The organism is Acinetobacter sp. IRS14 (genome assembly GCF_034650275.1).
GTDB lineage: Bacteria > Pseudomonadota > Gammaproteobacteria > Pseudomonadales > Moraxellaceae > Acinetobacter > Acinetobacter oleivorans.
In genome coordinates this window covers 1-57,671 of the sequence record NZ_JAOVFN010000018.1, presented here as the reverse complement: position 1 = coordinate 57,671, position 57,671 = coordinate 1, and the positions used below count along the sequence as shown (strand labels likewise).

The following is a 57,671-nucleotide window of genomic DNA, read 5'->3' as shown; positions in this document are numbered from 1 at the left end:
TTATTGTCGCGATCATGTTCCGCTCATGGAAAATCTGGTCACGCTTACCCTATTTAAAATGGCGTGATTTATTGATGTACTGCGCATCTTTGGGTCTCATGAATATTTTATTCTATACGTCACTTGGGAAGTTACCTCAAGGAATTGCCGTGGGCCTAGAATTTATTGGTCCATTAGGTCTAGCTCTACTTTCGATTAAACAAAAGAGTGACTACATTTGGGTGGCATTCGCGATGTTAGGTATTGCACTGATGGTGCCTTGGCAAGACCCAACGCAACACCACTTTTCCTATGTCGGTGCTGCCTGCGCGCTAGGTGCTGGATTTTGCTGGGCCTTCTATATTTATTTTGGTCAGAAAGTTGTGACCCAAAATATAGGGATGCATGCTTTAACCATTGGAATTGGATTATCTGCCCTAACCTTACTACCGATTAGCATCTGGCATAATGCTCCTGCATTACTTGAAACACAGTATTGGGGTAAAGCATTACTTATTGCTATTTTAGCAACGGCTATTCCATATGCACTTGATTTAATGGCACTCAAACAACTTACTAAATTAACTTACGGCACCCTAACGAGTTTAGCACCAGCATTGGCAGCATTAACGGGTTTCTTATTACTTCACGAAGAAATCAGCATGCTGCAATGGGTGGCTTTAGGTTGTGTAATGTTGGCATCAATTGGCGTTACTGTAAGAAGTACTAAAAAAGTAGCATAGTTAAATATTATTGCTGCTTTTTATACTTTTTATATTCCTTTAAATATTTATTACCGAGTGTTTCTTTTTCACTATCTTTAAGGATTTTTCCCGCCTGTTGAAAAAATTTATGCTCTTCTTCTTTTAAATGATGATGAACTTTTTCACTCAACTGTTTGGCAGTTGCTAACCAGCTTGGGCTACTCATGTCGGTTTTTTCGAGCTGCTCGACCAACTCATCCATTTCATGATGTTCAGATAAAGCATGTCTCGTAATATCTAAACCCACATCATCAAACATTAAAGGAATATAGAGATAACGATCTTCAGCAACTGAATGGGCATAAAGTTCATTTTTTAATGCATCAAATAGTTCTTTTCTTTCTTCGGTTAAACCATGTGTCTGAATAAGTTGTTCAGAAAGGTTACGTTGATTTTCATGGCTTTCTCTTAATGCTTCGAAAATATTCATTCTCTTCCTCATTTTTTAGCTAAAAAATCTTTTTTATTTCAAGGTTTATCATACGTTGAAATCTATAATGTTTAAGTAGCTTAAAATGAGACTATTTTTTACACAGTTTTCTTTCTAGTAAACTTCTGTAATGATTTTTATATTTCTAATTTTAAATGATACATAAAAGTATGAACTGCATTTTAGGGACAGCTCATACTTTTTAATCTTATTTAACCCGTAACAAACATTTGATAGCCCAAACGACAAATCAGAATACTCACTAAAATTAAAAAGATAATACGAACAAATCCACTACCGTATTTAAGCGCGGTACGTACTCCAACAACAGAACCAAGCACGTTTGCAACAGCCATCATTAAACCAATATGCAAAATAGCGTGACCTGTCGGAATGAGGAAACTCAAGGCAGCTAAGTTCGTCATAAAGTTACCGATTTTTGACAAAGCTGAAGCATGCAAGAAATCAACTTGTAAAAAACGGATAAAGAAGAAAATAAAGAAACTACCTGTACCCGGCCCAAAAATACCGTCATAAAAACCAATCGCTAAACTACCTATAGCAGCTAAAATCAGCATTTTATTGGTAATTTTTTGCTCAGTATGAACCTGTCCGAAGTTCTTTTTAACTAACGTATAAACAGCAATCACAATCAACATCACGAACACGAAAGGACGTAATACCGATTGAGGAATAAGCGATAAACAAGCTGCTCCAGCAAAAGAGCTAATCAGAGCACAAATGGCAATAACTGCTAAAAGCTTCCACTGCAATTTTACTTTTTTAGCAAATGTATAAGCAGCCGATGCTGTACCAAAAATGGATGAGACTTTATTAGTACCAATCACCGTAGCAGTCGACATGTTAGGAAAAGTGCTCATGATCCCGGGAATCTGGATGAGTCCACCGCCACCCACAGCAGCATCAATTGCTCCCGCAGTAAACGCAAAAAAGATCAAACTAAGGATAACATCCCATTCCATGCCCATGCTCTATACTCTACATCTACTACAAATTTAAGATACGCTTAGGTACCAACCGTTTTTTATCGGTAATCTCAGCTAAGCCTAAACAGCGCTCACCCGAAAAAACCAAAACTTCTGCTTCTGCAGAATGCTCAATATTGCTTTCCAAACCGTTGCAAAAATATTTTTCACGCCCTTCAGGCACCTGAATTTTCAGGAAATGGTCAACCGGAGCATAAACAGGAAGTAACAATGCTTCTCTTTGCTCTTCAGTTAAGCTTTCCAGATGTTCAATGGTATAACTCGGGATGAGCTCAAAATGTCCTGTTTGAGTCCGGTTTAGCATCGTTAAATGCCCACCACAACCAAGTGCTTCACCAATATCTTCACCGAGTACACGAATGTATGTTCCTTTAGAACAAGTGACATCAAGAGTGATACTATTTTCGGTAAATTCAATGAGCTCTAAAGCATAAATTGTGACTGGGCGTGCTTCACGCTCAATTTCAATACCTTTTCGGGCAAGCTCATATAATGGTCTGCCTTCTTTTTTCAAAGCCGAATACATCGGCGGAACTTGTTGAATATCACCTCTAAATTTTTCTAAGGTTTGTTCAATAAGCTCTTGGTTGAGAACAGGAACGGAGCGCTCTTGTAGAATCTCTCCTTCCACATCACCTGTCGTTGTGGTTTGCCCCAATCGAACAGTAGTTTGGTAGCGCTTTGTTGAGTCCAGCAAATAATGTGAGAACTTGGTGGCCTCTCCCAAACAAATCGGGAGTAAACCTGTCGCCAATGGGTCTAAAGCTCCAGTATGACCTGCTTTTTGGGCGCGATATAACCAACGCACTTTTTGCAAAGCCGCATTTGAGCTGAGCCCTAATGGTTTATTTAATAGAAATACACCACTGATATGGCGACGAGAAATTTTTTGATTTTTTGTCGTCATTTTTACTGGAACACAAAGCTAGAAAAAAGTGCCGACATGTTAGCAAATTCGACAAGATATTTTCACAATATTTAGGTGCCTTTTCACTTATTTTATGGCACATTAATGATCGAGTAAAAAAACAACAAATTAAAACTTAAGGAAGATATCTTTATGCACGGAATGCAGAAGAAGGTATTGTGGTGCGTGCTCGGATTTTTTATTTTGAGCCTCATTGCATGTGTCTATTGGTTAAGTCCTGACTCAAAAAAAACATCAGCCCAAGTCAATGAAAATACAGCTCAAAACTTAGCATCAGCTTCACTCACAGATCATTCATCGTTAAATGAAGATGCTTACCATAGTAAAAGTCAGCAAGACACTGAAGTTAACTGCCAATTAAAAATTGATAGTTCTCAACATTTGGTCGTGAATAGTCAAGCGCGCGACTGCTTTGAATATTTTATTACTCAATATGGCGAAAACGATTTAGAACAAATCAAAAATCACTTTGGGAAATTTATTCAAGGACAATATTTAGAACCAGCACGCTCACAGATTATGGATTTATGGGCCCGCTATTTAAAATATCGTGAACAGCTTGCTCAAATCCAAACACCTTCAGCAAAACAACAAGATAAAAATTATTTTCAAAAGATCTTTAATTCAATTCAAGATATAAGAAAACGTTTCTTTTCGACTTCTGAAATTGAAGGCCTTTTCTCGAGCGAAGATATCTATCAGAACTATACGCTAGATCGAATGCAGATACTTGAAAACTCCTCTCTAAGCGAAATTGAAAAAGCACGAAAACTTAAAGAACGTTTTGAAGAACTTCCAGAAGACTGGCAGCAAAACCTGCAAGAACTTTCTAAACTTGATGATTTACATACACTGACCAAACAAATTAAAGCTCGTAAGGGTTCAGCAGAAGAGCTTAGACAAATGCGTACAGCACTCGTTGGAGCCGAGGCGACTCAACGATTAGAAACTTTAGATACAGAGCGGAATTCTTGGCAACAAAGGGTCACAAGTTATCTCGATGGTCGAGATGAAATTATTAAAAGTAACATGAGTGATAGCGCCAAAAATCAAGCTATTCAACAGTTACGCCAACAACAATTCAATTCATCACAAGAACAACTAAGACTTCGAACTTTTGAAACGGTCCATGATCAGGGAGGTGAGCTGCCATTTAATTACTAAGCCTTCCCTTTTTTTGGGAATTGGCTAAACATTCACTAGCAGTAAGAAGCTGCTTTTCATACAAAATAAAAATAGTGAGTAAAAAATGAAAAGGAAGTTAATGTTTTTCTGCGCTGCAATGCTCTCAGGACTGAGTATTTCAGCGGCCCATGCAACAAATGCTGAACAAGTTAAAAGCTCGTTCGTTTATTCATCTTACGCGCAGACAAAATATCCAATGGTTTTTAATCATGGTATGGCAGGTTTTAACAGAATTGGAACAGATACGCTTGGTCTCGATTACTGGTACCAAATTCTTCCTGATCTTGCCCGCAATGGAGGAAATGTCTGGGCTACAAGGGTCTCACCATTTAACTCAACAGAAGTGCGTGGAGAACAACTTGCCCAGCAAGTAGAAGAGATTATTGCCATTACTGGTAAACCTAAAGTCAACTTAATCGGTCATAGCCATGGGGGTCCAACAATTCGCTATGTGGCTGGTATCATGCCAGAAAAAGTTGCCTCACTTACCACGATTGGTGCGCCTCATAAGGGATCACCAATGGCAGATGTCATTCTGAACGTTGAGGGTACTCCTCTGTCTGGACTGGCAACGTTAGTAAATTGGTTTTCAGCAGCGATTACTTGGGCAGGAGGTCTAGATCCGACTAGCTATCCGCATGACTCTTTAGCAGGCGCCCATAGCTTATCAACTCAAGGTTCAGCTCAGTTTAATACTCAATTCCCTATGGGTATACCAACCACCTCTTGTGGTGAGGGAGCATATCAAGAGAAAGGCATTTATATGTATTCTTTCTCTGGAAATAAAGCCTTAACCAATCCATTAGATCCATTTGATATTGCTCTTACAGGCAGTAGCTTAGTGGTCGATCCATTTGGTGATAATGATGGACTTGTTTCTCGATGCAGTGCCAAATTTGGTAAAACAATTCGTGATGATTACAACTGGAATCATTTAGATGAAGTGAACCAAGTACTTGGAATACGTTCTATTTTTGCATCAGATCCGGTCTCAGTTTACCGTCAACATGCAAACCGTTTGAAACTTCAAGGACTGTAATTTTTTAAAACAAAAAATGCGCCAAAAGGCGCATTTTTTTACTCGCTATAAGCTTACGCTTTACGAGCTGGTAATTTTTCACGAATACGTGCAGCTTTACCAGACAAGTCACGGAGGTAGTAAAGTTTAGCACGACGAACGTCACCACGACGTTTCACTTCGATTTTAGCAACAACTGGTGAGTGAGTTTGGAATACACGCTCAACACCAACACCGCTAGAAATTTTACGTACTGTGAACGCAGAGTTCAAACCACGGTTTTTCTTAGCAATTACAACACCTTCAAATGCCTGAAGACGTTCACGCTCACCTTCTTTTACTTTAACTTGGACAATAACAGTGTCACCAGGAGCAAAAGCAGGGATATCAGATTTTAACTGTGCATTTTCAACAGCTTGAACTAAAGGATGTTTACCACTCATTGTGGGAATCTCCAATATGTGCGGAGTCAGAAGAGGTCTGAAATTCCGCTGGGGATAGAGGCTAAAGCGCATATCAACCCGTTTATCTTTCCCTTTACGACAAAATGTCTATAAAGAGCCTTAGAATATACATAAAACTATTCATTAAATAGAATCATGCTTTAACTCGAAGCATTGCTTCTCGTATTTTTGCAGAACTTCCGTTCCTGAGAATAGTGGTTAAGAATTACCACCGCTCTCTTGCGCATCTTTTAGCCATTTTTTCTGCTGCTTATTCAACTCTACTTTCTCAGTCAACTCTGGTCGACGTTCTAAAGTTCGTTGATAACGCTGCAAAAAGCGCCATTTTTCGATATTGCCGTGATGTCCAGATTTTAAAACTTCTGGTACATCCAACCCTTCAAAATGGTCTGGCTTTGTATATTGTGGACAATCTAAAAGACCATCAACAAAAGAATCTTGTACTGCTGATTGTTCATCTGACATTACATTCGGCAAACGGCGAATAATACTGTCAAGTAACACCATAGCGGGCAGTTCACCACCTGATAAAACGTAATCACCAATTGACCATTCCTGATCAACATAATGCTGGATCAAACGCTCATCCACTCCCTCATAACGTCCACACAGTACAATTAAGCCGTCATAATCAACAAACTGCTGTACTGCCTGTTCATTTAAAGTTTTGCCTTGTGGAGACATGTACACCACAGGAACATGAACATGTCCTGCTTGTGAGGCAAGCTGTTTGGCATGCGCAATTGCTTTCGCCAAAGGCTCAGCCATCATCACCATCCCAGGGCCACCACCAAATGGACGTTCATCCACTCTTCTGTAGTTTCCCTCAGCAAAATCACGCGGGTTAATACAAGTAACTTGTACGATATCTCGTTTTGCCGCACGTCCGCTGATGCCGTAGGCTGTAATCGCTTCAAACATTTCAGGAAAAAGCGTAATGACTGCAAAAAACATCACAGACTCCTCTATTTTCCTGCTGTATTAATCCTAAAAGGATTAATAATCTACGCCCCAATTGACGTAAATACGACCAGCTTCAAGATCAACACGTTGTACTACATCTTTATGCCAAGGAATCATGCGCTCCTCTGAATCAACGCTGTCTGGGGTAGCATGTACCACCATCACATCATTAGCTCCAGTTTCAAACAATTCATGAATTTTACCTAAGTTTACTTCCTGCTCTTCATCATCAAGACCAAACACTGTTAAGCCTTTTAAATCTGACCAGTAGTACTCATCTACATCTGCTTTTGGCAGTTGAGACTTAGCAATCCAGATATTAGCGCCAACCAAGTTTTCTGCCCCTGTGCGATCACTCACACCTTTCAAAGCAACAACTAGGCCTTTGCCATGTGGTTTCCAACGTTTTACATCTATTGTTTGCCAACCGGCCTTGGTCTCAATGTACCAAGGCAGGTAGTCAAACATGTTGCTCATAGGTTCTGTATTTGAATACACCCAGAGCCACCCATTCAATCCATAAGCTGAACGTAACTGTCCAATCTGAATACGATCTTCGGGAACATTCTGTGTTGATGTCATGGGCTACCTACTACAAAAAATTATGCAGTAGCTTTTTTAGCTTGAGCAGCTAAAGAAGCAACACGTTCAGAAGGTTGAGCACCTTGAGAAACCCAGTGAGCAAAACGGTCTGCATCTAAACGAAGTTTTTCTGCTTGACCTTGTGCAGTCGGGTTAAAGAAACCGATACGCTCGATGAAACGACCATCACGTGCATTGCGGCTGTCAGTCACAACGATTTGATAGAATGGACGTTTTTTTGCGCCGCCACGTGCTAAACGAATAACAACCATGATAAAAGCCTTATAATTCTTACGGATTATCCCTGCGCCGACCATCGGCAACACTTCAAACCCCTTTCATAGAGGGCGACATTCTACGTGATTTTCGCCCTGAAAGAAAGATTATTTTTTGAGTTATCCGCAGTTTTGAATTTAAATTAACGTCCATCCCAATTCGAAGTTGCAGAAGGAACACAAGCCGTACCATTATTAATATCGGTACCCTTTGTCCAACAACGCTCACCACGATAATTTAAAACGATATTTCCGTCTCCAGTCTGTGAAGTATTTGCAATCGGTGTTGCAGTTAACACCCATGTTTCAGCGGTTAAAGCACTAGAGGTAACTGGGGTCAAATTGACTGTATATAGACGAGTGCCATTTGCAGGATAAGATGATGCAATACCCAAATCTGAAGCCGTAGCTCCACTAACTTTAAAATTAGCTACTTTATAACGTTGAATCTGCATAGCAATCTGTTGCAATGTAGTTTGCATATCCACACGCTTAGTATGACGAATATGCTCTTTATATGAGGGATAAGCTATCACTGCTAAAATCGCAATAATTGCCACAACAATCATTAACTCAATTAAGTTAAAGCCTTTGATTTTATTTACCATGGCTCAACTCCAGTACCACAAGTTGTATAAGTGACATTACTAGTAGCTTTGTTCTTACAACGTAACCCACTACTATTAAACAAAAAAGTAAAATTATTAGGATCGGAAGCCTCTGCTCGGATAACCCAGTTTTGTCCTAAAGCTGTAGTATCTGTTAAAGTTTTTGACGGATCATCGCCATCTCTTACCGTTATTTTATATTTAACAGTACTACCAGTCGCACCAACAGGCAAAACTACAGGTGCGGTAGTCCCTGTAGAAAAACCTTTATAATTAAAATTTCTAGATTTATGGCGATTGAGCTGTATGGAAATTTGCTGGATTTCCTGTTCTGCACGAGAAGCATCAGCACGCAAAACATAGGCTCGATATGAAGGAAGTGCAATTGCAGCAAGAATAGCTACACCAGCTACTACGATCATTAGCTCAATTAATGTAAAACCTTTGGAATATGACGTTCTCATTTGTTTCATGCCAACTTCCTACTAGTTTTTCTCATACCAACGCTGTGGAATTAAAGCTAACTTTGTACCATATCGCTTATCTTTAATTAGATTACCCTGTATACCTGAAGTATCAACGTTTGCAACAATAAGACGAGTAGATCCCGCTGTATCTGCTGCCCCGATAGAAGCTGATGTAATACCCGCCCCCAGACTTAAACGATAAGTATCTTTTGTACCACTTGCGCACTGTCCATAAGGCATACAGAATAAGTTTACAAAGCTTTCTCCTTTTACCCCTGCACCGCAATCACCAGCCAGTCCCGACTTACTCGCATCAAAAGTACTAACAAATAGATCATTATTAATAACTAACGGCACGCTCATTATCTTTTCGCTTTGCTGCTTATTGGACTTAAATCGATAAAACCACCCATTACTGCTATAGGGTGCAGCTAAAGTCTTATTAGAAAAACGATTTGTATCAGTAATTTCAGCTAAGGGATTTGCAGCCGTTGTATTTTTAGCTTCTGTATTTAATGTAATATCTGCATATAAATCACGACGAGCAACATCTTTATCATAAATATTATAAATTGCATCATAATCATATGACGAACCAACAGTATACTCTGCCAAAGGTTTACTTCGATTACCACTGCCCAAAGTAATTACAGCAAATGGAGTTCGTTCATAGTCATAAATTGAAAAAGCGGGCTGTTCATAAAAGCGAGGACTATATTGTCCATTATGTAAATTTAATAATCGAACCACACGTGTTGCAAAGCCACCTATCGTAGAAGAAGAATTATTCAAATCTATGCGAAAAGCTTGCCCCCCCAAGTCTCCAAAATAAAGATGATCCACCAAGCCATCAGCATCACGATCAATGGCTTTAATTTCACTAACAACGCTATATTGAAGATTACTATTCTTTGTCGCAATCAAACCTGAAGTTGTTGTAGCAGCACTTGATGCAGTGGCATTATCACTCGCCCACCAAAGCAAATCGCCATTCTCAGCATCAAACATATATACACCAGCACCGGTTTTGTTTGTCTGACTATAGCTATCATTTTCATAACCAGCGTCATACCCTCCACCAACAAACATAACTAACTTACGTACTCCCCCCCACTTTACCCAAGCAATTGTTGGCTTGGACCAACTTTGTCCCATGTACTGTAGAGCCGAAACTGTCTTTGAAGTACCATTTGCATATATTTTCTGATTAAGAGGATCAATATGAAATTTGAGCTTTGGATTATTTATATCTGCTAAATCAAGTGCGTAGTAACTATTTCCTCCCATACGTAAACCACCATATACGTATTGTTTTCCTTTTAAGTTACCCTTACCTGTTCCTACTGTTAAGTTACCGCTACTATCCGCTACGAACTCTGTATAAGCTTTCCAAGGACCATCTACACCATAAAATAGATTGTGCATTCCCCCATTCGTTGAATCAAATTTTGCGAAAGCTTTATATTGATTATCAACCATTTCATTTGGAACAAAAGCAAATTTTTCTTTACCAGTTGAGGCATCAACTACGTGTAATAATCCTTGTGTCGAGCCAAAGACAATATAATCCTCTCGATTTTTTGAACCCAAGGTATTATTGCTATATGTAATTTCACCTTTGTTTGTAATCAATATAGGTGATGAATGCATTACAGCTCCAACTTGACGAAGTTCGGATGCCGTAGAAAGTAATGTTGCATTAATTGTTTCTGGCTTAGTTGCATCAACTGCATAGCCAAGTAAATTCATTAAATAACCACGCTGAGGATCTTCCTTGTAACTATCCTCAGTTAAGTAACTTAAATTTATTTGCTTTAATGCATTTGCTGAACTTTCACTTATTGTTAATGTAGTCCCTGTTCCACTTATACTTCTGTTAGTTAATAACTTACGATTGGCTGTATCTGTATTTGTTGCAGATGTACGTAATGCTAACTGTGATTTAACTCCCCCCATCCATGCAAACTTTTGACTTCCATAAGTTGTCTCATCTGCATCTTTCACATCATCTTGTACATCAGGTGACCACAAATCATTATTTGCCAGTAATTTACCCTGGCTATCAACGATTAAAGTATTATTTTTATCCGTCAGACGGCCACTATTATTTACATTATATTTTTTAAGGTTTCCAGCCCATAGTTGATAATTCTTATCTGGAGTAGGTTGAAACTGAGGATAATAGGCATAATTTTGAATAGCAGTTGGATTCAGCTCATCTTGGGGTATAGTAGGTGTACCTGTAGTCACCGCAGGAATGTCTGTACTCAAATTATCAATAAAATCATTTACGCTATTCACAATATCCTGAGAACTTGATCCTGAATACCACCCTCCTTCTCCAATAATTCCCCAATAAGCAGCTTTTTTTACATTGGTATCAATCGTACCGAGATTAGCAATATTCTGTGCTTGCGTAAGCGTTTTGTTATAAGAAGGAGCATCATTAAATTCTGAACCAAACCCAACAACAGCAGTTCTTATTTTTAAACCTAAAGGATTTGCAGTTGCATCAAGTAACTTTAAAGCAAACTTATGAATGCAATCCCAACCATCAGCAGTATTTGTACAGCTAAAACTACTTCCTTTAGTTGATAAAGCAGTTTGCATCAAATTTTGAGAACCCAAATTATTATTAGGTTCACCATCTGTTAGGACATAAACACCCTGGCCACTACACTGCTTAATGCTATCAGTTTGAGTTAAAGAATCTGGTATTTTATAAGATAGAAGACCTATTTTTTTACTTTCCGTAACAGACAATGGAAAACCACTATAGGGATGCGGACCATAATAATAATAACCACTATACCCACCTAAAGTCCCGCTACTTCCCTTTGTATAACCAGATGGCAGTGACCCACTATTCCAGTTACTCCAAGTCCCGATACATGCACCGTTTGCATCCCAATTATCACATACAGCATAAGAGCCATAGTTATTCTGGAAATATACCTGCAAGTTTGCACTATTCGTTGATGTTCCCATTAAGTAAGAGGCAGCCTCTGCATAAGAACGTGCAGTAGGTGTATTTGTTTGTGCTGGCAATCCTGAAACTGCTGAAAGTAGTAATGACCTTTGAGTAGAGCCTCCTACTAAATCCCCTAATGGTCTTGCGGGTACAAGAACTCGTCCCATACTGTAAGACTGATTGTTATATACAACCCCTAAAGTTGATAATCCAATTACTTTATCATCTGATAAAGCATCGATACCTTTAGCAGTATTGCCGTTTAATAAATCAAATACCCCATCTTTCACACGGGTAATACGATCATAATATTTCACGACATCTGAACTGTAACTATACGTATATCCACTATAAGGCCCCTCAGTTCCTGTTGTAGCAGGAGGTAAGCCTGTCATGGTTTTTCCTAAATAAGTTCCTGAACAATCTTGATATTTAGTTGGTTTATTCGTACATTCCTCATAATAATAAACTTTATTCCTACCTGTACCTTTACTATAACTTCTATATAAATAAACCTTATTACTTCCAGTTGCTTCGCAATACGCTCGTGTATAAGGTACTGTTGATGTTATTGCTTCAGTACCTGAAGCAATATAACTTGCCCCACTTGGTAGATCACATGCTGTTTGACCTTTCATACTTCCCGAAATATCCAGCATTAGCATTAAAGTAATTTTTCCAGATCTAGCTTGCTGATAAATATCAATATCACTAGCCTGTACTACACTAGAACAGATGAGTGTTGTTAAAAGTGATGTTCCCGTCATTACTCCTAACTTACTACGATTCTGAAAGATAAAATCTCTTTCTTTTTTATAATTTTTCATGCTTTCCCCAATTAAGTAAAACCTTGTGCAATCGTGTATTCAGCTACTTGCGTTGTGTATGGAACATTTAGTCTATGTAAACAGGCTGAAACACTTTCCGTCGCTCCTGTCGCTGGTGTTAATACATCAGATGGCTGTATAACTTGATTCATTTTGCTCGAAAGGCATTGATCTATATCTGCCTTAGATGCAGTGGACAAAGATGGAATAAAAGAAGTAGCAAAAACAACAACTTTCTCAGTGTCTTCCATTTTGACATTTTTAGTATCCGTACCACGCAAACTATGCTGAAATGGATCACTTTCAGTAGATGCAAACTTTACTGCTACCTGCGTCATCACGACACTACGACCACTCGTAAAATAATTTTTTGTACTATCACTAGAATTAGATTTACAGTAGCCATCAGCTCCTAAAGCACTTCCTGTTGGAGCAGACGCCCCAGCTATCCATTGCATAATGCTGGCATTTGCTAGACTAAAAAACTGGCTCTGATCACCTCTGTAGCAAAACACTAATTCTTTATCTTTATTAGCATCACCACGGATATAACCAAACATTCCATCACGGGCTAAATTTCGCAGTAAATTACTACCATCTTCCACATTAAATAAGGCAGCATCCGAGTTTTGGACAAGCAACTGCTGGGCTTGACTATTTGTAACAATATTTAATGACATCAAACTTTGACGGATAGCTAATGTGCCAATTATCGTAATTACGAGTAATAAGACCAATACAACAATTAAGGTTGCACCTGTTTGATTTTTTTTCATTTTTATCGGCTCCCAAAGCCATTTCTCAAGGCAATTGTCTGGGAAATAACCTGCCTAATATATTTCGGGCTATTTGACTGTGGAGTCTTAACCGTTACTGTACGATCGAGCACATTAAACGTTTGATTATCCTTAATAGCGGTATCCCGCCCTAGAGACTGTACAGAACGCGTTAGTATCCCCAATTGAACTGATAAAATACGTGGTCTCGGTGAAGCATAATTCGTTAAATAATCATGAGAACTAATATAACGATACTGTCCATTTCCAACGTCAATACCTAATAGAACTCTAAAATAATCAACGCGTTTCATAATGATCTGTCCAGCATCTCCAAAACCCGTAATTTCTGTAGGTGAACCAGATTTTGGATAATGACCAGAGTCACAAGCTAATGCCAGTGCCTTATTGGGTTCACTTGTTAATGCTCTTGTATCAACTCTTAAAAAATATCGCTCTACAATATAATTATTTGTTGTATTAATTGACTGCCCTTCACAGTCAAAACCACCTATTTCAGTAGGAGCATACTGAATAACTAACTGATCGCTGGTAAAATCATTAACATTAGATGCGCCCGCCCATGCAGGGGCAGTGCCTACACTATCTCCATCGCTTTGAGTTAGTAAGGTTAAAGGAGCTTTTGCTTCTAAAATAGAATTGGGTAAATTAGCAATTTTAGTATTGGCATTTAATGTATCAATAAAGGCATTCGCTGTAGAAGTAAGTACAACTCCACCATATGTTGTTTGATCATTCATAAATGCTCGACCAGCATCTAGATTAGCTAGTCTGATATCTTTAACTATGTAGTTCAAACCAAAATTAGCATTATCCTGTAAATCTGTCGCACCGTGCTGTAACGTTAAACTTTTTTGTCCGGTAAAAAATAATAAAATTGCTGCAGCAGTAATAATCAAGCCTAAGGTTAAAGACAGCATTAACTCAATTAAAGTAAAACCATATTGGTTTTTCATTAATAAACCTCCATGATTAAACAAGTTGATGCCGCGTTATAACTTGTGCCATTAGTACAATCTGTTACACCATCACCATCTGTCGCACTGGTATCAGCCCACGCAACATAAATACAATTACGCCCATTATTATTACCTTTGCACGTCATCATATTTATAGTCATACCTAAGGCATCTGCATTTTTTGCAACCTGAGAAACATCGAAATCTGCTAACTCAGTTGAAGTACAATTACTTGTTGAACAATTTTTCTGAGATATTTTTTGATTTTCAGCTGTGCTGATTTCTGTTTTATATTTATTTAAGGCTGAGCGGTTTACTCTTATTCTTTCTGCTAAATCACGTGCAATATTAATTCCCTGTGCACGATATGTAGCCTCCGAAGTAGCTTCTACTGCCCGATATTGCAAAGCCACATATCCCAAAACACCTATCGCGAGTAAAAGTAAGGCAACTAATATCTCCACCAATCCCATACCTTTTTGATTTTTATAATTTAGCATTAGCAAGTTTCCTTTGGATTCATAAAGATGGAACCCAATTTTGATAAAACAAAACTTTTCTTAACGTGTAATTGAGAATTGCACATAGAAATAAGCAAATCTTGTGAAATACTAGAAACTGTTCCATTTGCTATAAATATGATGCTTGATGTAGATAGTGATGTTGTAGTTCCATCTGCTGCTAAAAGTTTTAGCTCAAGACTATTATCTTCTTCTGCAATCCAGTTAAAAGTTGTTAAGGTATTAGCAGCATTTGAGTTTAAATTTACAGAAACATTTGCATGACTTAGTACTGCCTGACTTTTAGCATTAGATAGCGTGTTGACTAAGTCTCTTTGATTAGTATCAAACCTTATACTTTCGAATAAATTTGACATAGACGGCGCAGCCATCATCGCAATGATGGTCATTACTGTAATCGTCACCATGAGCTCAACCAAGGTGAACCCTTCTTGTGGAATAATTCCCCTCATCCCCAGAACCCCAAATAAACTTAAGAATTTTTTATTTATTATTTAAATTTTACGGCTTAGATTTACAAAACAAATACAAAGCAGATAAAGGGTATAAAAAAACAGATAACTGTCATATCAACAATTATCTGTTTACTATTTTAAAATCAGTATGTTAAATAAATCACACTTTATGCTTGAGTCACATGAATTCGTAATTCTTTAGGAAGGCTAAAGGTTATGTTCTCTTCACGTCCATCTAATTCTTTAGGTGCTTGCGCACCCCAGTCTTGTAAACGTTGAATCACTTGCTTAATTAGAATTTCTGGTGCTGAAGCACCCGCTGTCACACCAATTTTGCACGTATCATTAAACCATGACTGTTCTAACTGATCAGCATTATCTACAAGGTAAGCCGCCTTACCCATGCGCTCTGCAAGCTCACGTAAACGATTTGAATTTGACGAATTAGGCGAGCCTACAACTAAGACCACATCACACTGCTCCGCCAAGTCACGTACAGCATCTTGTCTGTTTTGAGTAGCGTAGCAAATATCATCTTTACGCGGACCTTGGATCTGAGGAAATTTTGCACGTAAAGCATCAATAACTTTAGCTGTATCATCAATAGATAAAGTTGTTTGAGTTACAAATGCAAGTTTTTCAGGATGTCTAACTGCAAGCGCAGCAACATCAGCTTCATCTTCAACTAAATAAATGTCACCACCTTTCAATTTGTCATATTGACCCATTGTTCCTTCAACTTCTGGGTGCCCTTCATGACCAATTAAAATGGCTTCAGTACCTTCTCGTGCGTATTTAGTCACTTCAATATGAACTTTAGTAACTAAAGGACAAGTTGCATCAAATACTTTTAAGCCTCGACGCTCTGCTTCTTGCTGAACAGCTTTTGAAACACCATGAGCACTAAAAATTACAATTGAGTCATCCGGAACCTGATCTAGTTCATCAACAAAAACCGCCCCTCTTTGACGTAAGTCATCTACCACAAATTTATTGTGTACAACCTCATGACGCACATAAATAGGAGGGTTAAAACATTCTAAAGCCCGATTGACGATTGCTATGGCTCGATCAACACCGGCACAAAAACCACGCGGATTAGCTAACACAATTTCCATAACAGCCTCAAAATTAATAAAACAGGGGAATTTCTCTTGAATATTTGCAATTAAAACTATTCAGTTTAAACGCACGGTACACTACAATAGCGAAGATATTTTATCATATCAGGAAAAATATCATGTCGGGTCTATTGTTTGTCGTTTCTGCTGCATCAGGAACGGGCAAAACATCTTTGGTGAAAGCCCTGCTTGACCGTGTGAGCAATTTACATGTTTCAGTCTCACATACTACCCGAGGTCAACGTCCCGGTGAATTAGATGGTGTTCACTATCACTTCACTACAAAAGATGAATTTCTAGACCAAGTCAACCATGACGGTTTTATTGAATACGCTGAAGTATTTGGTAATTACTATGGCACTTCTCAAGCAACTGTAAAACAACAGTTAGCTCAAGGACACGATGTTCTACTTGAAATTGATTGGCAAGGTGCAGAGCAAGTTCGCAAACTTTTTCCTGAATCCAAGCAAATATTTATTTTACCGCCAACACAGTTTGACCTTCGTCAGCGTTTATCTAATCGCGGCACAGACTCAGTTGAAGTCATTGAACATCGTTTAAGCTGTGCAGTTGAAGATATGCAGCATTACACGAACTTTGATTACATCATTATTAATGATGACTTTAATAAAGCCTTACATGAGATTGAAGCTGTGATCACAGCAAACCGTCTAGTGTTATCTCAGCAAGCGAAACGTTATCAAACATTAATTCAAGACTTGATTACTCCTCAACCAAAACAGGAATAACTTGAGTCTAGATCGAAAGCCTTTTATACTGTTTAGTCTGTTCAAATTCACCATTCCAAAACGAGAACTTTTATGGCACGCGTCACCGTTGAAGATTGTTTAGATCATGTAGACAACCGTTTTGAGCTTGTGCTCGTTGCAAGTAAACGTGCTCGTCAATTGGCACGTCAAGGCATGGAGCCAACTGTAGAATGGGATAACGACAAACCGACTGTAGTTTCTTTGCGCGAAATCGCGGCAGGGCACGTTACGAAAGAAATTCTTAAGCAACGTGAACAAGATTATCAAACTTCTAGTCTTGATCTTGCTCTTTCTACAAACAGCTTGAATTTAGAAGGTTTTTCTTTCTAATTAATTCTGTTTCATAAAAAAACCATCGTTTTTCTGCGGTGGTTTTTTATTTGGCTTTGTCTTGAATTTAAAGATATTGAAAAAAGCAATTATTTTCATTGAAAAAAAAATACACTTTTTCAAATGAAAAAATTGACAAGTTCCGCAATATGCTTTTCATTAAGAAGTAGATAGATTTAGTTTTTCAGTATTAGGAAAAAGGGTGATTTATGCCAGGCGAAGAGGTCAGCCAAGCCAAGCAACAGCTTAAATTGATTATCGACCCTTACTTATCGGTAAGTGAGGTCGAGAAAGTGCTTGCTGCCTGTGATTTTGCCGATCTAGCGCATACTGGCATCACACGTAAAAGTGGTGAACCCTACATTCTGCATCCAATTGCTGTGAGCTGTATTCTTGCGAACATGCGTTTAGATGCTGAAACCTTAATGGCAGCTCTTTTGCATGATGTTATTGAAGATACTCAATATACAAAAGAAGATATTACTGAAAAATTTGGCCTGACAGTTGCCGAGCTAGTTGACGGCGTAACCAAACTTAGCCAGTCAAGCGATAAAGAATATAATAAGGCCGCCTCATTCCGAAAAATCTTGCAAGCGACCCTACAGGACCCACGTGTCATTATTATTAAATTAGCTGACCGCTATCATAATATGACAACTCTAGGTGCTTTGCGTCCAGATAAACGCGCTCGTATTGCTCAAGAAACTCTTGATATCTTTGTGCCAATGGCAAGATTAGTCGGCATGAATGAAATGGGCGATAATCTAGAAAATCTTTGTTATCAAAATCTTGATCTTGATATGTTTGATAACGTGCAAAATGCACTACGTCTAACCAAACCAGAGCGATGTAAATATCAAAGCATCTGGGAACAAAACCTCGCTGAACTTCTTCATAATTATCATATTCAAGGCCGCATTAAAAAGAAAAACAACAATATCGAATTATTACGCCATTTCGTTAAAAATGAGATGGATTTACAAGAGCTTACCCACAGCCATGCTTTTGAAATCGTTTTACAATCAATTGCCGACTGTGACCGCCTAGTTGATGCTTTAAGAGAAAACTTTCAGGTCATTCAATATCAAGACCATATCCGTCGTCCGCTACCGGGTGGCAACCAATCTTTACTGATTAAACTTAAAGGCGAAAAAACTACACTATCTCTTACCATTCAAACCGAGCTTATGCGTAAAGCTGCTCGTTTTGGGGTAGTGCTTGGTGAAAATGCACCACAAACTTGTCGTTCGGCTATTCAGGCTTCAATGCAAAATCTGAATACGCTCATCGATGGAGAATGTGCAAAAACGACCTTCAATGATTTATTAGATTACTTACACCAAGAAAAAATTTGGGTTTACACTCCACATGGTCAGCTCCACGAATTACCACAAGGTGCTACCGTAGTTGATTTTGCTTATTCAGCCAGTTTATTTTTAGGTAACCATGCCGTTGGTGCAAAAGTAGATGGCGAGATTAAACCACTATCGACACCATTAATCAGCGGTCAGGTTATTGAAGTTATTACGGATGTTTTAGCAACACCAAATCCAGACTGGTTAAGTTTTATTAATACGCAAAAAGCTCGCCGTGCCTTACAGCATGTCCTTAAAGATCAAGATATTGAAGAACAACGTCTTGTCGGTGCACAAGCACTTTCTCGAGCACTGAAACTATTTAACCGTTCGATTAACGATCTCTCTGAAGCCGACTGGTTAGATTTACTTCAATGGCGTCACATCGATAATAAAAATACATTGTTTGAACAAATTGCTGTTGGCGACCTACTACCTCAACTTGTGGCTAATCACTTATTTGCTCATGACAAGCATCCACAAGTGGAAAATTCAGATCGACTCATTCAAAGTACTGAAGGTATCGACGTTAAATATGCGCATTGCTGTAATCCAGTTTTGGGCGACCCAATTCAAGGACATTTAACACGTCGTGGGTTGATTGTGCATCGTATCCGCTGCCATAACTTGCTACATGAACAACATCTACATCCTGAAAATATTATGCCGCTTCAATGGAAAGCAGATGACGTAGATGATGTTCGTTTTACAGCCTACCTCGCTATAGAAATGGCAATGAATGATGAGCAGGTATCAGACCTGATCTATCAATGTCGTAAAAATAATGCAGGAGTAGAAATGGTTCACTCAAATGAGCAAAGAACTTTTGTTAATATTGTGGTGAACAACCGCAAACATATTGCAAAAGTCATCCGTGATTTACGTATGCATTATGGTTTTCCACGCATTGAGCGTTTGGATGCGCCTAATCCACAGATGGAAATTTCAAAAGTAAGCTAAGTCTTTACAAGGGCTATTGGTCAGATTTATGTTTCTTTAACAAAATCAAACTTTCCAAATCCACTTAATCAATTAAATCGATGATACTTTTGTCCAAAGCGATCATCGATTATGATGAAATGAGATTTAATCAAGGAGAACCAAATGTCCCGCCAAGTAATTCATACTGAAAATGCCCCTGCTGCTATCGGCACATACTCTCAAGCCATTTTAGTAGATAATACATTATATCTTTCAGGGCAAATTGGTTTAGACCCATACAGTATGGAACTTGTAGAAGGTATTGAAGCTCAAATTCGCCGTGTATTTGATAATTTAAAAGCAGTTTGTGAAGCTGCCGGCGGTTCTCTAGCAGACATTGCCAAGCTCAATATTTTTCTAACTGATTTATCAAACTTCCAACTTGTAAACCAAATTATGGGTGAATATTTTGCTCAACCATATCCTGCACGTGCAGCTCTTGGTGTAGCAAGTTTACCAAAAGGTGCTTTAGTTGAAATGGATGGTATTGTAGTTATTAATCAATAAGATATAGAAATATATTAAATATTTTCCGTTAAATTTTTAACTCTAAATCATGAACCACCTTTGTATAAAATCTGAACATAACTCAGATTTCCGCTCAGGTGGTATTTTTTTATCCAAATTCCCAATAATAATAAATGAGATTTTAAATGAATTTCATTGACAAACGATAATAATTATCAATAATATCAATTATCGCATTTATATTTGGGGATCACTCCCATGTACGTTTGCTTGTGTCGTGGCATTACCGATCAAGATATTAAAGACGCTGTTGAAAATGGCGCTGAAAGCTATCGCGAAATTCGTGATTTGCTTGATCTTGGTACTTGCTGTGGACGCTGTGCACCAGAAGCACGTGCTATTATTAATGAAGAATTAGCAGAAATCGCTGCTCGTATTTCTGTAGCTGCGTAAAAGATTTATAAAAATTTAATAGTATTTATTAGCTCCTCCACCGCTTTTTGCGGAACGTTAATAGTTCCTCATTCAAGCGGTTTTTTTTGGTTGGAAACTCTCCTTTCCTAATATTGTGTTGTTTTTGATTGCGATTTTCATTTGCTGTTCTATAAATTACTCGCCATATCAGTGTTTGTTCACTAGAATGGTTTTATAGATTGCCTTAATTAAATTAAGGCAGAAATTGTTTTGGAGTAGCTACAATGAAAGGCAATCGTGATGTCATTAATCAGCTCAACCAAGTGCTGTATCATCATCTAACTGCAATTAATCAATACTTTTTGCATTCACGCATGTTTAATGATTGGGGAATTGAGCAGCTTGGCTCTGCTGAATATAAAGAATCCATTCGCCAAATGAAGCATGCAGACAAAATTATTGAACGTATTTTATTCTTGGAAGGTTTACCTAATCTTCAGCACTTAGGCAAACTTTATATTGGTCAACATACAGAAGAAGTTCTGCAATGTGACATTCGTAAAGTGAAAGAAAATATAGAAGCGATTCAAAAAGCAGTTGCACTCGCTGAAACAGAACAAGACTATGTGACGCGTGATCTTGTTCAAGAAATTTTAGAAAAAGAAGAAGAATATTGGGACTGGTTAGATACTCAAATTGACCTTATTGGCAATGTAGGTATTGAAAATTACATCCAAAGTCAGATGTAATTTCTCATAAAAAAATCCCCTTGAATACAAGGGGATTTTTTTACTTTTCTTTTAATAACTCTGGTAGCGTTATTTTCTGCTTATAGAGATGCTTTAAAATTAATAATTGCTGCTCTGCTTTCTCTGGTTTTCCATTATAAGCCAGCAATTTTGCATTTTTACGTAAATTATATGGAGTTGCTTTATTCTTTACCGAGTTTCCCCACTGAACTAGCTCAGCTTCAGATAATTTAGTTTTTGGATTAAGTTCAATCCATTTTAAACGCTCTTCAAACTGCGTTAAAACAAAAATTTTACTGCTTCCCATGAACTCTGCATTTGGTTTTTTATTCTTATACAGTAAATTACTATTTAGAACATACACATTGTAATCACGTAAAATCGCAATAATAAGTAGTAAACTGCCTACCCATATTAAGCGAAAAAGTTGCTTATTCAGTACAACTCCCTTAAGTACTGGAGTCTGCGCCTGAACAATACCGAGCAAGAAACCACAAGTAAGTAAGAAATAAGCATAGCGCTGTGGGAACTCGAACATGGCATGAATAAACACCGCACACACCATCATAATCGCTATAATTGAGATGGTTTCTTTAGCCTGTTGATTTAACCAAAGGAACCAACACGCAAAGTAAGCAATAATTACAGCTGCTAATGGAATACCATTCCAAACAATTAAATCAAGCAGTACATTATGGGCACTATTAAACCATACATGTACAGTTCCATATTGAATACTATCTACTACAGCAACACTGGTTTGACTCCATCCATATCCTGCCCATGGCTGCTGTGCTATGGCATGTAATATTTGTATCCACATGCCTACACGCTCATGCCCCGAACCTGCACGAGCAACAAATGTACTTGTTTCAGTAATCTGTGTATTTGTAGAGAACTCAATGAATTGAGTAATATAAGGTAAGATGAATCCAGCAATTAAGAAAAATGTTAAGCACCACAAGAAGCCTTGAGCAAATCCAAATCTTTTTTGCTTTCTAAACTGCTTAATCACCCAATAGATAAGTAAAAATGGAAAAACTATCCATGAAGTTCTTGATTGACTCAATGCAACTGTAAATAAAATAATAAGTGTTGAAGGTAGTAACAACCAGATTGTTACTTTATTCTTTTCATATAAATACAAACATCCTAATAATCCGATAATTAAAAAGGTTGCCATATTATTAGGTTGGCCAAAATTACCGTAAGGACGATTACCCAGTAACTTAAGCACATACGGAATATGAGACTCAATATTCAACCATTGGCAAATTGCAATGAAACTAGTAATAAGCGATACAATAATTACAAGTAGGCTAAAACCCGAAAAGATTTGATCACGCTTTTGTTGATCTAAAGACAGGTTATAACCAGCCAAGACCATAAACCAAAAACCTAACAAGTAAAATGAACTCAATAAGGCTGTGCTCAGATCAAAAACTAAACCAAAACCCCACTGCACTACCGGAATTAAAGTAAATGGCAGCAACAATAGTTGCGCTCTAGGAATTTTAATATTTTGCTGAATTAGAGCGGCTAATACGCATAATCCAGCCCCAAAAGTACTCACTTCACTCGAAAACATAACCCAAGGGCTATAGTGAAATGGAGACAACCATGCAAAACCTAACAGGATTGCAGCGAGGAATAGGAAGAATACTTGCATAGTAAAGGTTAGAAGCTAAAACTTGAAAGAATTATACATGGAAGAAAGCGCAATTAGTTTTTTTACAAATGATTCAATAGCAACCATATATCATTGTTTTAATAGTTTTTTATTTTAATTAATAACGACTTTAACAGTTTTATATTTTATTATTTTTAACAAAAAAGCAAGAGCACATTAAATGCTCTTGCTTCTCAGCTACTTATAGCACGCCTTTAGGAGTATATTTCTCATCTAAATTTGTACCAGTAGCCTGTTTTTTCAACGTTCCATTACTAAGTACATCTAACACTAAGATTTTGTCTGCAATTTTCCCAGATGTACCTGTGGTAGCATAAGTAATTTTAATCTGACAACCTGTAATTGTTGCGCTAGCATTTGCAGTATCACCTTGTACTTCCACAGTACTATATTTACCTGTTACCGATAGACCAGCAGTAGGTTCACATTGATTATTTTGTAAATTATCAGCAATATCCGATTTCAGACCATCTCCCAAACTGATACCTTCTGCGACCTGAGAACGTGCAATGTAATCTTGATATGCAGGAATCGAAAATGCTGCCAAAATACCAATAATGGCAACCACGATCATGAGTTCAATTAATGTAAAACCTTTTTGTGCATTCATAGCCTTTTCCCCAAAGATTGTATGTATGTTTTTATATAAGCTTTTTCAGCTCTCAACTATATAGCAGCAACCATGCCAACTTTTATTTTACTTATAAAACAAAAACTTATATTGATTTTAAAATTTACTTAATCTAAAATCACTGTAAATAACTGACAAAAATCGTCACATAACTTTTGATTAAAACAGATCACACATCAAAAAAAGTAAACAAAATCTATCAAACTTTATATTTGTTTTTGTGAGCAAATTCTCTTTAAAAATAAATAAATAGGTGACATTTTTTGTCAGCCACCTTAAGAAATAAAATTTTAAAATTATGAGATATAGAACTTTTAGAAAATAACTTAATTAATAATAATTGGGGCATTTCCCAATTCATTGGATTGATCTGGCATGTTTTCATCATAAAAATATGACAATACATCTCCAATTTGCTGCACCCCCATCACGACAGCTTGTTGATATTGTTTTTGTTTAAGTTGTTGAACGATAGACTCACAAATCTGCTGCCAGACCTGATCATTGGTCGCATTTCTAATACCTCGGTCAAATATAACTTCTACAGTACGTTCACATAAATTTAGGTATAACAATACGCCGCTATTTAATGCAGTATCCCAAACACCTAATTCTGCAAATAACTGCTGTGCTCTTAAACGTGTGTTTTGTCTATAGGCTTGTGAACATGGAATATGGCCTTCAATTACCACCTGTATCTCGCCAACATGTCCATGTTCTGCTCGCTGTACAGCATCGGCAATAATTTGCTTATCTTGTTTTGAAAAATAACGACTACTGGCTGGGAAATAACATAAATGCTTAAACCAACGTTTTAGACTTGGCTCTACAGATTCCTCAATTTTTGGCTGAGTAATAATTTGTGTTGTTTCTGATGTTGTTACCATGAGCCTGAAGCACCTCCACCGCCAAAACGACCTCCACCACCGCCATAGCCTCCGCCACCACCGCCGAAGCCTCCTCCACGTCCACCGCCGCCAGAACCACTCAGAATGGCCTGTAAAATAAGTTGGGCAATAGAAGTAATGAGTAAAAAGAAGATTCCAAAACCAAGTAATAAGCTAGTCACTAGACCTGCGCCATTTACAAAACCTGCTACCGCAGCAGCAACACCAGCAGTAGATGCACTAAGAGGTCGTCCTACAATAAATGAACCCACAATTCCAGCAACAAGAATAAATAAAGCCATTGTCAGCGTCGTTTGTTTGGCTTGTTGCTCTTCCGCAGCTTGATGTTGACGTTCTTTTAAATCTTGAGCAGCTTGCTGAGCGACTTCTGGGTCAAGATTTAAAATCCTTCCAATTTCATCAAGACCTGCATTTAAACCTTGTGCATATTGGGCTTGTTTAAAATAAGGTGTAATTTGGTTTCGAATAATCCGACTTGCGACAATATCAGGCAATACACCTTCTAAACCATATCCCGTTAAAATTTGTATGCGGCGATCATTTACCGCAACTGCAATGAGTAATCCGTTGTCACGTTTAGATGATCCTAATTGCCACTGCTCACCCACTCGTAATGCATAATCAAAAATATCTTCTTGACCCGTAGTCGGAACAATAACGACACCAATTTGCGCTTTACCTTGTTGGTATAAATTTAGAATTTTTTGGTCGAGCTGCTGTTTCTCAGCCGCACTTAAAATATTAGCTTGATCAATAACAGGCTGATTTAAAGTTGGCAAACCACGAATTGATTCACCGTCTGCCATATCGTTAGAGACTTTAGGCGAGGCAGCAACACTTGAAGCAGCTTGTTCACCTGTCTTAGACGCAGTGGCTTGATTTTGCTGTTTTTGAATGATTTTGCCCGCTACTATTGTGTCGGTCTCGTCAGTAGCAGTTGCAATATTACTTTCACTCCATGCTGTATTCTGAAAAAGAACACCACAACAGAGCATAATTAAGGTCGTAATAAAGACCTTAATTTGCTTAGACTGAAGCAATATAATATTTCTCATACAGCACTCCTTTGATTTATACAATTAATCAAAAGAAACTTTTGGAGCCTGTTGTGCAGAAGCTTCTGCAGAGAAATTGGCTTTAGGATGCATACCAATTACTTTTGCGGTCACAGCTTGCGGGAACTGGCGTACATATCCGTTGTAATCTTGCACTGTTGTAATATAACGATTACGTGCAACTGCGATACGGTTTTCTGTACCCTCAAGCTGAACTTGTAATTCCTGGAATTGAGTATTGGCTTTCAAATCTGGGTAGTTTTCAGACACAGCAATAAGTCGAGATAATGCCCCTGTTAATTGACTTTGAGCCTGTTGATATTTTTCAAGTAAAGCGGGGTCTTCTAAAACTTCTTTATCAACTTTTAAACCTGCAACATTCGAGCGTGCCTGTGTTACTTCGGTTAATACTTGCTCTTCATGTTTAGCGTAACCTTTTACCACATTGACAAGGTTTGGCACCAAATCTGATCGACGTTGGTATTGGTTTTGTACTTCAGACCATGCTGCTGTTACAGCCTCATCTTTTACTTGTAGAGTGTTATAGCCACATCCCGAAAATAGTAAGGTGCTGGCAAGTGTTGTTGCGACCGCTAATTGTTTCAATGTTTTCATCGTCACATTATCCTCAAGTTTTTCTTTATATTTTTGACCTCTTTACCCGATTGTATGATGAATTTGGCATTATTGTGTTGCTTTTATTTTATTGATTTTTAAAAACCGAATTTTTAAATCCGGTTTTCTATTAACTTAATCTTTGATCTTTTTCTTGTTGAAAACTTGCCATTTGATATTCTTCTGCTAAAGAACTTTTCCAGTAATCGACCATCTTGTCGTAATCTTTTTGACTAGGATGAAAATCTTTTTTGTAATATGCGAAGTATTCAGGCATTAATTGAACAAGCATCTTTATCAGCAAATACGCCCCAAACAAATTACCTCCGATTTTAGGTAAGCTATTCCATTTATCTTGCCAAAATAAACGAGTTGTCCCATAAAAAGCGAGACTAGCAAACCCAGTAGTGACGCTACGCATGAGTAAGCGACGAATACGGTCATCTCCATATACATGTTGATAGACATCGAAAGCGACTGAGCGATGTTCAATTTCTTCAATCGCATGCCATACCCAAAGTTTTAACGCATCTTGATCTAACGTTTTTAACAATTCTGGATGTTGTAAAACATATGCTCCAAGAAGAGCTGTAAAATGTTCAAAAGCACAAGTAAGGGCTAATTGCAGCTTAGGTGGAATCGTTCTTAAGTATTTATCCCGCTCATTCAACCAATTTTGAAAACTGTCCAGATTATAATCATCACGGCGCCAAGCTTCATTAAACTCACCATGCGCTTTTGAATGCATAGCCTCCTGTCCAATAAAAGCTGCAATTTGCGCTTGCAATTGAGGGTCTGAAACTTTATCACGCACATTACGTACGCTATTTACAAAAAATTGCTCACCTACTGGAAACGTTAATGAGAGTGCAGTTAAAAAATGAGACATAAGAGGCGAGTTTGCAAAATAGTGCCGCTTGATCGCCTTTGGATTAAATTCAAGACGACGCACTGTAATACCCAACGCTTTTCGACGATTTAAATATGATTTTTCTGCCGTCATACCTGCGATGTTCATACTCAACACCTATTGTATTGAAGAAGGAAGTTTTGAGTATGTCGTGAGCTTAAAAAGCTAAAAAGGGCAAAAAAGCTTATTATATTTGCCAAAAACATCAAAGTGACTAATGGTAGACAATAAAAAAGCCTACTTGAAGTAGGCTTTTTTGAGTGTTTTAACAAATTAATTTATTAAACACCAAGGTAATCCAAAATACCTTCAGCAGCTTGACGGCCTTCCCAAATCGCAGTCACGACTAGGTCTGAGCCACGCACCATATCACCACCAGCAAAGATTTTCGGGTTTGATGTCTGGAATTTGAATTCTTGCTTTTCAGCTGCGACAACACGACCTGAACCATCAAGATTAATATTCGCGTTACCAAACCAATCCGCTGGGCTTGGGCGGAAACCAAATGCAAGTAAAACAGCATCAGCTGGTAATACTTCTTCAGAACCTGGAACTGGTTCAGGACTGCGACGGCCACGACTATCTGGTTCACCCATTTGTGTCGTTACCACTTTTACGCCTGTCACTTTGCCATTTTCACCAACGATTTCGATCGGTTGACGATTGAATAGGAATTTTACACCCTCTTCATAGGCATTTTTTACTTCACGTGCAGAACCCGGCATGTTGCTTTCATCACGACGGTATGCACACGTTACATCATGAGCGCCTTGACGTAATGAAGTACGGTTACAGTCCATCGCTGTATCACCACCACCAAGTACAATCACCTTTTTACCATCTAAACTGATGTACTCACTTGGATCTTTTTCCCAACCTTGGCAGCGGTTCACATTAGAGATTAGGAAATCAAGAGCATCATAAACGCCATTAAGATCTTCACCCGGGAAACCACCCTTCATGTAGGTATAAGTTCCCATACCCATGAACACCGCATCATATTCTGCAAGTAATTCATCAATGGTTACATCTGTGCCAATTTCAGTATTTAAACGGAATTCGATGCCCATACCTGTGAAAATTTCACGGCGGCGTTTCATCACATCTTTTTCCATTTTAAATTCTGGAATACCAAATGTAAGTAAGCCACCAATTTCAGGACGCTTATCGAATACAACTGGTTTAACACCACCGCGAGCTAGAATATCTGCACAGCCTAAACCAGCAGGACCAGCACCAATAATGGCAACTTTTTTGTCAGTCCATTTTACGCCTGACATATCTGGACGCCAGCCCAAAGCAAAGGCTGTATCGTTGATATATTTTTCAGCATTACCAATCGTTACTGCACCAAAACCATCGTTTAAGGTACAAGCACCTTCACATAAACGGTCTTGTGGGCATACGCGACCACATACCTCAGGTAGTGTATTCGTTTGATGACAAAGCTCAGCAGCTTGGAAAATTTGGCCTTCAGCAATGAGTTTTAACCAGTTTGGAATGTAGTTATGTACAGGACATTTCCATTCGCAATATGGGTTACCACAACCTAAACAACGGTGAGTCTGATTCGTAACTGTTTCCGATGTAAAAGGTTTATAAATTTCCACAAATTCTGCTTTGCGGACAGTAATATCTTTTTTCTCTGGATCTTGGCGTGCTACATCCAGAAATTGAAAGTCATTATTTAGGCGTTCTGCCATGTCTCTCTCCGTGGGTAGGCGCGGTTTTCACTGTTGTCCGCACCTGCCTATGTCGTTGCAGTCGTGGAATTATTGTGGATCAGCTTGTGTTGTTTTCAAAAGCGTTTGTAAATTAGCAGCCTTTGGTTTCACAAGCCAGAATTTACGGCTGTAGAAATCGAACTCATTGCGGATTTTATAAGCCCAAGCACTACCTGTTTCTTTAATATGCTCATCGATAATACGCAACAAGAACTCTTTATGATCTTCCATAGATTCTGTTGAAATACGATTTAAATCAATCAACTCGTGGTTGTAGTAATCTACGAAATCATTATCAAGGTCAAGTACATAAGCAAAACCGCCGGTCATGCCTGCGCCAAAGTTATGGCCTACTTTACCAAGTACAGTCACAACACCACCTGTCATATATTCACAGCAGTGATCGCCAGCACCTTCAATTACAGCAAATGCGCCAGAGTTACGAACTGCAAAACGCTCACCCGCTGTACCCGCTGCAAAAAGCTTACCGCCAGTTGCACCGTACAAACAGGTATTACCAATAATTGCTGTGTTTTGAGTTTGGAAAGGTGAACCTTTGGGTGGGAAAATTGAGATACGGCCACCTGCCATACCTTTACCCACATAGTCGTTTGCATCACCTTCAAGACGGATGTGTAAACCACCCGCGTTCCATACACCAAGTGACTGACCAGCTGTACCAGTTAAGTTCATCACTACTGGGTGTACTTCCATACCTAAGTTGCCATAGCGACGAGCAATTTCACCCGACACACGAGCACCGATCGAACGGTCACAGTTCACAACATTGAAGTTGAACTGACCACCAGCACTTGATTCAATTGCAGGAAGCATTTCTGCAACCATTTTCTCAGCTAACACACCTTTATCAAATGGTGCATTCCCTTGTACTTCACAGTACTGCGCTTTACCGTCAGCAGATGGATGAGACGTTAACAATGCACTTAAATCTAGGTGAGCATGTTTTTCAGTTTCACCCGGTAATACTTCGAGTAAATCAACACGACCGATTAAGTCTTTCAATGAAGACACACCTAATGCTGCCAACCATTCACGTGTTTCTTCCGCAATGAAATGGAAGAAATTGATGAGCATTTCTGGTTCGCCAATGTAGTGCTCTTGACGTAAGTGATCTTGTTGAGTTGCAACACCAGTCGCACAGTTGTTTAAGTGGCAAATACGGAGGTATTTACAGCCTAATGCAATCATTGGTGTTGAACCGAAACCAAAGCTCTCAGCACCTAAAATTGCTGCCTTGATCACATCAAGACCAGTTTTTAAACCACCATCAGTTTGTACACGTACTTTGCCACGTAAGTCATTTACACGAAGAGCTTGATGCGCCTCACTTAAACCCAACTCCCATGGAGAACCCGCATGGTGAATTGATGAAAGTGGAGATGCAGCTGTACCACCGTCATAACCAGAAATGGTAATGAAGTCTGCATATGCCTTCGCAACACCAGCTGCAATTGTTCCTACACCCGGCTCAGATACCAGTTTTACTGAAACCATTGCTTGCGGGTTAACTTGTTTCAAGTCAAAAATTAACTGAGACAAATCTTCAATTGAGTAAATATCGTGGTGCGGTGGAGGTGAAATCAGTGTTACACCCGGCACTGAGTAACGTAAACGTGCAATTAAACCATTTACTTTACCGCCCGGTAACTGACCGCCTTCACCTGGTTTTGCGCCTTGAGCAACTTTAATTTGCAATACTTCAGCAGAAGTTAGATATGCAGGCGTTACACCAAAACGACCTGATGCAATCTGTTTGATTTTCGAATTACGAATTGTGCCGTAGCGAACAGGATCTTCACCACCTTCACCAGAGTTTGAACGACCACCAATTGTGTTCATCGCAATTGCAATCGCTTCATGCGCTTCTGGAGAAAGAGCACCTAAAGACATCCCAGCCGAGTCAAAACGAGGCAAGATTTCTTCAACTGATTCAACTTGCTCAACTGGAATCGAGTTCGTTGTTTTTAACTTAAATAAGTCACGAATAGTCGCTACTGGACGGTTATTCACCAGCTCAGCATATTCTTTAAAGTGTTCGTATTTACCTGAGCGAACCGCTTTGTGTAATGAGTTAATCACATCTGGGTTAAACGCGTGATACTCTTTATCAAACACAAATTTAAGGAGACCACCTTGGTCAATTGGTTTACGATTTGACCATGCTGTAGCAGCTAATTTTTTCTGGTCTTTTTCAAGATCAGCAAATGTTGCACCCTGAATACGACTTGGAACACCCAAGAAGCACTGATCTACCACTTCAGACGATAAACCCACTGCTTCAAAAAGCTGACCGCCACGATACGAAGCAACAGTAGAGATACCCATTTTTGAAAGAACTTTTAATAAGCCTTTCTCAATACCTTTACGGAAGTTTGCTTGAGCATGGATTGGATCACCTAAAAGCTCACCTTTCGCAATCAAATCATTAATTACGTCATATGCAAGGTATGGGTAAACAGCGGTTGCACCGAAACCTAGTAATACCGCAAATTGATGCGGATCACGTGCAAAACCAGTTTCAACCATGATGTTTGCATCAGTACGTAAACCAGTTTTAATGAGGTAATGATGTACTGCACCTGTTGCAAGCGCTGCGTTTGCAGGCAAGAAACCTTGGCGAATATTTTTATCAGTTAAAATAATTAAAGTTTTACCATCACGAACCGCTTGCGCTGCCTCTTCACAGATACGTGTAATCGCAGCTTGTAAACCTTCTTCTTCAGCATAGTTCAAATTGATGTCAACAGACTCATAGCCTGCGCGATCAATACTACGGATTTGCTGCATTTTTGAGTTAGACAGAACAGGGCTCGAAATAATGATTCGATCTGCGTGCTCTGGACCTTGCTCAAATACATTCTGTTCACGACCTAAACAGGTTTCGAGCGACATTACAATCGATTCACGTAGCGGATCAATTGGCGGGTTTGTCACTTGCGCAAATTGTTGACGGAAATAATCAGTCACATGGCGTACTTGACGAGATAATACAGCCATTGGCGTATCATCACCCATAGAACCTACAGCTTCCTGACCACTTTCAGCAATAGGACGTAACAACTGGTCGCGCTCTTCAAATGTCACCATAAACATTTTTTGAGCTGCTTTTAAAGCATCACCAGTTAAACCTTGATCAATTAATTGTTCTTCAAGTTCAGGGTTAGCATTGAGGCGAATTGCATGATCACGTAACCATTCACGGTACGGACGCATGTTTTTCAAATGAGTACTAACATCTTTAGTATCAAGTACTTTACCTGTTAAAGTATCAACTACTAAAATTTGACCAGGGCCTACCCGACCTTTAGAAATAACATCTTCAGGTTCATAACCCCACACACCAATTTCAGATGCCAAGGTAATGTAATCATTTTTGGTAATGACCCAACGTGCAGGACGTAAACCATTACGATCAAGCATACAAATAGCATGACGACCATCTTGAATTACTAAACCTGCTGGGCCATCCCAAGCTTCCATATGCTTAGAGTTAAACTCATAGAATGCACGTAAGTCTGCATCTAAAGTTTCAACGTTCTGCCACGCTGGTGGCACGAGCATACGCAATGCACGGAATAAATCCATACCGCCACCGACCAAGATTTCAAGCATGTTATCTAAGCTTGAAGAGTCTGAACCAGTACGGTTCACAATTGGGTTAAGCTCAGTTAGGCCTGGTAACAATGGATTTTCAAATTTAGGCGTACGTGCCAATGCCCAGTTACGGTTTGCTGTAATAGTGTTGATTTCACCATTATGCGCAAGGTAACGGAATGGCTGCGCCAAAGGCCAACGCGGTAAAGTGTTGGTCGAGAAACGTTGGTGGAACACCACGATATGTGATTTTAAACGTTCGTCTGCCAAATCTGTATAGAACTCAGCAATTGCAGCCGGCATCATCAAGCCTTTATAGCTGATCACTGTCGAACAAAGCGTAGTCACATAGAATGACGGATCATTTTGTAATTGTTGTTCTGCACGACGACGTGCCAAAAATAGTTTACGGTTAAACTCAACTTCAGTTACACCCATTGGACAGTTCACAATGACCTGTTCAAAAGCAGGTAAAGATTGAAGTGCAATTTCACCTAGTGCATCGTTATTTGTAGGGACAACACGCCAAGCCAATACGCGTAAGCCATCAGCCTCAATTTCTTTAGTTAAAATATTTTTAGAGTGCTGTGCTAATGCCGGATCGACATTTAAAAATACCGTTCCTACAGCAAAAACTTCGCTAAGTGTAATATCGCTTAGTTTTTTTGCTTCATCACGGAAAAATTGCTTTGGCATCGCCAATAATAAGCCGCAACCATCTCCCGTCTTGCCATCTGCGGCAATACCACCACGGTGCGTCATGCAACTTAAACTGTGAATCGCGGTTTCTACAAGATGATGACTTGATTCACCCTTCATATGGGCAATCAGTCCAAAACCACAGTTATCCTTAAACTCATCAGGTTGATATAAACCTTGAGCGGGAGCTACAGTATTAGGCGATGGCATGTGCATAGCGTACCCTTCTTTCAATAAGGCTCTTTCGAGCGTCAAACAAACAACTTATTTCTGCGATATTGCCTACGGACGATAGTTAGCTCAATGTTTCGCAAAAAAAAATTTTGGGCTGATAAGCCAATATACGCTGTTCCATTTTTACGTACACTGGTTTTTGCTAGAAAAATGTTTTGACTTATTTCGCACTCTTTTAAAGCAGCTCGACCCCACGACTCTGCATAGACTTCACTCTTTAGAGCGCCAAAATAGTTAGCAGTACATTAATAAGCACAAGAATAAAGCAAAAACTATGCCAATATAATTTTTGGAGCTTAAGTGTTTATATTTCTTAAAAATAGATCGGTTTTATTCAGGCTATCATTTTAATAAATGACCAAATATGCACCACACTTGATCAAAAATTATATATATCTTTTGTTATTGCACTATATTTGTGCACATTATTCTTATCCTTAGTTCCCTCTTGTGCCCTCATTTGTTGCATTTTTAGGAGTAGCTTCAGTTTCACGATTTTGCTGAGTCTTTTTAGAAGCATCTGCAGAATTCGACTGATGTACATCCACAACATTACCCTCAGCATCTCGGCGAATAATGGTTGTCCGAGTTGTAGAGTTCGTTGCTGGAGCAGTCACTTTCGGCTGCGTACTTATCGCACTGTTTACACCTGTACCCATGAGCAAAGACTCATCAATTTTAGGCAAAGCAGCTGGACGTAAACGCACTTCATAAGTTTGGCTAATCCCACCTTTCATTTCATCTGCACCCAAGTCATTGACTAGTGGCACATAAGTAGAAAATTGTTGTGGTTGTGGCTTAATTGATTCAGGCAAATCAAGATTCAGTTGCGTTAGCTGCTGAATTGCATCTTCAGAACGCTTAAATACACCATATGTCAAAACATATTGTTCAGACTGCTTCTCTCCACTTAATCGGAAGTAGATAAATTTATTCCGGTCTGAACGATTCTTTAAAAAGTTTTTAATAATATCTTCGTCAGATGCACGAAATAGCTCAAGCGTCCACTGTTTCTTGTTTTCGTTAATAAATTTTGTACCGCGGAACTCTGCTTCATGCTGACCTGAAGCAACTGTGCGAGTCGTTAAATCAAGAGGCCTAACTTCATCAGCTAAAGCCCCTAAGTTAGCCGTTGTTGCCACTTTTTCTGGCTGAATTTGCACAGGTGCTTCTGAATCGGCAGCTTTTTCAACTTCTACAAGCTTCTTACTATCCGTCATTACCCAGAAAAGAAAAGCCAGAAACAAGCAGACGATACCACCCACCAACCAGATATATTGTTGAACATTCTGCCAAAGTGTACGTGATACAGTCATGTGTTACCTTAATTTATTATCCGTGTTGATTTGCCAAAATAGCTTGCTTCATGAGTTCAACATCAAAGTCTTTAGTAATTACCGCTTGTCCAAGTTGCTTTAACAACACTAAACGTAATTGACCATTGAGAACTTTTTTATCATGTGCCATATATCCAAGGAATTCATCCAATGGAATTTTTGGACATGATATCGGCAAATTAGCGCGTTGAATAATTTTTTTTGTACGCTCTACATCATCACTTGAAATCCAGCCTAAACGCTGTGATAAATCAGCTGCCATAACCATGCCGGTAGCTACTGCTTCGCCATGCAACCAAGTTCCATAACCCAGATAAGATTCAATAGCATGACCAAACGTATGACCTAAGTTGAGTAAGGCTCTCTCGCCTTGCTCTTTTTCATCGTTTGCAACAATACGGGCTTTATGAGCACATGAACGGTAAACGGCTTCCGCTAAAAGATCAACATCTCGCCCAATCAACCCATCCATATTTTGCTCTAACCAAACAAGAAAATCAGCATCGCCTAACAAGGCATATTTAATAACCTCTGATAGTCCAGCAGACAACTCTCGATCCGGCAAGGTGTTGAGTTGAGCCATATCAGCCAAAACAACTTGAGGTTGCTGAAATGCGCCAAGCATGTTTTTACCCAGTGGGTGATTAATACCAGTTTTACCGCCCACACTTGAATCTACTTGTGAAAGGAGCGTAGTTGGAACCTGAACAAAATAAACACCGCGCTGAAAACATGCCGATGCAAAGCCAGCCATATCACCAACAACACCACCGCCTAAAGCTAAAACAGTACAATCTCGGTTAAAACCAGCTTCAAGTAGTGCATCAAAAATTGAATTTAAATGTTGAATATCTTTATATTTTTCACCATCGGGCAAAATACAAATAGCTACAGTTTTACCCAAACTTTTTAATGCTTCTTGATAATGAGATAAATATAAAGGTGCGACCGTTTCGTTACTCACAATCATGACCTGCTGACCATGAATATAAGGTTCAAGCAACTGTTTAGGATCAAGTTGACTGCCAATAAAAATAGGATAACGGCGTTCGCCTAATTCAACATGTAAAGTTTGCATGAGTTTATTAAACCACGAGTAAGTTTGGCTATTTTAGCGTGTTAGACAAAATAAGTTGCAGAATCTTTTGAGCAAGATCGCGTGCAGCACCCTGATTGGTTTCAATCGTGTAATGAGCAACTTCACGATATAAAGGATCACGTATTTTTAACAAATCTCGCAATTTTTGTTCAGGGTTTTCAACTTGTAATAGAGGTCTGTTTTTATCGCGATAAGTTCGTTGTAATTGTAATTCCACAGGAGTGTAAAGATAAACAACTATACCACGCTGCTTTAGAAACTCACGATTGGGTGCTTGAGTAATCGCACCACCGCCTGTTGCTAAAACCAAAGCCTTACGGGAAGTTAACTCATTCAACACTATGGTTTCACGAGCACGAAATCCGAATTCCCCTTCTTTTTCAAAAATCCAAGGAATAGTAGCTCCTGTTTTGCGTTCAATTTCATGATCACTATCTAAAAATTCACGCCCTAATATTTCGGCTAAATGACGTCCAACGGTTGTTTTTCCTGCCCCCATGGGCCCCACCAAATAAATATTTGGTAGGGTTTCAAACGCTTTGCTTGGCAAGGCGCCACCTATTTCAATTGCTTTCATTAAAAAATATATTAATGATTTCTCACCAAAGTGTCATTAACAATTCGTGGAGTAACGAAAATCAGTAACTCTTGTTTATCATCAGATTTCACATCTTTTCTAAATAAATGCCCAAGTACAGGAATATCACCGAAGAAAGGAACCTTAGTTTGTGAGTTAGACGTAGTCTGCTCAAACACCCCCCCTAAAATGACCGTTTCACCGTTATTAACCAATACATTCGTATTAATATTATTTTTATTTAAAATTAACTCACCATTAGGGGCTTCGCCTGCTACAGAATCCTTAGAAATATCTAATTTCATTTGAATTTTACCATCAGGCGTAATGCTCGGAGTAACATCTAAGCTTAACAGCGCATCTTTAAATGATGTCGTTGCTGTGGAACCCGCACCAGAAGTAGTTGTCATCAGATAAGGAACTTGCTGACCAGTAGCGACTTTTGCAGATTGTTTATCCGCCGTCATGACTTTAGGTGTTGAAATAACTTCACCATAGCCATCAGCTTGTAATGCTGAAAGTTCAAGATCAAGCATAAAGTCAGACATACTAATTAAACCAAAGGCAATACTTCCAGCCGGATTGGTTACCCCTAAATCGACATTTAAGTTATCTGGGCGTTCAATCGTATATTTATAAGCACCCGTAGTAGTATCTTTTTCTGGTTTTCTTAAATTCCATAAGGTTGTTTCACTACCACCAACCAGCAAGTTATTATTATTGGTAATACCTTGCGACAATATTCCCCATTTAACGCCTAGTTCTTTAGTAAAAGAAGTAGAGGCTCTTACAATACGTGCCTCAACCATGACCTGCTTCATTTCTACATCAAGCAAATCAATCATTTTACGAATTTTATCAATATTCTGCGCTGTATCATTGATAATTAAAGTATTGGTGCGCGTATCAGCAACAGCACTACCACGTGAACTTAACAAGCTCTCCAACGCAAGAGAGTCCGAGTTTGCTGTACGATTCGAAACGGCCCCTTTACCATCACGAGAATCCTCAATTAACTTAAGCACATCGATGGCTTTGGCATAACTCAAATGAATATAATCAGTTTGGATCGGCGCTAACTTGATCGTTTGTGCTAAAGCTTTTGCCTCATCATCTTCGGCTTTAATCAACTCTGCAACTGGAGCAATCCAAATAACATTACCATTTCTACGTTTATCTAGATTTTTAGTTTTTAAAATAATATCAAGTGCTTGGTCCCATGGAACATCTTTCAAGCGCAAAGTAATATTACCCTGAACACTATCGGCAGCCACCATATTAATACCAGTAAAATCAGCAAGTAACTGTAGAACTCTACGAACTTCAATATCTTGAAAATCAAGAGAAAGCTTGTTACCAGAATAAGATGGCTTAGAGGAAGCACTTACATTTTTGTCCTGAGGGCGCTTTAAGCTAATAGTAAGTTTATTTTCTGCCTGATAAGCCATATATTCATAGCTACCAGTGGATTGGATCGTAATAACACCATTGCCTTTTTCGTTATAGGATTCAATGGTAGAAACAGGAGTTGCAAAATCATTTACATTTAAACGTTTAGCTAAATGAGTAGGAATTTTAGAGCCCAGTGCTCTTACTACAACTTTGCTGCCTTGCTGTTGAACATCAACAGGGGTATTGCTTCCCAATAAATCAATAACAATTAGTCCTTCACCTTGACTACCACGCTGAAAACCAATATTTGAAACACCTTGTGGTTGCACTGTAGTTGTTGGTAAAGGTTTAATAGCCGCTTGAGCTGAATTAATCTTTAAAATAAAAGTATTACCTTCAATGCGCGTTGTAAATGCCCCCGCCTCTTTTAAATTTACAGTTAAACGTGAGCGCTGATCGTCAGAACTTACATTAACAGAGCTTGCTTCATTTGTACCAATTGCCACTTTTGACTGTGTCAAAGCCTGCTGAGCCTTATTAAAATCCAGAATCAAACGTGAAGGATTTTCAAGTTGATATGCCTGTGGTTGCGGTGGCAAACCATTAAACATAACTCGAATTTCTGTACCCTGACCTGCAATTTTTGTCGGTACGATATTGGTCATGCTGACCTGTGCAGAAGCAACCTGCATAAGTGCAATGGCTACAGCCCCCATAGAAAACTGACGGAATACGTGATTCATTGTCTGACTATCCCCAATTAAATAATCTTTAAAAATACTTTTTCTTTGTTCTTCCCTAAACTTTAGGGTGCGGGTCCAATTAACACTAAGGTTCTTGGTCTCTCCACATAGCCCTCGCGCCCATCAGGAATAATTTCCACCAAATCAATCTGGGTTGGACCAATGTGGGTAATACGTCCCTGATTCATCCCGATATAATTTCCCACCTGTACTTGCTCAATTTGCTGATCAGGTGATTGGATAAGAGCTAGTAATTGCCCACGGTTGTTACGAATGCTTCCCTTCATGTTTAAGGATTCTAATGCATAACTTTCTAAAGGCTGAGGAGCACGTGAGAAATTCGGATATACCCGTTTTCCTGCCATAATTTTAAGTTCAGCAGCAAGTGAGCTTGGTAAAAATGGACTCTTTAGCTGATGAGCCGCATAATTAAATTGTGGCACAGGCATGAAAACAGGTGCTGGATCTATTGCCTTTGGTGGCTGATTACGTATATTTGCCATTTGCTGATTTACAGCATCAATTCTCGAGTCACATCCCACTAAAATCAAACATGCCAAAATAGAAAAAGAAATTTGCTTAAGTTTCATTGTAATGCTCCTATTTCGACTGTGTATTAGCAGTAGAGGAAACAGGTGCTACTGAAGCCGAAGCGTTGTTTTCCGGATGTTCAGCATTTTCTACGGCGCCCATATAGCGATAAGTTTTTGCTTTAATAGAATAATTAAGTACAGGAATATCTGACTTACTATCTTTAACAGGTGCAGCTTCGACGACAAAGTCATGCATCGTCACAATACGTGGTAATGCAGCAATACTACTGACAAAAGCACCAAAAGCGTGATAATCGCCAGTTGCTTCCATCGTAATAGGTTGTTCAATAAAAATTTCCTGCTTCACTTCATCTTCTAAACGAATATTTTTAAACTTCAGACCAGAAGTCACTCCGGTTAAGTTAATATCCTCAACCAAACTTGGAATTTCGGTTTCTTTTGGGAGTTGCTCTAACTGCTGATTAAAGTTTGCTTGCATTTCTTGAAGTTGAAGCTGGAATTGCTGCAAGTTACGTAATTTTGAATCCTTTTCGCGAAATTCATTCAACAAATTAATTTCTTGTGCCTGCGCATTATCAATTGCTTGTAGCTTTGGCTGAATAACAACAAAGTATCCTAAAGCCAACACAGCAAAGAAAATAAAAATCCAGCACGTAATTTTCACAGATAATGGCCAGCTACCGTAACTGTTCATATCTAGTGTGTTAAATTGCTGAAGAAATTTTTCTAAAGTGATCTGCTTTTTCTTAGATGGAGCTTGTTCTAACGACAACTCATGAAGTTCATCCGGACTCATTTAACCGCCCCCTTATCCATACTTACAGAAGTATTGGCGGTATCATCTGTTGTAGTCACCCCCATTTCTCCTAAATCAACAGTCACAACAAAACTGCCATAACTATCTTCTACTCTAGGAAGCAGCGAACTCGCCGTCTTATCTTTTTTCTCTTCAGTCGCCAAGAAAGAGTTCATAAAAGCATTGCGATACCATGGTGATGCTTCGAGATTACGTAATAACTCCGCGACCGTATTTGGACTTTCTGCTTTACCTTCAATGGTAAATTTATCTCCAGTTCTGCTAAATTTAGTCAAATACATCGCTGCTGGAGTCACCCGTACTAATTCATCCACCAAACGCACGACAACAGGACGCTGACTTTGTAATCCCTGAATAAGTTTCATACGTTCGACAATAGCATCACGCTGTTCTTGCAAACCATCTAAGGTTTTAAGCTGTTGATCTAAACTATGGTTTGTACTGGTGATGAGCTGATTAGCTTGTTCTTGATCATCTAATTTTTGATTCAAATAAAACCACCCAGAAAATACAGTGGTGATCCCCAGAACAACAACCCCAAAACATAAAATAATAAATTGTTTTTTCCGTTGTTCCCTAAGCCCTTCACGCCAAGGGAGTAAATTAATTTTTGCCATTAATCAAAACTCCTTAAAGCCAAGCCACATGCCACCATTAATGATGAAGCATCGTTTTCAATTTTTTGAAAGTCGACTTGAGGAGAAAAACCCATTTGTAAAAACGGATTAGCAATGGTCACACGGTAACCAAGTTTTTGCTGCAACAATTTGGCAAGTCCAGGAATATTGGCGTTCCCACCTGCTAGTAAAATATGGTCTATTTCATTGAACTGTGATGAAGAAAAGAAAAATTGTAGAGATCTGGCTGCTTGTTGCACTACCGCATCTAAAAATGGCTCTAAGACTTCGATGTCATAGTCATCAGGTAAAGAGCGTTCTTTTTTAGCTCGTCCCGCTTCTTCCAATGACAAACCATAACGACTTTGAATTTCCAGAGTAAGCTGCTTGCCGCCGAAGACTTGTTCACGGGTATAAATGATTTTGCCACTTTGCATAACCGATAATGTAGTCATGGTATGGCCGATATCTAAAATACCAATGGTATTTGCACCCATGGGTAAACTATCAGCAAATACACTAAAAGCACGCTCGACAGCATAACTTTCGACATCAGCAAGCTTAGGCGTTAGATCTACCAGTTCCAGCACTTCTACTCGTGTTTCAACATTTTCTGTTCTTGTTGCAACTAGAAGTACATTTACACGGTTTGGATTAGGCAGTCGATCTGGTAAAACCTCAAAATCAAGACTCACTTCATCCAAAGGGAACGGTATATACTGCTCCGCATCTAAACGAATCTGAACTTCTCGTTCATCATCATTCATATCTGCATCCATTTCGATGGTTTTATGAATAACCGTCGATGTTGGAACAGCAATTGCAGCGTTACTGGTTTGGGGATTTGCTAAATTCATCGCCCGTTCCAAAGCTTCTGCAACTGCCTCTGGATTCAAGATATTTTTTTCAACTACACTGTTCTCGGGTAAAGGCATCAAAGCATAGCTTTCCACCCAATATTTACCGTTCTTAACAGAGAGCTCTAACAACTTAACAGAAGTCGAACTAATATCGACACCCATTAACCCCTTATTCGGTTTACGATATAACCTGAGCACACTATTGTCCTATTATTTTTTTATCCCCAAAAAAAATTACAAACCAATAATCTAGGTCTTTATTTTTACACGGATACAATATCTCATCTAACAATCCGCATGTCTAAAGGCTATACTGACCACAATTAGTTTGTATTCGATCTTATTAAAGCTTACTTATCATGAAAAAGCTATCCAGTTTGGGCTTCGTGCGTCCAATTTTTTTGATCATTATTATTATCTTAGTCTCACTTCCGATGGGCTTTTATGGCATGTATCTCTATATCGCCCCATCGCTCCCTGAAATGAGTTCACTAAAAAAAGCTCCGCTTTTAAAACCGCTACAGGTCTATACCTCGGATAATCAACTGATTGCCGAGTATGGTGGTAAGCTTTCTATTCCAGTTGAATACAAACAAATTCCTCCTGCTTTTATTCATGCATTTTTAGCAGCAGAAGATTCTTCTTTCTTTGAACATAGCGGGATCAGTTTTAAAGGTTTAGGGCGTGCTTTAAGTGAAAGTGTAACTGGTTCTGATGTGCAAACTGGTGGTTCAACCATTACCATGCAGGTTGCAAAGAATTATTATTTAAGTCCAGAAAGAACCTTAAAACGCAAAATAACCGAGATCTTTTTAGCTCGAAAAATTGAGCAAAATTTATCCAAAGAAGAAATTCTCAGTCTTTATGTGAATAAAATCTTCTTAGGAAAAAATGCCTACGGTATCGCAGCGGCAGCCAAAATTTATTACAACAAAAGTATTAATGAGCTCAGCATTGCTCAAATGGCAATGATTGCAGGTTTGCCGAAAGCGCCTTCTAAATACAATCCTGTGGTTAATCCTGAACGCGCACTTGAACGCCGCAACTGGATTTTAGGCCGTATGTTACAGCTGGGTTATATCTCTCAAGGAGAATATCAAAAAGCTGTAGCTGAACCGATTAATCTAAACATGCCCAATCGGGATTTAAATAATATTCACCCATATGCGGGTGAAATGGTTCGTTCAGAGCTTGTAAAGCATTTTGGTGAACAAGCTATTGATTCTGGCTATAAAGTCTATACAACCATCAATGCTAAACGCCAAGCGATTGCAGAGAAATCTGTACAAGATGGTCTTGAAGCTTACGATCGTCGTCATGGCTGGCGTGGTGCGGAAGCACACGATAAACCATTAAATGAATTTAGAGCATATGCCAATACCTACCCGGCACAAGTTACCAAGGTAAATAGCAGCTCTTTTGATGCACTCATGCAAGATGGTACGACCGTTACTGTACAGTGGTCAGGTATGTCATGGGCTCGCCCCTATCGCAATGCAAATAGTGTAGGTGGTGCTCCTTCACGTGCATCTCAAATTGTTCAAGTTAAAGATATTGTTCGCTTACGTCCAAATGATGCAAAAACAGCATGGTCTTTAGTTCAGGTTCCAAAAGTTCAAGGTCAACTTATTGCGATTAACCCGAATGATGGTTCAATTGAAGCAATTGTAGGTGGTTATAACTTCTATCAATCGAAATTTAACCGTGCCTTACAAGGCTGGCGCCAACCCGGTTCAACGATCAAACCGTTTGTCTATGCATTGGCACTTGAACGCGGTATGACGCCGTACAGCATGGTGAATGATAGTCCTATCACAATTGGCAAGTGGACACCGAGAAACTCAGACGGTCGTTATTTAGGGATGATTCCATTACGTCGTGCTTTGTATTTGTCTCGTAATACCGTGTCGGTACGCCTTTTGCAAACGGTGGGAATTGAACGTACTCGCCAGTTATTCATGGATTTTGGTTTACAAGAAGATCAAATTCCACGTAACTACACCATTGCTCTAGGTACACCTCAAGTTTTACCAATTCAAATGGCAACTGGATACGCAACTTTTGCAAATGGTGGTTATCGCGTTCAACCACACTTTATTCAGCGTATTGAAGATGCATACGGTAAAGTGATTTATCAAGCTAAGCCAGAATATGCATGTATTCCATGTATTAATGCGCCAGACACAACTGATGACGAGCAGAAGGCTACGACAACAGATGATGAAGTGATTGAGGTTACTAACAAAGACCTAGAGCAGAAAGAAAAGGCAGCTAAGCAACTTAATCTTAAACAAACTGATAAAGCGAATAGCGAATATCGCCAAGCTCAACGTATTTTAAAATCAAGCTCTGCTTACGATATGGCGAACATTTTACGTGATGTAATTGAGCATGGTACAGGCCGTGCCGCACTTAAAATTGGCCGTAGTGATTTAGGCGGTAAAACAGGTACAACCAACGATGCAAAAGATGCATGGTTTGCAGGTTTTAACGGCAAATTAGTGACTGTAACGTGGGTTGGATTTGACCAACCGACAACATTAGGTCGACGTGAGTATGGTGGTATTGCTGCATTACCGATCTGGATTAACTTTATGGGTCAAGCTTTGCAAGGTACGCCAGCATCTTGGGTTCGTTTAGATAAAGATGCCCAAGGTCCTATTTCACGTGACAAACAACAAACTGTTACTGAGGTAGGCGATAAGAAAACTTATCGTGCAGCTCCACCATTAGCACGCCCGCTATATCGCCCTGCACCACCACAACCAAAACTGAGCAATGACAATGACTTCTCCGATTTACCAGGTGAGGAAATTGTTATTCCATCAAAAGCTGCACCTCCTGCGATGAAGCCTTCACAGGGAGCAGCGCCGAAGCGTGAGAAAGATGAACTAGAAAATCTGATTAATCAGATTGAATAGCAAAAAAAAGAAGCCATCATCAGATGGCTTCTTTTTTGCGCTCTTAAAAATAGATCGTATGATGGCTTTTTTTATGCTTTTAAAAATAGACTGTTAACTAGCTATTTTATTAAGTTTCTGAAAGACATAAATTTGAAAAGATGCCATTACCTCTAATTGCGACTGCTGCTCTAACTGCAAACGACGCTCAGGAGAGGCTTTATAAGCATAAGGTGTCATAGCAATCAGATTTTTTAAAGCCTGTTGGTCAAGCACAAAAGGGGCATTAATAATTTGCTCTTGTTTGAGCTCAAACAAATCTTGCAACTGCTCCACAAACTTCTCTGGTGTATGAGGGTTAACCTGTTCAAATAAAGCTTCACGCATTGCATATAAATGCTCAGATGCAGGAGTGACAACAATTAAATATCCATCATCCTTTAAAACTCGAGCAATTTCTGCTTGTGGAATTGGGCTAAACAAACTGGTACATGCATCCATGCTTTGATCAAGCACAGGCAAAGTCGCACCAGTCCCCACAACCCAAGTCACCTCAGCATTAAGCTTTGCTGCACGCTGTACCGCATTTTTTGCAATATCAACACCAACACATTGCTCAACGACTTGCTGCATAGCGCTGGTGTAGTAACCTTCACCACACCCAATATCAAGTACGGTTTTTACATCTAATTGTTTTAATAAAGCGACTACAGCATGTTGTAAAGGCTGATAATAACCACCTTGTAAAAAAGCTCTTCGTGCATCGACAGACTCTGGTGTATCTCCAGGGTTCTTACTATGTTTATGTTGCACAACATGTAAGTTCACATAACCTTGTTTAGCGACATCATAACTATGCCCTCTTTCACAACGCCAAGTTTTATCCAGTAGATCTAAAGGCTGACGGCAAACAGGACACATCAATACGCTCATGTTTTTCTCTCAATAAAAAAGCCGGCAATGCCGGCTCTTGTGAAAACCTTTCTTAACGCAATTTTAAAGTCATTAGACCTAAAACTACTAATATAATTGTAATAATCCAAAAACGAATCACAACTTGGGTTTCTTTCCAGCCCTGCTTTTCATAGTGATGATGTAGCGGCGCCATTAAGAAAACGCGTTTATTACGCATCCGCAGCGATCCAATTTGCAAGAAGACAGAAACTGCCTCCATTACAAATACACCACCCATAATCGCAAATACGATTTCTTGGCGTACCATAACAGCAATTGTTCCAAGCATCGCGCCTAAAGCTAAAGCACCAACATCACCCATAAAAATTTGAGCTGGGTGTGCGTTATACCAAAGAAATGCTAAACCTGCACCAATCATGGCAGAACAGATTACAACAAGCTCAGAGGTATATTTCACATAGGGAATATGCAAATAGTTAGCAAAACGAATATCACCTGACAAGTAAGCAAATACACCTAAGCCCGTAGCGACCATTACAACAGGCATGATTGCCAAACCATCTAAACCATCAGTTAAGTTAACGGCGTTAGAGGCACCATTAATAACTAGATAGGTAAATACAATAAATGCCAAGCCTAAAGGAACCATAGAGAGTGGAATTGAAAGATTCTTAAAGAATGGAATCAATAAATCCAGCATGTTTGCCGTATGTTCCGCATTCGACTGTTGGGTTGCAATTAAATATAAAGCAATACCGGCTCCAAGCGATGCAACGGAAGTCCAGAAAAACTTCTTACGAGCAGGTAAACCTGCATTGTCTTTATAGCGGATTTTAATCCAGTCATCTGCCCAGCCCACAGCACCGAACACAACCATTACACCAAGCACAATCCAAACATAAGGGTTAGATAAATCAGCCCAGAGTAAAGTACTAATACCAATTGAAAGCAGAATTAAAATTCCGCCCATGGTTGGTGTACCCATCTTTTTAGCATGATTTTCAGGAGCAAATGAACTTACTGCCTGACCGTATTTTAACGCTTGTAATTTACGAATCATGATCGGTCCGAGGACCAAACCAATGGTCAGTGAAGTTAATACACTGAGTAAAGAACGTAATGTTAAATAACGAACGACCTGAAACGAACTGTGATAGCCCGCAAGTTGTTCAAACAACCATAACAGCATTTAAAGTTTCTCCATCAAATCAGCCATCAACGTTTCCATATGAGTAAAGCGAGAACCTTTAAACAGGAAACTCATGGACTGTGGTTGATGTGTTTGGATTAGATTGATTAGAAATGGAAGCGCCTCAGCTTGTGTCTGAAATGCTTTCACTTTATTGGAATGAGAGTGTGCACCCTCGAGAGCGGCTGGAGCAAACTGCCCAACTGCAATAATATGATCTAAAGGAAGTTCAGCAAGATCACGACCTAAATCGTGGTGTTCTTGCCAACTGCTATCACCTAACTCACCAATATCCCCCATAACCATCACTTTTACACCTTGTTGCTGCAACAACACTTGTGCAGCAGCGCGCATAGAGGTCGGATTGGCATTATAGGTATCATCAATAAATAGGTAAGGTGACTTTTGAATAAAGTTAAGACGACCTTTGGCGCCCTGAGCTTGCTCTAAGCCTTGGACAATATCTTCTAGTCCAATACCAATTGCTAAAGCAAAGGCTACAGCTGCGGTCGCATTCTGAACATTATGCTCACCTGCAAAAGGGAGTTTAACGGCACTTACGCCTTTCGGCGTATGTAACGTAAAATTTGTTGATTGAGGTAATAATTCAATATCTGTTGCATACACATCGCCACCTACACCAAATGTAGAAATACGAAGCGCTTTTGCGGCATCAAGAATCTCAGCAGTGAAATCATCTTGTTGCGGTACGATTGCAACGCCATTTGGTAAAATATGACGATAAATTTCCGATTTAGCTCGGCAAATACCTTCACGCCCACCAAATTCGCCCAGATGAGCTGTACCAATATTTAAAATGCCTGCAACATGAGGCTGAACTAATTTAGAAGTATAGTCAATTTCACCTTGATGGCTTGCACCCAACTCCATCACCGCATATTGATGCTCCTTGCGAAGCTCTAGCAGCATCATGGGTACACCAAGGTCATTATTTAAATTACCACGGGTGATTAATGTCGGAGCTAAGCTCGATAATATACTTCCCAACATTTCTTTAGTTGTGGTTTTACCGCTACTGCCTGTTAAAGCAATCACTTTTAATTGGGTATTATGCTCACGGCGATAAGCGCCGAGTTGCCCCAAAGCCAAGCGAGTATCGGCAACAACTAACTGTGCAATTTCTATATCTAAAGGACGTTCAACAATGGCGATTTGACAACCATTCGCGGCAACCTGAGCTACAAAGTCGTGTGCATCAAAACGCTCACCTTTTAGTGCTAAAAAGGCATCCCCCATTTCCGCATGACGAGAGTCCGTCAAAATACGTTTAATTTCAGTTTGAGGGATCTGGTCTTTATGCCAATAACCCTGCGTTGCCTGTTGTAATTGTTGAGCTGTCCACGGTTCCAAAGGCACGGTACTGGTGGTTGAAGTATGCATAAATAATCCTATTGTGCAGGGTAAGCAGCGTCTACAGTATGGTGTTGTGCAGCAATTGCTGATTGTACTTCGACAACATCATCAAACCAGTGGCGCACACCATTAATTTCTTGATAATTTTCATGACCTTTACCAGCAATAACCACAATATCACCAGCTTGAGCTTGCTGTGCAACAAATTTAATTGCTTCACGGCGATCATGAATTTCCTGCATGCGATGCCCAGAGAAATTAATTCCTTGCTTCATATCAGCAAAAATTTGTTCAGGGTCTTCAGTTCTTGGATTATCCGAAGTTAGAATAATCGGATTCGCTCCATCCAAAGCGGCTTGAGTCATGAGTGGACGTTTACCACGGTCACGATCTCCACCACACCCGAATACCGCCCAAAGCTGATTAGATACATGACGTTTTAAAGTCTTAAGCACCTGAATCAAAGCATCAGGTGTGTGGGCATAATCCACAACAAATAAACGTTCGCCATCACGAATGACCTGCATTCGTCCCGGTGCCCCAATAAGCTTAGGAACAAAAGCGACTAATGCTTCCAAATCAAAACCTGCTTGCTCAGCAGCAATAAGCGCTGCAATCAGGTTTTCGACATTGAAATGCCCCAATAATGGACTTTGAACAGCAAAAGAACCTTGCGAGCTGACTAAATTAAAAGTCGCCCCTGCCAAACTGTAACTTAAGTCACTAATATAATAATCAGCTGTATTTTGAGTAAGTGAATACGTCAGAATCTTTGGTTGAGCAGGATTTTGTTTTGCTGCATTGATCATAAGAGCAGCATGTTCATCATCAAGATTAATAACAGCTACTTTTAAAGAATTAAAACGGAATAAAAGAGCCTTTGCTTCAGCGTAAGCCTCTAAAGTGCCATGATAATCCAGATGATCGCGACTCAAATTACTATAAACAGCAATTTCAATCGCACAACCATTTAAACGACCTTGCTCTAAGCCATGTGAGCTTGCTTCCAAAGAAGCGAAAGTTGCACCTTGTTTAGCATAATCATGTAATGCATTTTGTAGTTGTAAAGCATCGAGCGTAGTATGAGTTGATGGTGTCAGATCAGGTAAAATACCATTACCTGTTGTCCCCATCACAGCACAGCGCTGTTGTTGCGAACTAATTAATTCAGCAACTAGACGTGAAATTGTCGTTTTACCATTTGTGCCTGTTACTGCAACAATACGTACTGGCGTAACAGGGTCAATATGTTGCAAATAACGCTCTTGCCATTCGCCCATGCGCTGACGTACATCAGGGCATACCCATTCATTTTCCACACCCAGCTCCGTCTCGCTAATGATTGCAAGTGCGCCATTAGCTAAAGCTGACTCTGCAAAAGCACGTGTTTTTTCAGGTTGGCTATAACTGGTCAAAGCAATAAAAATTTGGCCTGACTGAACCTTACGGCTGTCTAGACTAAAGCCATGAAAAGGCTGCTGAGACCACTGTGCATTAATCTCGACTGGATTAATTTCTTGAAAAGAAACAGACATAGCTTACCTGCGAATAGGATTTACTGAAGTATCAAGGGGCTTATCAAGCGGTACATTCATTAAACGTAATGATTCTTGCATAATGCGTGCAAAAACAGGGGCCGCAACCAAACCACCGTAATAACGGCCTTGTGGGTTTTCAACAACAACAATAACGGCTAAACGTGGGTCACTAATTGGCGCAACACCAGCAAATAGAGCACGGTATTCATTATTTGAATAACCTTTACGGTCTGCACGAAGTTTATGAGCTGTACCTGTTTTACCACCAACGCGATAACCCGGAATATTAGCTTGCTTGGCAGTACCACCAGGCATCGTAACCTGCTCTAGCATAAGCAAAACCTGATCAGCAATTTTTGGAGCAAGAACTTGCTCACCTTTAGGTGCTTGATCGAGCTTATGCAAGCTTAGAGGCATTTTTACGCCATGATTTGCAAGCATTGCATAGCCTTGCGCCAACTGAAGAATAGTTGCGTTTAGGCCATAACCATAAGCCATGGTACCAATTTGAGAAGAGTTCAATTTACTTACTGGAAGCACTAAACCTGAACTTTCCCCCGGAAATTTCACAGCCGAGCGTTTACCAAAACCAGCACGATTAAAGAAGCTTGGTAGTGTTTCTTTTGGAAGTGACAATGCAATTTTTGCAGAACCCACGTTTGAAGATTTGATAATGACGCCACTAACAGTTAAAGCACCATAGTTATGGGTATCACGAATCGTATGCCAACCTAAACGCATTGAACCTGGAGAAGTATTTACAATCGTGTTAGGCGTATATTGCCCAGTTTCTAATGCAGAAGAAATTGTAAATGGCTTCATGGTTGAACCCGGTTCGAACATATCAATTGCACCGCGGTTACGCATGGCATCTTTATTAGACAAACCATTTTTATCATTCGGGTTATATGACGGCCAACTGGTCATTGCCAGAATTTCACCAGTCTTAACATCTACAGCAATTGCCGTTGCCGAACGGGCATTATTTGCAACACCAGCTGCGGTCAGCTCTCGATACATAATGTATTGCAAACGAGAGTCGATACTTAAAGTGATATTTTCGCCTGGCTCACCCTCACGGATAACCTCTGAAACTTTTAAGCGATTGCCGCGCTTATCACGAATAATTTTTTGCTCACCATCCACACCTGACAGCTGTTTATTGAGCTGCATTTCTAAGCCTTCAATCCCTTGGCCTTCACTGTTGGTTAAACCAATAATCTGGGCATTTGGCTGCGGCTGAGGATAATAACGCTTATAGGTTTTCTCGGCATACACGCCTTGAAAGTTACCTTTCGTAATAAGGTCTGCCTGTTGCGGCGGTATTTCTTTTTTCAAAACCAGATAACGAGAACGCGGTCGTGCATTCATCTGCTTTTTAAGATCGGCACGGTCTAAACCAACGACATCCGCCAACTCATCAAGATTTAAGTTTTTATCGGGTAATTGTCGTTTTAATTTACGATTGTTCGGATCTTTCTTTAATTCCGCTGTAATTTGGTCATATAAATGCTTTGTATCGAAATAATCACGCGGATCCATTACGATTTTCATGATCGGTGTACTAATTGCCAAAGGCACACCATGGCGGTCACTAATCACGCCACGCATAGCTTCCACACGCTCAGTACGCAAAATATTGGCATTGGCCTTGTTTTGTAAAAAATCCTTATTAATTACCTGTACATAAAATGCACGTGCAATTAAAACAACAAAACAGAGTAACACTACTGCCCAGAGCAGATAAAACCGCCACATATCAAAGGCAAGAGTTGGTTTTTCCGAAATAGACTGCTGTTTTTTCCGTGTTTGTTTTGTTCGCTTATCTACCATACAGCAAGGCCTTACTTATTTTGCTCTGAGGTCATTGGTAAAGAAATTACCACCGTTTCTGCAGCCGGTGGAGAAAACATCCGTAGCTGAGTTACAGCACGTGTACCAATCTGTGCCGTTGCACCAAAGGTTTGTTGCTCAATGAGCAAACGCCCCCATTCAGCATTGAGATCATCACGTTCACGCATATAAGAGCTAAGCTCTCTATAATCATGACGATATTCAAATACTTGAAATACCACCATCATGGCGCTTATAAAAACAAGTGCCACCAAGACTGTATACACCACAACTTTTTTCACCACTTTATTTTCTGTGGTTGCGATTTCATCACTGCTTTTCATTACGCGCCTTTTTCTTCCAAGCGTTCAGCAACCCGAAGCCATGCACTACGTGATCGAGGGTTCGCTTTTACTTCTTCTTCACTCGCACGAACCCGTGAAATTTTCTTTAATCTTCTTGTATCTACCCGCTGCTCTGGCATTCCCCAACCGAAATCTTCTGCTAACGTAGATTCTTTTTGAATAAACTGCTTAATCAGTCGGTCTTCAAGAGAATGGAAACTAATAACAGACAAACGTCCTTCCGGTTTGAGTAAGTCTACAGCTTGCGGCAAAAACACTTCAATATCTTCGAGCTCTTTATTAATAGCAATACGAATAGCCTGAAATGTACGTGTCGCTGGATGTTTATGTTTTTCCCATTTTGGATGGGCTGTTTTTACAAGCTCCGCCAATTGAGCAGTTGTATCTAGTTTTCCAGCATTTTTAATGGCTTTAGCAATACGTCGACTATAACGCTCTTCACCATATTGATAAATAATATTTGCTAATTGTTCTTCTTCAATTTCAAGTAACCACTCGGCCGCAGTTAAACCCTTAGAATTATCCATTCGCATGTCTAACGGACCATCTTGCATGAAACTAAAACCACGTTCTGCCTGATCAAGTTGAGGAGATGACACTCCCAGATCAGCCATAATGCCATCAACACTCATCACGCCAATTTCCTGCATCTTCTCTTTGATATCAGCAAAACTCGCATGAATGATCGTAAATCTTGGATCTTCTTGTGCCAAAGCAGCAGCAACTTCCAGTGCTTGAGGGTCTTTATCAAATGCATATACTCGTGCATTTTCATCAAGTTTAGAGAGCAATAAACGTGTATGCCCACCTCTTCCGAAGGTTGCATCGATATACACCCCTGTTGTGCGATCTGCCAATAAGCTCTCAACGGTCTCAAAAAGTAAGACAGAAATATGCGACATAGGTGTTAAATCATTGCGTAAAAATGTAACTGCACATTATCACCTTGTTTATGACCAACGCCAAACGGCTTTTTGTAGGAAAATATTAATTTTTCATAGATAAAACCGTTTTGTTAGCACTTTTTAAGCAAAATAAGAAAGTAAGAATAATTTTCTAGAGTTAAATACGAATTAATAAAACTTTTTTATTAAATTCTTTATTTAAAAAACTCTCTTTTCCTTTAGGCTTATTTTGCTAAAAACACTCGCTGATTTACCTTAGGATGAAATGAGCTGGCAATCTTTTTCTGCATATTTACCGATTTGATTTAACCATTTTTGCCGTTGGTCTGAACTTGCGCCCCGCACTGTTCCAACATAATTAACTTTGACTTTACTAACCCCACAAAATTGCAAAGTCGCTTTTTTAAGTTGTCGAGTACTTGGCTCACCATAGTACCAACGATAAAACCAACCCGGCTGATCTAAAGTCGTAATCAGTCGTGCTGTTTTTGACTGTAAATGACCAATAATACGATTGCTGTTTTCTCGGTAACTAAAGACAAGATTCGGTAAAAAGAGTCGGTCAATAAAACCTTTAGCGATAGCCGGCAGCCCTCCCCACCACACTGGAAAGAACCATACCAAATGATCCGCAGCCTGAATTTTTTCAAGCGCATCCATTAAATCAGGTTCCAATTCCATTCGTTTTTCATAACCATATTTTAAATTAGGTTCAAAACCCAACTTGGCAATTTCTATTAGATCTACGTGAATACCTAATGTTTTTGCCTGCTCTACATAGTTTTGAGCTAATGCATGATTAAAACTAGTATCAGATGGATGACCATTGATAACTACAATACGTTTAGAGACTTGAGACATATAGCGCCTTTATTGTCACACAATCGGATATCAACTGATATCTGAAATAAATAAGTAGCAAAAATATCTCACAAAAATTAAGATATCAAGTGATATCTCAATTATTATTTTATCTGGTTCTTATGACTCTTTCTCGCAATGAAAAACAGATACAAACTCGGCAACATCTCATTGACGCTGGGTTTGCTCTCATTTCTGAATTTGGTTATAACGCGGTATCAATCAGGAATCTTTCCAAACAGGCAGGCTATACTCAAGGTGCCTTTTATTCGAATTTCAATAATAAAGAAGAGTTTTTACTTGAGCTAATGCAGCTTCAATTCGCTAAAGAAAATTTACAATTACAAGAAATCTTTACCAGTACCCCTTCAAATACAGAACAATTAATTGATTCATTACGTCAATGGCTGACCGCTTTTTTTAAAAACGATGAATGGCTTAAAATATCAATAGAATTACAGCTATTTGCTGCACGTGATATTACCTTCGCCGAGGAGTATCAAAAGGTTTGGAAAACTCATCAACAAGAAGTAACGAAGATTATGAAGCAATTCTTTTCTTTAACGGAGATAACTGAACCTGATGACTATGATTCTATTGTTATAGAGCTCGTATCATTAAGTTATGGGCTAGCTTTACAATATATGATTTTCAAAGATGATGTAGACCGCTACATTAATATCTTTATCAACACCTTAGTAAAAAGATTAGGTAATTTTTAAATTAATCTAAAAAATACAAAGAGCCGCTTAGTTGTTAAATAAGCGGCTCTAAGCAAAAGCTTAATTAATTATTGCTTCCCATCGTAAATTTGATCGAAGACAGCCCCATTTGCAAAGTGAGTTTTTTGAGCTTTAGCCCAGCCACCAAAAACATCATTAATTGTAAATAATTTAATTTTTGGGAATTGTGCTGCATATTTAGCAGCCACTTGCGCATTGCGTGGTCGGAAATAATGTTTAGCCGCCAACTCTTGCCCTAACGGTGAATATAAGAAGTTCAAATAGCCTTTTGCTAAAGTTCGGTTGCCATCTTTATCTACGGTTTTATCTACAATTGCGACGGAAGGCTCTGCCAAAATTGAAATTGATGGGTAAACGATTTCATATTTATCTTTATCAGGTCCTTTAGTCGCCAATAAAGCTTCGTTTTCCCATGATAATAAAACGTCACCAATTCCACGCTCAGCAAATGTTGTTAGCGAACCACGTGCTCCCGAATCAAGTACTTTTACATTGTGATAAAGTTTTTTAACTAACTCACGAGCCTTGGCATCATTTCCACCCGGTTGCTTTAAAGCATAACCCCATGCCGACAAATAGATCCAACGCGGAGCGCCCCCTGTTTTAGGATTAGGGGTGATAATTTCCACACCTGGTTTTGTTAAGTCATTCCAGTCACGTATATTTTTTGGATTACCTTTTCGTACTAGGAACACAACCGTGGACGTATAAGGTGCAGAATTGTTTGGAAATTCTTTTTGCCAATTTGGTTGGATAAAACCCGCTTTCACAATCTCATCAATATCATTCGCTAACGCTAACGTTACAACATCGGCTTCAAGACCCGTAGCTACTGCCCGTGCTTGTTTACCAGACCCACCATGCGACTGTTTAAACTCAACATCCTGACCTGTACGCTGTTTCCAGAACTTCCCAAAAGCCTGATTATATTCTTGATAAAATTCTCGGGTCGGATCATAAGAAACATTTAAAAAAGAAGTAGCGGCCTGAGCTGCTGTTGCCATTCCCAAGTACACCGCTACAGCCATTATTGATATTTTTTTCATTTACAAAATCCATCATTGGTTTTAGTTTTACTATATTTTTAATTTTATAATTTACAATCAATTACTTATATTAATATATTTTTTATTAATCTCTTTAAAATATATAGCTTAAGATGCCTAAATCATTTCATTTTTGAAATTTTTTGTAATTATTCTTACAACTTAATGAAGGCCTTCACTTTATCTACACATTAATTTGTTAAATAATGAAGCGTAAAGGATACATATGACCTACATTGGGGTCGACCAGATTAAAATATAGATAATTTTTGTAAAAAGTGTGACACAGTTCCACTTTTTTATTAAGATTTATGTTTAAATCGTAGCATTACCGTAATTTTACATTTCGTTAAACTCAAAAAATAGTTGAAATGTAATGAACAGAGGGGATGATTAATAATGAAAATTCATTATGGAAAAGCGTTAAGCTTAAGTTTGGTGCTGGGTTTAGCATCACAATTTTCTGCAGCAGCAGTACTTAAAGATACCCCAAATAAAACTGGGTCAGATAAGCAGACTTCGCTTATTGAAAAAGCTTTAGATCAACAGAAACGTAATCCTATTGTATTACCTTCTTCAGATGATGAGCTTAAAGTACTCAATACTATTCGCGTTACACCGACTCAAAATTTTCTTGCCGCACAACACGAACGTTTTTCACGTTTTGTTCAGGCAATCTTCCAGCCGCATGCTTCTTAAAATCTGAAACACCCCCTCTTCGTTTCAGTTTTAGCCCAGACTGACGTTAAATAAAACGTCAGAATACTGGGCTTTTTCGTTATAATAGTTTCAATTTTTATTTTGACCCATTACCTATGAAAGTTCGTACTCGTATTGCACCTTCTCCTACCGGTTTTCCTCATGTCGGCACTGCCTACATCGCTTTATTTAATATGTGTTTTGCGAAACAACATGGCGGAGAATTTATTCTAAGAATTGAAGATACAGACCAACTTCGCTCTACACCAGAGTCTGAAAAAATGATTTTGGATTCATTGCGTTGGTTAGGTTTAAACTGGTCTGAAGGTCCAGATGTAGGTGGTCCTCATGCACCGTATCGCCAATCTGAACGTATGGGAATTTATAAGCAATATGCGTTAGAACTTGTTGAAAAAGGCCATGCTTTTTATTGTTTCGCTACTGCTGAAGAACTAGACCAGATGCGTGCTGAACAACAAGCTCGCGGTGAAACACCAAAATATGACGGTCGTGGGTTAAAACTTTCTCAAGAAGAAGTGACTCGTCGCTTAGAAGTGGGCGAACCCCACGTCATCCGTATGAAAGTACCTGAAGAAGGTATTTGTAAATTTAATGACTTATTACGCGGGGAAGTTGAAATTCCTTGGGCACAAGTCGACATGCAGGTTCTTCTTAAAAATGATGGCTTACCGACTTATCATTTAGCGAATGTGGTTGATGACCATTTAATGGAAATCACTCATGTATTACGTGGTGAAGAATGGCTTCCATCTGCACCGAAGCATCAATTGCTTTACCAATATTTTGGTTGGGAAATGCCGACACTTTGTCACATGCCATTGTTACGTAACCCAGATAAATCAAAATTATCTAAACGTAAGAACCCGACATCAATTAACTACTACCGCGATATCGGCGTTTTACCAGAAGCCTTATTAAACTATTTAGGCCGTATGGGCTGGTCCATGCCAGATGAACGTGAAGTATTTACGCTGCAAGACATGATGGATAGCTTTGATATTCAACGTGTTTCACTAGGTGGCCCAATTTTTGATGTTGAAAAACTGAATTGGTTAAATGGTCAATGGATCAAAGGTTTAACACCTGGCCAATTATTAGACCGTTTATTAACATGGAAAAGTGATCGCAGCACTTTAGAAGATATTGCAGCTGCCATTCAACCGCGTATTAATTTACTTTCAGAAGCTGTGAATTGGGCTGGTTTCTATTTTAACCATATGCCACAAATTACTGCTGAAATGTTTGAAAGCAAAAAATTGACTCAAGAACAGGTTCGTCAAAGTCTTCAATTTGCAATTTGGCGTCTTGAAGGTCAGTTTACTTGGAATAACGACACTGTTAGCCAAACCCTCATGGATCTTGCGAACCAGATGGAGATTAAATTACGCGATTTCATGCCAGCGTTCTTTATCGCAATTGCAGGTTCAACGAGTTCAACACCTGTAATGCAGTCGATGGTCACCCTTGGACCTGATTTAACTTTCGCTCGTTTACGCCGTGCCTTAGAAGTTGTGGGTGGACCAAGCAAGAAAGAAGTTAAAAATTGGGAAAAACTCAATGAGAGCTTAAAATTGCCTAAAAATGAAGCAACTAGCGAAGCTTAATTCATTTTTTTGTTGACGTGTGAGCGCATCCCCCCTAATATTGCGCTCACACAAACTGGGGTCATAGCTCAGTTGGTAGAGCGCTACAATGGCATTGTAGAGGTCAGCGGTTCGATCCCGCTTGACTCCACCACGCTCCTTTGTGTTTGCCTCATCAAGTCCCTATCGTCTAGAGGCCTAGGACATCGCCCTTTCACGGCGGTAACCGGGGTT

At 39.2% G+C, this 57,671-nt stretch carries 53 protein-coding genes, 1 tRNA gene and 1 pseudogene (1 of these 55 running past the window's edge); 15 read left to right on the top strand and 40 right to left on the bottom strand.

Annotated features, from left to right (window positions below):
- On the top strand, positions 1–722 hold the 3' portion of the coding sequence (locus ODQ17_RS14755; protein WP_322904640.1) for an EamA family transporter. The gene continues 142 nt to the left of window position 1, outside the view; only the last 722 of its 864 coding nucleotides appear in the window; the start codon falls outside the window, past its left edge; its stop codon occupies positions 720–722.
- 7 nt (positions 723–729) lie between these two features.
- Here ODQ17_RS14755 and ODQ17_RS14750 read toward each other — a convergent pair whose 3' ends face one another.
- The 3 genes from ODQ17_RS14750 to truB form a co-directional block, all read right to left on the bottom strand.
- The gene (locus ODQ17_RS14750; protein ID WP_001019905.1) at positions 730–1,173 is read right to left on the bottom strand and encodes a hemerythrin domain-containing protein; all 444 of its coding nucleotides are present in this window, start codon (positions 1,171–1,173) and stop codon (positions 730–732) included.
- Between the two features lie 212 nt (positions 1,174–1,385).
- A complete protein-coding gene (locus ODQ17_RS14745; protein ID WP_005301047.1) occupies positions 1,386–2,162 on the bottom strand; it encodes a sulfite exporter TauE/SafE family protein in 777 nt (258 codons plus the stop codon).
- A 19-nt stretch (positions 2,163–2,181) separates the two neighbouring features.
- A complete protein-coding gene (truB, locus tag ODQ17_RS14740; protein ID WP_107880575.1) occupies positions 2,182–3,087 on the bottom strand; it encodes a tRNA pseudouridine(55) synthase TruB in 906 nt (301 codons plus the stop codon).
- A gap of 153 nt (positions 3,088–3,240) precedes the next feature.
- On the opposite strand from truB, the gene ODQ17_RS14735 reads away from it, so the two are divergent.
- Positions 3,241–4,272, top strand: a complete 1,032-nt coding sequence (locus ODQ17_RS14735; protein ID WP_322904636.1) for a lipase secretion chaperone — start codon at positions 3,241–3,243, stop codon at positions 4,270–4,272.
- A gap of 118 nt (positions 4,273–4,390) precedes the next feature.
- The gene (locus ODQ17_RS14730) at positions 4,391–5,332 is read left to right on the top strand and encodes a lipase family alpha/beta hydrolase (protein WP_111855345.1); all 942 of its coding nucleotides are present in this window, start codon (positions 4,391–4,393) and stop codon (positions 5,330–5,332) included.
- Between the two features lie 53 nt (positions 5,333–5,385).
- Here ODQ17_RS14730 and rplS read toward each other — a convergent pair whose 3' ends face one another.
- The 12 genes from rplS to ispH form a co-directional block, all read right to left on the bottom strand.
- Complete coding sequence (gene rplS, locus ODQ17_RS14725) at positions 5,386–5,754, bottom strand: 50S ribosomal protein L19 (protein ID WP_004789772.1); 369 nt, start codon at positions 5,752–5,754, stop codon at positions 5,386–5,388.
- Positions 5,755–5,973: 219 nt separating this feature from the next.
- A complete protein-coding gene (gene trmD, locus ODQ17_RS14720) occupies positions 5,974–6,729 on the bottom strand; it encodes a tRNA (guanosine(37)-N1)-methyltransferase TrmD (protein ID WP_005301033.1) in 756 nt (251 codons plus the stop codon).
- 42 nt (positions 6,730–6,771) lie between these two features.
- Positions 6,772–7,320, bottom strand: a complete 549-nt coding sequence (gene rimM / locus ODQ17_RS14715; RefSeq protein ID WP_004789777.1) for a ribosome maturation factor RimM — start codon at positions 7,318–7,320, stop codon at positions 6,772–6,774.
- Positions 7,321–7,340: 20 nt separating this feature from the next.
- Positions 7,341–7,592, bottom strand: a complete 252-nt coding sequence (rpsP, locus tag ODQ17_RS14710; protein ID WP_000260334.1) for a 30S ribosomal protein S16 — start codon at positions 7,590–7,592, stop codon at positions 7,341–7,343.
- Between the two features lie 146 nt (positions 7,593–7,738).
- Positions 7,739–8,203, bottom strand: a complete 465-nt coding sequence (locus tag ODQ17_RS14705; RefSeq protein ID WP_322904630.1) for a type IV pilin protein — start codon at positions 8,201–8,203, stop codon at positions 7,739–7,741.
- Positions 8,197–8,667, bottom strand: a complete 471-nt coding sequence (locus ODQ17_RS14700; protein WP_267531385.1) for a type IV pilin protein — start codon at positions 8,665–8,667, stop codon at positions 8,197–8,199. The genes ODQ17_RS14705 and ODQ17_RS14700 overlap by 7 nt, the downstream gene beginning before the upstream one ends.
- Positions 8,668–8,688: 21 nt before the next feature.
- A complete protein-coding gene (locus tag ODQ17_RS14695; protein ID WP_322904626.1) occupies positions 8,689–12,408 on the bottom strand; it encodes a PilC/PilY family type IV pilus protein in 3,720 nt (1,239 codons plus the stop codon).
- A 71-nt stretch (positions 12,409–12,479) separates the two neighbouring features.
- Positions 12,480–13,244, bottom strand: a complete 765-nt coding sequence (locus tag ODQ17_RS14690; protein WP_322904624.1) for a PilX N-terminal domain-containing pilus assembly protein — start codon at positions 13,242–13,244, stop codon at positions 12,480–12,482.
- A gap of 2 nt (positions 13,245–13,246) precedes the next feature.
- Positions 13,247–14,221 carry a PilW family protein gene (locus ODQ17_RS14685; RefSeq protein ID WP_322904622.1) on the bottom strand — a complete coding sequence of 325 codons (975 nt, stop codon included), beginning with the start codon at positions 14,219–14,221 and terminating at the stop codon, positions 13,247–13,249.
- Positions 14,221–14,724, bottom strand: a complete 504-nt coding sequence (gene pilV / locus ODQ17_RS14680; RefSeq protein WP_322904620.1) for a type IV pilus modification protein PilV — start codon at positions 14,722–14,724, stop codon at positions 14,221–14,223. The genes ODQ17_RS14685 and pilV overlap by 1 nt, the downstream gene beginning before the upstream one ends.
- A complete protein-coding gene (locus ODQ17_RS14675; protein ID WP_267531386.1) occupies positions 14,724–15,197 on the bottom strand; it encodes a pilus assembly FimT family protein in 474 nt (157 codons plus the stop codon). The genes pilV and ODQ17_RS14675 overlap by 1 nt, the downstream gene beginning before the upstream one ends.
- A 170-nt stretch (positions 15,198–15,367) precedes the next feature.
- Positions 15,368–16,318: a 4-hydroxy-3-methylbut-2-enyl diphosphate reductase gene (gene ispH, locus ODQ17_RS14670; RefSeq protein ID WP_005301007.1), complete on the bottom strand. Its 951-nt coding sequence runs from the start codon at positions 16,316–16,318 to the stop codon at positions 15,368–15,370.
- Between the two features lie 122 nt (positions 16,319–16,440).
- Between ispH and gmk the strand changes: the two genes are divergently transcribed.
- The 7 genes and pseudogenes from gmk (at position 16,441) to bfr (ending at position 21,388) form a co-directional block, all read left to right on the top strand.
- Positions 16,441–17,070, top strand: a complete 630-nt coding sequence (gene gmk, locus ODQ17_RS14665; protein WP_004789787.1) for a guanylate kinase — start codon at positions 16,441–16,443, stop codon at positions 17,068–17,070.
- Between the two features lie 72 nt (positions 17,071–17,142).
- Positions 17,143–17,421 carry a DNA-directed RNA polymerase subunit omega gene (rpoZ, locus tag ODQ17_RS14660; protein WP_002116990.1) on the top strand — a complete coding sequence of 93 codons (279 nt, stop codon included), beginning with the start codon at positions 17,143–17,145 and terminating at the stop codon, positions 17,419–17,421.
- 80 nt (positions 17,422–17,501) lie between these two features.
- Positions 17,502–17,591: pseudogene (locus ODQ17_RS14655) on the top strand (hypothetical protein); the annotation flags it as partial.
- Positions 17,592–17,630: 39 nt separating this feature from the next.
- A complete protein-coding gene (locus ODQ17_RS14650; RefSeq protein ID WP_005301002.1) occupies positions 17,631–19,736 on the top strand; it encodes a RelA/SpoT family protein in 2,106 nt (701 codons plus the stop codon).
- 144 nt (positions 19,737–19,880) lie between these two features.
- On the top strand, positions 19,881–20,264 hold the full coding sequence (locus ODQ17_RS14645; RefSeq protein ID WP_004789789.1) for a RidA family protein: 384 nt from the start codon (positions 19,881–19,883) through the stop codon (positions 20,262–20,264).
- 219 nt (positions 20,265–20,483) lie between these two features.
- Positions 20,484–20,678, top strand: coding sequence for a bacterioferritin-associated ferredoxin (locus tag ODQ17_RS14640; protein ID WP_004789790.1), 195 nt, complete (start codon positions 20,484–20,486; stop codon positions 20,676–20,678).
- Positions 20,679–20,923: 245 nt separating this feature from the next.
- The gene (bfr, locus tag ODQ17_RS14635; protein WP_107880565.1) at positions 20,924–21,388 is read left to right on the top strand and encodes a heteropolymeric bacterioferritin subunit Bfr; all 465 of its coding nucleotides are present in this window, start codon (positions 20,924–20,926) and stop codon (positions 21,386–21,388) included.
- Positions 21,389–21,428: 40 nt separating this feature from the next.
- On the opposite strand, the gene ODQ17_RS14630 is transcribed toward bfr, so the two are convergent.
- The 16 genes from ODQ17_RS14630 to ODQ17_RS14555 all read right to left on the bottom strand — a co-directional run bounded on the left by ODQ17_RS14630 (position 21,429) and on the right by ODQ17_RS14555 (position 41,663).
- Positions 21,429–23,057 (bottom strand): PglL family O-oligosaccharyltransferase, encoded by a 1,629-nt coding sequence (locus ODQ17_RS14630; RefSeq protein ID WP_322904615.1) that lies wholly within the window; start codon positions 23,055–23,057, stop codon positions 21,429–21,431.
- A gap of 202 nt (positions 23,058–23,259) precedes the next feature.
- On the bottom strand, positions 23,260–23,688 hold the full coding sequence (locus ODQ17_RS14625) for a pilin (RefSeq protein ID WP_322904613.1): 429 nt from the start codon (positions 23,686–23,688) through the stop codon (positions 23,260–23,262).
- A 347-nt stretch (positions 23,689–24,035) separates the two neighbouring features.
- Complete coding sequence (locus ODQ17_RS14620) at positions 24,036–24,596, bottom strand: TPM domain-containing protein (protein WP_322904611.1); 561 nt, start codon at positions 24,594–24,596, stop codon at positions 24,036–24,038.
- A complete protein-coding gene (locus ODQ17_RS14615; RefSeq protein ID WP_322904609.1) occupies positions 24,590–25,672 on the bottom strand; it encodes a TPM domain-containing protein in 1,083 nt (360 codons plus the stop codon). Before ODQ17_RS14615 ends, ODQ17_RS14620 begins: the two co-directional genes overlap by 7 nt.
- Before the next feature lie 24 nt (positions 25,673–25,696).
- A complete protein-coding gene (locus ODQ17_RS14610) occupies positions 25,697–26,287 on the bottom strand; it encodes a LemA family protein (protein ID WP_322904607.1) in 591 nt (196 codons plus the stop codon).
- 130 nt (positions 26,288–26,417) lie between these two features.
- Entirely contained in the window at positions 26,418–27,305 is an 888-nt protein-coding gene (locus ODQ17_RS14605) for a metal-dependent hydrolase (RefSeq protein WP_322904605.1), read from the bottom strand.
- 173 nt (positions 27,306–27,478) lie between these two features.
- Positions 27,479–28,900, bottom strand: a complete 1,422-nt coding sequence (locus tag ODQ17_RS14600; protein ID WP_004789801.1) for an FAD-dependent oxidoreductase — start codon at positions 28,898–28,900, stop codon at positions 27,479–27,481.
- A 69-nt stretch (positions 28,901–28,969) separates the two neighbouring features.
- Complete coding sequence (gene gltB, locus ODQ17_RS14595) at positions 28,970–33,445, bottom strand: glutamate synthase large subunit (protein WP_322904602.1); 4,476 nt, start codon at positions 33,443–33,445, stop codon at positions 28,970–28,972.
- A gap of 461 nt (positions 33,446–33,906) precedes the next feature.
- Positions 33,907–34,785, bottom strand: coding sequence for a hypothetical protein (locus ODQ17_RS14590; RefSeq protein WP_322904600.1), 879 nt, complete (start codon positions 34,783–34,785; stop codon positions 33,907–33,909).
- Between the two features lie 16 nt (positions 34,786–34,801).
- A complete protein-coding gene (gene aroB, locus ODQ17_RS14585) occupies positions 34,802–35,884 on the bottom strand; it encodes a 3-dehydroquinate synthase (RefSeq protein ID WP_322904598.1) in 1,083 nt (360 codons plus the stop codon).
- A gap of 28 nt (positions 35,885–35,912) precedes the next feature.
- Positions 35,913–36,482, bottom strand: a complete 570-nt coding sequence (gene aroK, locus ODQ17_RS14580) for a shikimate kinase AroK (protein WP_004789808.1) — start codon at positions 36,480–36,482, stop codon at positions 35,913–35,915.
- Positions 36,483–36,493: 11 nt separating this feature from the next.
- The gene (gene pilQ, locus ODQ17_RS14575) at positions 36,494–38,617 is read right to left on the bottom strand and encodes a type IV pilus secretin PilQ (protein ID WP_322904596.1); all 2,124 of its coding nucleotides are present in this window, start codon (positions 38,615–38,617) and stop codon (positions 36,494–36,496) included.
- Positions 38,618–38,679: 62 nt separating this feature from the next.
- Complete coding sequence (locus ODQ17_RS14570; protein ID WP_322904594.1) at positions 38,680–39,207, bottom strand: pilus assembly protein PilP; 528 nt, start codon at positions 39,205–39,207, stop codon at positions 38,680–38,682.
- A 10-nt stretch (positions 39,208–39,217) separates the two neighbouring features.
- The gene (locus ODQ17_RS14565) at positions 39,218–39,967 is read right to left on the bottom strand and encodes a type 4a pilus biogenesis protein PilO (RefSeq protein WP_322904592.1); all 750 of its coding nucleotides are present in this window, start codon (positions 39,965–39,967) and stop codon (positions 39,218–39,220) included.
- A complete protein-coding gene (locus ODQ17_RS14560) occupies positions 39,964–40,605 on the bottom strand; it encodes a PilN domain-containing protein (protein WP_322904590.1) in 642 nt (213 codons plus the stop codon). The genes ODQ17_RS14565 and ODQ17_RS14560 overlap by 4 nt, the downstream gene beginning before the upstream one ends.
- Positions 40,605–41,663, bottom strand: coding sequence for a pilus assembly protein PilM (locus tag ODQ17_RS14555; RefSeq protein ID WP_322904588.1), 1,059 nt, complete (start codon positions 41,661–41,663; stop codon positions 40,605–40,607). The genes ODQ17_RS14560 and ODQ17_RS14555 overlap by 1 nt, the downstream gene beginning before the upstream one ends.
- Positions 41,664–41,824: 161 nt before the next feature.
- Between ODQ17_RS14555 and ponA the strand changes: the two genes are divergently transcribed.
- A complete protein-coding gene (gene ponA / locus ODQ17_RS14550) occupies positions 41,825–44,386 on the top strand; it encodes a penicillin-binding protein PBP1a (RefSeq protein ID WP_322904587.1) in 2,562 nt (853 codons plus the stop codon).
- Positions 44,387–44,479: 93 nt separating this feature from the next.
- Here ponA and ODQ17_RS14545 read toward each other — a convergent pair whose 3' ends face one another.
- From ODQ17_RS14545 to ODQ17_RS14510, 8 genes are all read right to left on the bottom strand, one after another.
- The gene (locus ODQ17_RS14545; RefSeq protein WP_322904585.1) at positions 44,480–45,298 is read right to left on the bottom strand and encodes a putative RNA methyltransferase; all 819 of its coding nucleotides are present in this window, start codon (positions 45,296–45,298) and stop codon (positions 44,480–44,482) included.
- A 52-nt stretch (positions 45,299–45,350) separates the two neighbouring features.
- The gene (mraY, locus tag ODQ17_RS14540) at positions 45,351–46,469 is read right to left on the bottom strand and encodes a phospho-N-acetylmuramoyl-pentapeptide-transferase (protein WP_004789827.1); all 1,119 of its coding nucleotides are present in this window, start codon (positions 46,467–46,469) and stop codon (positions 45,351–45,353) included.
- On the bottom strand, positions 46,470–47,870 hold the full coding sequence (locus ODQ17_RS14535; protein WP_322904583.1) for a UDP-N-acetylmuramoyl-tripeptide--D-alanyl-D-alanine ligase: 1,401 nt from the start codon (positions 47,868–47,870) through the stop codon (positions 46,470–46,472). It abuts the gene before it with no gap.
- Between the two features lie 8 nt (positions 47,871–47,878).
- Positions 47,879–49,378: a UDP-N-acetylmuramoyl-L-alanyl-D-glutamate--2,6-diaminopimelate ligase gene (locus tag ODQ17_RS14530; protein WP_322904581.1), complete on the bottom strand. Its 1,500-nt coding sequence runs from the start codon at positions 49,376–49,378 to the stop codon at positions 47,879–47,881.
- A gap of 3 nt (positions 49,379–49,381) precedes the next feature.
- Positions 49,382–51,214 (bottom strand): penicillin-binding protein PBP3, encoded by a 1,833-nt coding sequence (gene ftsI / locus ODQ17_RS14525; protein WP_005300944.1) that lies wholly within the window; start codon positions 51,212–51,214, stop codon positions 49,382–49,384.
- Between the two features lie 11 nt (positions 51,215–51,225).
- Positions 51,226–51,558 carry a cell division protein FtsL gene (gene ftsL / locus ODQ17_RS14520; RefSeq protein WP_004789835.1) on the bottom strand — a complete coding sequence of 111 codons (333 nt, stop codon included), beginning with the start codon at positions 51,556–51,558 and terminating at the stop codon, positions 51,226–51,228.
- Positions 51,558–52,481: a 16S rRNA (cytosine(1402)-N(4))-methyltransferase RsmH gene (gene rsmH, locus ODQ17_RS14515; protein ID WP_005300940.1), complete on the bottom strand. Its 924-nt coding sequence runs from the start codon at positions 52,479–52,481 to the stop codon at positions 51,558–51,560. Before rsmH ends, ftsL begins: the two co-directional genes overlap by 1 nt.
- Before the next feature lie 258 nt (positions 52,482–52,739).
- A complete protein-coding gene (locus tag ODQ17_RS14510; RefSeq protein WP_322904576.1) occupies positions 52,740–53,345 on the bottom strand; it encodes an NAD(P)H-dependent oxidoreductase in 606 nt (201 codons plus the stop codon).
- A gap of 122 nt (positions 53,346–53,467) precedes the next feature.
- Between ODQ17_RS14510 and ODQ17_RS14505 the strand changes: the two genes are divergently transcribed.
- Complete coding sequence (locus tag ODQ17_RS14505) at positions 53,468–54,067, top strand: TetR/AcrR family transcriptional regulator (protein WP_322904574.1); 600 nt, start codon at positions 53,468–53,470, stop codon at positions 54,065–54,067.
- Between the two features lie 68 nt (positions 54,068–54,135).
- Here ODQ17_RS14505 and ODQ17_RS14500 read toward each other — a convergent pair whose 3' ends face one another.
- The gene (locus ODQ17_RS14500) at positions 54,136–55,134 is read right to left on the bottom strand and encodes a sulfate ABC transporter substrate-binding protein (RefSeq protein WP_005044064.1); all 999 of its coding nucleotides are present in this window, start codon (positions 55,132–55,134) and stop codon (positions 54,136–54,138) included.
- A 399-nt stretch (positions 55,135–55,533) separates the two neighbouring features.
- Here ODQ17_RS14500 and ODQ17_RS14495 point away from each other — a divergent pair, with 399 nt between their 5' ends.
- The 3 genes from ODQ17_RS14495 (at position 55,534) to ODQ17_RS14485 (ending at position 57,591) form a co-directional block, all read left to right on the top strand.
- Complete coding sequence (locus ODQ17_RS14495; RefSeq protein ID WP_005300933.1) at positions 55,534–55,833, top strand: hypothetical protein; 300 nt, start codon at positions 55,534–55,536, stop codon at positions 55,831–55,833.
- A gap of 116 nt (positions 55,834–55,949) precedes the next feature.
- Positions 55,950–57,458 (top strand): glutamate--tRNA ligase, encoded by a 1,509-nt coding sequence (gltX, locus tag ODQ17_RS14490; RefSeq protein ID WP_005300931.1) that lies wholly within the window; start codon positions 55,950–55,952, stop codon positions 57,456–57,458.
- A 57-nt stretch (positions 57,459–57,515) separates the two neighbouring features.
- A tRNA-Ala gene (locus ODQ17_RS14485) sits at positions 57,516–57,591 on the top strand.
- Positions 57,592–57,671 lie beyond the last annotated feature (80 nt).

Bases quoted from the DNA above. Each gene is read 5' to 3' on its own strand.
- ODQ17_RS14750 (WP_001019905.1), bottom strand. From the start codon at position 1,173: ATGAATATTTTCGAAGCATTAAGAGAAAGCCATGAAAATCAACGTAAC.
- ODQ17_RS14745 (WP_005301047.1), bottom strand. From the start codon at position 2,162: ATGGGCATGGAATGGGATGTTATCCTTAGTTTGATCTTTTTTGCGTTT.
- truB (WP_107880575.1), bottom strand. From the start codon at position 3,087: ATGACGACAAAAAATCAAAAAATTTCTCGTCGCCATATCAGTGGTGTA.
- ODQ17_RS14735 (WP_322904636.1), top strand. From the start codon at position 3,241: ATGCACGGAATGCAGAAGAAGGTATTGTGGTGCGTGCTCGGATTTTTT.
- ODQ17_RS14730 (WP_111855345.1), top strand. From the start codon at position 4,391: ATGCTCTCAGGACTGAGTATTTCAGCGGCCCATGCAACAAATGCTGAA.
- rplS (WP_004789772.1), bottom strand. From the start codon at position 5,754: ATGAGTGGTAAACATCCTTTAGTTCAAGCTGTTGAAAATGCACAGTTA.
- trmD (WP_005301033.1), bottom strand. From the start codon at position 6,729: ATGTTTTTTGCAGTCATTACGCTTTTTCCTGAAATGTTTGAAGCGATT.
- rimM (WP_004789777.1), bottom strand. From the start codon at position 7,320: ATGACATCAACACAGAATGTTCCCGAAGATCGTATTCAGATTGGACAG.
- rpsP (WP_000260334.1), bottom strand. From the start codon at position 7,592: ATGGTTGTTATTCGTTTAGCACGTGGCGGCGCAAAAAAACGTCCATTC.
- ODQ17_RS14705 (WP_322904630.1), bottom strand. From the start codon at position 8,203: ATGGTAAATAAAATCAAAGGCTTTAACTTAATTGAGTTAATGATTGTT.
- ODQ17_RS14700 (WP_267531385.1), bottom strand. From the start codon at position 8,667: ATGAGAACGTCATATTCCAAAGGTTTTACATTAATTGAGCTAATGATC.
- ODQ17_RS14695 (WP_322904626.1), bottom strand. From the start codon at position 12,408: ATGACGGGAACATCACTTTTAACAACACTCATCTGTTCTAGTGTAGTA.
- ODQ17_RS14690 (WP_322904624.1), bottom strand. From the start codon at position 13,244: ATGAAAAAAAATCAAACAGGTGCAACCTTAATTGTTGTATTGGTCTTA.
- ODQ17_RS14685 (WP_322904622.1), bottom strand. From the start codon at position 14,221: ATGAAAAACCAATATGGTTTTACTTTAATTGAGTTAATGCTGTCTTTA.
- pilV (WP_322904620.1), bottom strand. From the start codon at position 14,724: ATGCTAAATTATAAAAATCAAAAAGGTATGGGATTGGTGGAGATATTA.
- ODQ17_RS14675 (WP_267531386.1), bottom strand. From the start codon at position 15,197: ATGAGGGGAATTATTCCACAAGAAGGGTTCACCTTGGTTGAGCTCATG.
- ispH (WP_005301007.1), bottom strand. From the start codon at position 16,318: ATGGAAATTGTGTTAGCTAATCCGCGTGGTTTTTGTGCCGGTGTTGAT.
- gmk (WP_004789787.1), top strand. From the start codon at position 16,441: ATGTCGGGTCTATTGTTTGTCGTTTCTGCTGCATCAGGAACGGGCAAA.
- rpoZ (WP_002116990.1), top strand. From the start codon at position 17,143: ATGGCACGCGTCACCGTTGAAGATTGTTTAGATCATGTAGACAACCGT.
- ODQ17_RS14650 (WP_005301002.1), top strand. From the start codon at position 17,631: ATGCCAGGCGAAGAGGTCAGCCAAGCCAAGCAACAGCTTAAATTGATT.
- ODQ17_RS14645 (WP_004789789.1), top strand. From the start codon at position 19,881: ATGTCCCGCCAAGTAATTCATACTGAAAATGCCCCTGCTGCTATCGGC.
- ODQ17_RS14640 (WP_004789790.1), top strand. From the start codon at position 20,484: ATGTACGTTTGCTTGTGTCGTGGCATTACCGATCAAGATATTAAAGAC.
- bfr (WP_107880565.1), top strand. From the start codon at position 20,924: ATGAAAGGCAATCGTGATGTCATTAATCAGCTCAACCAAGTGCTGTAT.
- ODQ17_RS14630 (WP_322904615.1), bottom strand. From the start codon at position 23,057: ATGCAAGTATTCTTCCTATTCCTCGCTGCAATCCTGTTAGGTTTTGCA.
- ODQ17_RS14625 (WP_322904613.1), bottom strand. From the start codon at position 23,688: ATGAATGCACAAAAAGGTTTTACATTAATTGAACTCATGATCGTGGTT.
- ODQ17_RS14620 (WP_322904611.1), bottom strand. From the start codon at position 24,596: ATGGTAACAACATCAGAAACAACACAAATTATTACTCAGCCAAAAATT.
- ODQ17_RS14615 (WP_322904609.1), bottom strand. From the start codon at position 25,672: ATGAGAAATATTATATTGCTTCAGTCTAAGCAAATTAAGGTCTTTATT.
- ODQ17_RS14610 (WP_322904607.1), bottom strand. From the start codon at position 26,287: ATGAAAACATTGAAACAATTAGCGGTCGCAACAACACTTGCCAGCACC.
- ODQ17_RS14605 (WP_322904605.1), bottom strand. From the start codon at position 27,305: ATGAACATCGCAGGTATGACGGCAGAAAAATCATATTTAAATCGTCGA.
- ODQ17_RS14600 (WP_004789801.1), bottom strand. From the start codon at position 28,900: ATGGCAGAACGCCTAAATAATGACTTTCAATTTCTGGATGTAGCACGC.
- gltB (WP_322904602.1), bottom strand. From the start codon at position 33,445: ATGCCATCGCCTAATACTGTAGCTCCCGCTCAAGGTTTATATCAACCT.
- ODQ17_RS14590 (WP_322904600.1), bottom strand. From the start codon at position 34,785: ATGACTGTATCACGTACACTTTGGCAGAATGTTCAACAATATATCTGG.
- aroB (WP_322904598.1), bottom strand. From the start codon at position 35,884: ATGCAAACTTTACATGTTGAATTAGGCGAACGCCGTTATCCTATTTTT.
- aroK (WP_004789808.1), bottom strand. From the start codon at position 36,482: ATGAAAGCAATTGAAATAGGTGGCGCCTTGCCAAGCAAAGCGTTTGAA.
- pilQ (WP_322904596.1), bottom strand. From the start codon at position 38,617: ATGAATCACGTATTCCGTCAGTTTTCTATGGGGGCTGTAGCCATTGCA.
- ODQ17_RS14570 (WP_322904594.1), bottom strand. From the start codon at position 39,207: ATGAAACTTAAGCAAATTTCTTTTTCTATTTTGGCATGTTTGATTTTA.
- ODQ17_RS14565 (WP_322904592.1), bottom strand. From the start codon at position 39,967: ATGAGTCCGGATGAACTTCATGAGTTGTCGTTAGAACAAGCTCCATCT.
- ODQ17_RS14560 (WP_322904590.1), bottom strand. From the start codon at position 40,605: ATGGCAAAAATTAATTTACTCCCTTGGCGTGAAGGGCTTAGGGAACAA.
- ponA (WP_322904587.1), top strand. From the start codon at position 41,825: ATGAAAAAGCTATCCAGTTTGGGCTTCGTGCGTCCAATTTTTTTGATC.
- ODQ17_RS14545 (WP_322904585.1), bottom strand. From the start codon at position 45,298: ATGAGCGTATTGATGTGTCCTGTTTGCCGTCAGCCTTTAGATCTACTG.
- mraY (WP_004789827.1), bottom strand. From the start codon at position 46,469: ATGCTGTTATGGTTGTTTGAACAACTTGCGGGCTATCACAGTTCGTTT.
- ODQ17_RS14535 (WP_322904583.1), bottom strand. From the start codon at position 47,870: ATGCATACTTCAACCACCAGTACCGTGCCTTTGGAACCGTGGACAGCT.
- ODQ17_RS14530 (WP_322904581.1), bottom strand. From the start codon at position 49,378: ATGTCTGTTTCTTTTCAAGAAATTAATCCAGTCGAGATTAATGCACAG.
- ftsI (WP_005300944.1), bottom strand. From the start codon at position 51,214: ATGGTAGATAAGCGAACAAAACAAACACGGAAAAAACAGCAGTCTATT.
- ftsL (WP_004789835.1), bottom strand. From the start codon at position 51,558: ATGAAAAGCAGTGATGAAATCGCAACCACAGAAAATAAAGTGGTGAAA.
- rsmH (WP_005300940.1), bottom strand. From the start codon at position 52,481: ATGTCGCATATTTCTGTCTTACTTTTTGAGACCGTTGAGAGCTTATTG.
- ODQ17_RS14510 (WP_322904576.1), bottom strand. From the start codon at position 53,345: ATGTCTCAAGTCTCTAAACGTATTGTAGTTATCAATGGTCATCCATCT.
- ODQ17_RS14505 (WP_322904574.1), top strand. From the start codon at position 53,468: ATGACTCTTTCTCGCAATGAAAAACAGATACAAACTCGGCAACATCTC.
- ODQ17_RS14500 (WP_005044064.1), bottom strand. From the start codon at position 55,134: ATGAAAAAAATATCAATAATGGCTGTAGCGGTGTACTTGGGAATGGCA.
- ODQ17_RS14495 (WP_005300933.1), top strand. From the start codon at position 55,534: ATGAAAATTCATTATGGAAAAGCGTTAAGCTTAAGTTTGGTGCTGGGT.
- gltX (WP_005300931.1), top strand. From the start codon at position 55,950: ATGAAAGTTCGTACTCGTATTGCACCTTCTCCTACCGGTTTTCCTCAT.